At 66.7% G+C, this 56,017-nt stretch carries 52 protein-coding genes (1 of these 52 cut by a window edge); 33 read left to right on the forward strand and 19 right to left on the reverse strand.

Annotation, left to right across the window (positions count from 1 at the left end; translation table 11 throughout):
• The 7 genes from OEJ36_RS18550 to fdhA all read left to right on the forward strand — a co-directional run.
• Positions 1 to 86, forward strand: an 86-nt coding sequence (locus tag OEJ36_RS18550; RefSeq protein ID WP_263402886.1) for a hypothetical protein, incomplete at its 5' end; no start/stop codon positions are given.
• Between the two features lie 15 nt (positions 87 to 101).
• The gene (locus tag OEJ36_RS18555; RefSeq protein ID WP_184488474.1) at positions 102 to 1,352 is read left to right on the forward strand and encodes a sarcosine oxidase subunit beta family protein; all 1,251 of its coding nucleotides are present in this window, start codon (positions 102 to 104) and stop codon (positions 1,350 to 1,352) included.
• An 11-nt stretch (positions 1,353 to 1,363) separates the two neighbouring features.
• Positions 1,364 to 1,690: a sarcosine oxidase subunit delta gene (locus OEJ36_RS18560; protein WP_021217044.1), complete on the forward strand. Its 327-nt coding sequence runs from the start codon at positions 1,364 to 1,366 to the stop codon at positions 1,688 to 1,690.
• Positions 1,687 to 4,707 carry a sarcosine oxidase subunit alpha gene (locus OEJ36_RS18565; RefSeq protein ID WP_263402767.1) on the forward strand — a complete coding sequence of 1,007 codons (3,021 nt, stop codon included), beginning with the start codon at positions 1,687 to 1,689 and terminating at the stop codon, positions 4,705 to 4,707. The genes OEJ36_RS18560 and OEJ36_RS18565 overlap by 4 nt, the downstream gene beginning before the upstream one ends.
• A gap of 57 nt (positions 4,708 to 4,764) precedes the next feature.
• Positions 4,765 to 5,406 (forward strand): sarcosine oxidase subunit gamma, encoded by a 642-nt coding sequence (locus tag OEJ36_RS18570; RefSeq protein ID WP_021217046.1) that lies wholly within the window; start codon positions 4,765 to 4,767, stop codon positions 5,404 to 5,406.
• A gap of 155 nt (positions 5,407 to 5,561) precedes the next feature.
• Positions 5,562 to 6,419: a formyltetrahydrofolate deformylase gene (gene purU / locus OEJ36_RS18575; RefSeq protein WP_263402768.1), complete on the forward strand. Its 858-nt coding sequence runs from the start codon at positions 5,562 to 5,564 to the stop codon at positions 6,417 to 6,419.
• 187 nt (positions 6,420 to 6,606) lie between these two features.
• Positions 6,607 to 7,806 (forward strand): formaldehyde dehydrogenase, glutathione-independent, encoded by a 1,200-nt coding sequence (gene fdhA / locus OEJ36_RS18580; RefSeq protein WP_263402769.1) that lies wholly within the window; start codon positions 6,607 to 6,609, stop codon positions 7,804 to 7,806.
• A 234-nt stretch (positions 7,807 to 8,040) separates the two neighbouring features.
• On the opposite strand, the gene betT is transcribed toward fdhA, so the two are convergent.
• Together betT and OEJ36_RS18590 are read right to left on the reverse strand one after the other, a co-directional pair.
• Positions 8,041 to 9,999: a choline transporter BetT gene (gene betT, locus OEJ36_RS18585; RefSeq protein WP_263402888.1), complete on the reverse strand. Its 1,959-nt coding sequence runs from the start codon at positions 9,997 to 9,999 to the stop codon at positions 8,041 to 8,043.
• A 316-nt stretch (positions 10,000 to 10,315) separates the two neighbouring features.
• Positions 10,316 to 11,209: an acyltransferase gene (locus OEJ36_RS18590; protein ID WP_263402770.1), complete on the reverse strand. Its 894-nt coding sequence runs from the start codon at positions 11,207 to 11,209 to the stop codon at positions 10,316 to 10,318.
• Between the two features lie 164 nt (positions 11,210 to 11,373).
• Here OEJ36_RS18590 and OEJ36_RS18595 point away from each other — a divergent pair, with 164 nt between their 5' ends.
• From OEJ36_RS18595 to creC, 4 genes are all read left to right on the forward strand, one after another.
• Positions 11,374 to 12,630, forward strand: a complete 1,257-nt coding sequence (locus tag OEJ36_RS18595) for an HD-GYP domain-containing protein (protein WP_263402771.1) — start codon at positions 11,374 to 11,376, stop codon at positions 12,628 to 12,630.
• Between the two features lie 61 nt (positions 12,631 to 12,691).
• On the forward strand, positions 12,692 to 13,210 hold the full coding sequence (locus OEJ36_RS18600) for an ATP-dependent zinc protease (RefSeq protein WP_263402772.1): 519 nt from the start codon (positions 12,692 to 12,694) through the stop codon (positions 13,208 to 13,210).
• A gap of 89 nt (positions 13,211 to 13,299) precedes the next feature.
• Positions 13,300 to 13,995, forward strand: a complete 696-nt coding sequence (gene creB, locus OEJ36_RS18605; protein ID WP_263402773.1) for a two-component system response regulator CreB — start codon at positions 13,300 to 13,302, stop codon at positions 13,993 to 13,995.
• A gap of 13 nt (positions 13,996 to 14,008) precedes the next feature.
• Entirely contained in the window at positions 14,009 to 15,433 is a 1,425-nt protein-coding gene (gene creC / locus OEJ36_RS18610; RefSeq protein ID WP_263402774.1) for a two-component system sensor histidine kinase CreC, read from the forward strand.
• A gap of 65 nt (positions 15,434 to 15,498) precedes the next feature.
• Here creC and OEJ36_RS18615 read toward each other — a convergent pair whose 3' ends face one another.
• Positions 15,499 to 16,224 (reverse strand): hypothetical protein, encoded by a 726-nt coding sequence (locus OEJ36_RS18615; protein WP_263402775.1) that lies wholly within the window; start codon positions 16,222 to 16,224, stop codon positions 15,499 to 15,501.
• A 142-nt stretch (positions 16,225 to 16,366) separates the two neighbouring features.
• On the opposite strand from OEJ36_RS18615, the gene OEJ36_RS18620 reads away from it, so the two are divergent.
• The 5 genes from OEJ36_RS18620 (at position 16,367) to OEJ36_RS18640 (ending at position 21,317) form a co-directional block, all read left to right on the forward strand.
• Positions 16,367 to 16,804, forward strand: coding sequence for a CBS domain-containing protein (locus tag OEJ36_RS18620; RefSeq protein ID WP_021217056.1), 438 nt, complete (start codon positions 16,367 to 16,369; stop codon positions 16,802 to 16,804).
• A gap of 358 nt (positions 16,805 to 17,162) precedes the next feature.
• Positions 17,163 to 18,515 carry a cell envelope integrity protein CreD gene (gene creD, locus OEJ36_RS18625; RefSeq protein ID WP_263402776.1) on the forward strand — a complete coding sequence of 451 codons (1,353 nt, stop codon included), beginning with the start codon at positions 17,163 to 17,165 and terminating at the stop codon, positions 18,513 to 18,515.
• A 56-nt stretch (positions 18,516 to 18,571) separates the two neighbouring features.
• Positions 18,572 to 18,898 (forward strand): hypothetical protein, encoded by a 327-nt coding sequence (locus OEJ36_RS18630; RefSeq protein WP_263402777.1) that lies wholly within the window; start codon positions 18,572 to 18,574, stop codon positions 18,896 to 18,898.
• On the forward strand, positions 18,888 to 19,055 hold the full coding sequence (locus OEJ36_RS18635; protein ID WP_263402778.1) for a hypothetical protein: 168 nt from the start codon (positions 18,888 to 18,890) through the stop codon (positions 19,053 to 19,055). Before OEJ36_RS18630 ends, OEJ36_RS18635 begins: the two co-directional genes overlap by 11 nt.
• Positions 19,056 to 19,223: 168 nt before the next feature.
• On the forward strand, positions 19,224 to 21,317 hold the full coding sequence (locus tag OEJ36_RS18640) for a TonB-dependent receptor (protein ID WP_263402779.1): 2,094 nt from the start codon (positions 19,224 to 19,226) through the stop codon (positions 21,315 to 21,317).
• Positions 21,318 to 21,496: 179 nt separating this feature from the next.
• Here OEJ36_RS18640 and OEJ36_RS18645 read toward each other — a convergent pair whose 3' ends face one another.
• The 8 genes from OEJ36_RS18645 to OEJ36_RS18680 all read right to left on the reverse strand — a co-directional run bounded on the left by OEJ36_RS18645 (position 21,497) and on the right by OEJ36_RS18680 (position 30,694).
• Positions 21,497 to 22,447, reverse strand: coding sequence for a lyase (locus OEJ36_RS18645; protein ID WP_263402780.1), 951 nt, complete (start codon positions 22,445 to 22,447; stop codon positions 21,497 to 21,499).
• A gap of 79 nt (positions 22,448 to 22,526) precedes the next feature.
• Positions 22,527 to 22,691, reverse strand: a complete 165-nt coding sequence (locus OEJ36_RS18650; protein ID WP_263402781.1) for a hypothetical protein — start codon at positions 22,689 to 22,691, stop codon at positions 22,527 to 22,529.
• Positions 22,688 to 23,812 carry a PepSY-associated TM helix domain-containing protein gene (locus tag OEJ36_RS18655; RefSeq protein ID WP_263402782.1) on the reverse strand — a complete coding sequence of 375 codons (1,125 nt, stop codon included), beginning with the start codon at positions 23,810 to 23,812 and terminating at the stop codon, positions 22,688 to 22,690. The genes OEJ36_RS18650 and OEJ36_RS18655 overlap by 4 nt, the downstream gene beginning before the upstream one ends.
• A gap of 69 nt (positions 23,813 to 23,881) precedes the next feature.
• Positions 23,882 to 26,323 (reverse strand): TonB-dependent siderophore receptor, encoded by a 2,442-nt coding sequence (locus OEJ36_RS18660; protein ID WP_263402783.1) that lies wholly within the window; start codon positions 26,321 to 26,323, stop codon positions 23,882 to 23,884.
• A gap of 139 nt (positions 26,324 to 26,462) precedes the next feature.
• The gene (locus OEJ36_RS18665) at positions 26,463 to 27,413 is read right to left on the reverse strand and encodes a FecR domain-containing protein (RefSeq protein WP_263402784.1); all 951 of its coding nucleotides are present in this window, start codon (positions 27,411 to 27,413) and stop codon (positions 26,463 to 26,465) included.
• Entirely contained in the window at positions 27,410 to 27,928 is a 519-nt protein-coding gene (locus tag OEJ36_RS18670; RefSeq protein WP_263402785.1) for an RNA polymerase sigma factor, read from the reverse strand. The genes OEJ36_RS18665 and OEJ36_RS18670 overlap by 4 nt, the downstream gene beginning before the upstream one ends.
• A 124-nt stretch (positions 27,929 to 28,052) precedes the next feature.
• The gene (locus OEJ36_RS18675; RefSeq protein WP_263402786.1) at positions 28,053 to 28,763 is read right to left on the reverse strand and encodes a PolC-type DNA polymerase III; all 711 of its coding nucleotides are present in this window, start codon (positions 28,761 to 28,763) and stop codon (positions 28,053 to 28,055) included.
• Positions 28,760 to 30,694: a putative nucleotidyltransferase substrate binding domain-containing protein gene (locus OEJ36_RS18680; protein WP_263402787.1), complete on the reverse strand. Its 1,935-nt coding sequence runs from the start codon at positions 30,692 to 30,694 to the stop codon at positions 28,760 to 28,762. The genes OEJ36_RS18675 and OEJ36_RS18680 overlap by 4 nt, the downstream gene beginning before the upstream one ends.
• Before the next feature lie 295 nt (positions 30,695 to 30,989).
• On the opposite strand from OEJ36_RS18680, the gene OEJ36_RS18685 reads away from it, so the two are divergent.
• The 4 genes from OEJ36_RS18685 to OEJ36_RS18700 all read left to right on the forward strand — a co-directional run bounded on the left by OEJ36_RS18685 (position 30,990) and on the right by OEJ36_RS18700 (position 33,139).
• The gene (locus OEJ36_RS18685; RefSeq protein WP_263402788.1) at positions 30,990 to 31,496 is read left to right on the forward strand and encodes a response regulator; all 507 of its coding nucleotides are present in this window, start codon (positions 30,990 to 30,992) and stop codon (positions 31,494 to 31,496) included.
• A gap of 174 nt (positions 31,497 to 31,670) precedes the next feature.
• Entirely contained in the window at positions 31,671 to 32,102 is a 432-nt protein-coding gene (locus tag OEJ36_RS18690) for a PaaI family thioesterase (RefSeq protein ID WP_263402789.1), read from the forward strand.
• Positions 32,102 to 32,509: a PaaI family thioesterase gene (locus tag OEJ36_RS18695; RefSeq protein WP_374979651.1), complete on the forward strand. Its 408-nt coding sequence runs from the start codon at positions 32,102 to 32,104 to the stop codon at positions 32,507 to 32,509. Before OEJ36_RS18690 ends, OEJ36_RS18695 begins: the two co-directional genes overlap by 1 nt.
• Positions 32,510 to 32,572: 63 nt before the next feature.
• On the forward strand, positions 32,573 to 33,139 hold the full coding sequence (locus OEJ36_RS18700; RefSeq protein WP_263402790.1) for a TetR/AcrR family transcriptional regulator: 567 nt from the start codon (positions 32,573 to 32,575) through the stop codon (positions 33,137 to 33,139).
• Positions 33,140 to 33,202: 63 nt separating this feature from the next.
• On the opposite strand, the gene OEJ36_RS18705 is transcribed toward OEJ36_RS18700, so the two are convergent.
• Positions 33,203 to 35,380 carry a malate synthase G gene (locus tag OEJ36_RS18705; protein ID WP_263402791.1) on the reverse strand — a complete coding sequence of 726 codons (2,178 nt, stop codon included), beginning with the start codon at positions 35,378 to 35,380 and terminating at the stop codon, positions 33,203 to 33,205.
• Between the two features lie 315 nt (positions 35,381 to 35,695).
• On the opposite strand from OEJ36_RS18705, the gene OEJ36_RS18710 reads away from it, so the two are divergent.
• Positions 35,696 to 36,142, forward strand: a complete 447-nt coding sequence (locus OEJ36_RS18710; protein ID WP_263402792.1) for a GNAT family N-acetyltransferase — start codon at positions 35,696 to 35,698, stop codon at positions 36,140 to 36,142.
• 29 nt (positions 36,143 to 36,171) lie between these two features.
• A complete protein-coding gene (locus tag OEJ36_RS18715) occupies positions 36,172 to 36,693 on the forward strand; it encodes a glycine cleavage system protein R (protein ID WP_263402793.1) in 522 nt (173 codons plus the stop codon).
• A 214-nt stretch (positions 36,694 to 36,907) separates the two neighbouring features.
• Here OEJ36_RS18715 and rarD read toward each other — a convergent pair whose 3' ends face one another.
• The 5 genes from rarD to OEJ36_RS18740 all read right to left on the reverse strand — a co-directional run bounded on the left by rarD (position 36,908) and on the right by OEJ36_RS18740 (position 40,881).
• Positions 36,908 to 37,798, reverse strand: coding sequence for an EamA family transporter RarD (rarD, locus tag OEJ36_RS18720; RefSeq protein ID WP_263402794.1), 891 nt, complete (start codon positions 37,796 to 37,798; stop codon positions 36,908 to 36,910).
• 152 nt (positions 37,799 to 37,950) lie between these two features.
• Positions 37,951 to 38,925 carry a serine/threonine protein kinase gene (locus OEJ36_RS18725; RefSeq protein WP_021222754.1) on the reverse strand — a complete coding sequence of 325 codons (975 nt, stop codon included), beginning with the start codon at positions 38,923 to 38,925 and terminating at the stop codon, positions 37,951 to 37,953.
• A 77-nt stretch (positions 38,926 to 39,002) separates the two neighbouring features.
• Positions 39,003 to 39,767: a TOBE domain-containing protein gene (locus tag OEJ36_RS18730; protein ID WP_263402795.1), complete on the reverse strand. Its 765-nt coding sequence runs from the start codon at positions 39,765 to 39,767 to the stop codon at positions 39,003 to 39,005.
• A gap of 64 nt (positions 39,768 to 39,831) precedes the next feature.
• On the reverse strand, positions 39,832 to 40,566 hold the full coding sequence (locus OEJ36_RS18735) for a ComF family protein (protein WP_263402796.1): 735 nt from the start codon (positions 40,564 to 40,566) through the stop codon (positions 39,832 to 39,834).
• Between the two features lie 21 nt (positions 40,567 to 40,587).
• Positions 40,588 to 40,881 carry a hypothetical protein gene (locus OEJ36_RS18740; protein ID WP_021222751.1) on the reverse strand — a complete coding sequence of 98 codons (294 nt, stop codon included), beginning with the start codon at positions 40,879 to 40,881 and terminating at the stop codon, positions 40,588 to 40,590.
• A gap of 218 nt (positions 40,882 to 41,099) precedes the next feature.
• Here OEJ36_RS18740 and bioB point away from each other — a divergent pair, with 218 nt between their 5' ends.
• From bioB to OEJ36_RS18795, 11 genes are all read left to right on the forward strand, one after another.
• Positions 41,100 to 42,155 (forward strand): biotin synthase BioB, encoded by a 1,056-nt coding sequence (bioB, locus tag OEJ36_RS18745; protein ID WP_263402797.1) that lies wholly within the window; start codon positions 41,100 to 41,102, stop codon positions 42,153 to 42,155.
• 92 nt (positions 42,156 to 42,247) lie between these two features.
• Positions 42,248 to 43,429 (forward strand): 8-amino-7-oxononanoate synthase, encoded by a 1,182-nt coding sequence (gene bioF / locus OEJ36_RS18750; RefSeq protein ID WP_263402798.1) that lies wholly within the window; start codon positions 42,248 to 42,250, stop codon positions 43,427 to 43,429.
• The gene (locus OEJ36_RS18755; protein ID WP_263402799.1) at positions 43,422 to 44,147 is read left to right on the forward strand and encodes an alpha/beta fold hydrolase; all 726 of its coding nucleotides are present in this window, start codon (positions 43,422 to 43,424) and stop codon (positions 44,145 to 44,147) included. The genes bioF and OEJ36_RS18755 overlap by 8 nt, the downstream gene beginning before the upstream one ends.
• Complete coding sequence (gene bioC / locus OEJ36_RS18760) at positions 44,140 to 44,970, forward strand: malonyl-ACP O-methyltransferase BioC (RefSeq protein WP_263402800.1); 831 nt, start codon at positions 44,140 to 44,142, stop codon at positions 44,968 to 44,970. The genes OEJ36_RS18755 and bioC overlap by 8 nt, the downstream gene beginning before the upstream one ends.
• The gene (bioD, locus tag OEJ36_RS18765) at positions 44,971 to 45,654 is read left to right on the forward strand and encodes a dethiobiotin synthase (RefSeq protein ID WP_263402801.1); all 684 of its coding nucleotides are present in this window, start codon (positions 44,971 to 44,973) and stop codon (positions 45,652 to 45,654) included.
• 90 nt (positions 45,655 to 45,744) lie between these two features.
• A complete protein-coding gene (locus tag OEJ36_RS18770) occupies positions 45,745 to 46,014 on the forward strand; it encodes a hypothetical protein (protein ID WP_043245751.1) in 270 nt (89 codons plus the stop codon).
• 214 nt (positions 46,015 to 46,228) lie between these two features.
• Positions 46,229 to 46,777, forward strand: coding sequence for a putative metalloprotease CJM1_0395 family protein (locus tag OEJ36_RS18775; protein ID WP_263402802.1), 549 nt, complete (start codon positions 46,229 to 46,231; stop codon positions 46,775 to 46,777).
• A 166-nt stretch (positions 46,778 to 46,943) separates the two neighbouring features.
• Positions 46,944 to 48,749, forward strand: coding sequence for a phenylacyl-CoA dehydrogenase (locus OEJ36_RS18780; protein ID WP_043245753.1), 1,806 nt, complete (start codon positions 46,944 to 46,946; stop codon positions 48,747 to 48,749).
• Positions 48,750 to 48,940: 191 nt separating this feature from the next.
• Positions 48,941 to 50,233, forward strand: coding sequence for a sensor domain-containing diguanylate cyclase (locus OEJ36_RS18785; protein ID WP_263402803.1), 1,293 nt, complete (start codon positions 48,941 to 48,943; stop codon positions 50,231 to 50,233).
• A gap of 116 nt (positions 50,234 to 50,349) precedes the next feature.
• Entirely contained in the window at positions 50,350 to 52,146 is a 1,797-nt protein-coding gene (locus OEJ36_RS18790; protein ID WP_263402804.1) for an acyl-CoA dehydrogenase C-terminal domain-containing protein, read from the forward strand.
• A 194-nt stretch (positions 52,147 to 52,340) separates the two neighbouring features.
• The gene (locus OEJ36_RS18795; RefSeq protein ID WP_263402805.1) at positions 52,341 to 54,119 is read left to right on the forward strand and encodes an acyl-CoA dehydrogenase C-terminal domain-containing protein; all 1,779 of its coding nucleotides are present in this window, start codon (positions 52,341 to 52,343) and stop codon (positions 54,117 to 54,119) included.
• A gap of 107 nt (positions 54,120 to 54,226) precedes the next feature.
• Here the strand turns inward: OEJ36_RS18795 and OEJ36_RS18800 are convergent, their stop codons facing one another.
• Both OEJ36_RS18800 and OEJ36_RS18805 read right to left on the reverse strand, forming a co-directional pair.
• The gene (locus tag OEJ36_RS18800) at positions 54,227 to 54,880 is read right to left on the reverse strand and encodes an endonuclease I family protein (RefSeq protein ID WP_411861032.1); all 654 of its coding nucleotides are present in this window, start codon (positions 54,878 to 54,880) and stop codon (positions 54,227 to 54,229) included.
• Positions 54,881 to 55,289: 409 nt separating this feature from the next.
• Positions 55,290 to 56,017 carry the 3' portion of a LysR family transcriptional regulator gene (locus tag OEJ36_RS18805; protein WP_263402807.1) on the reverse strand. It continues 163 nt past the right edge of the window, so only the last 728 of its 891 coding nucleotides appear in the window; the start codon falls outside the window, past its right edge — the gene reads right to left on this strand; it ends in the stop codon at positions 55,290 to 55,292.

Below are 56,017 nucleotides of genomic sequence, written 5' to 3' on the forward strand. Positions count from 1 at the left end.
TCGACCACCTCGGTGATGCCGACGTCGAGGCCCAGGTGGCCAAACAGGTCGCGGCTCTCTGCGCCGACTTCCCCGTGTACCGCTGATCCAGGAGCACGCGCATGCAACGTTATTCCGGCTTCGGCCTGTTCAAGCACTCCCTCAGCCACCACGAGAACTGGCAGCGCATGTGGCGCAACCCCACGCCCAAGCCGGTCTACGACGTGATCGTGGTCGGCGGCGGTGGCCACGGGCTGGCCACGGCCTACTACCTGGCCAAGGAATTCGGCGTGAAGAACGTCGCCGTGGTGGAGAAGGGCTGGCTGGGCGGCGGCAACACCGCGCGCAACACCACCATCGTCCGCTCCAACTACCTGTGGGACGAGTCGGCGCACCTCTACGAGCATGCGATGAAGCTCTGGGAAAACCTCTCCCAGGATCTCAACTACAACGTCATGTACTCCGCCCGTGGCGTCTATAACCTGTGCCACACCCTGCAGGACCTGCGTGATTCCGAGCGCCGCGTGAGCGCCAACCGCCTCAACGGCATCGACGGCGAACTGCTCGACGCCAAGCAGGTGGCCGAGGAGATTCCCTACCTCGACTGCAGCAAGAACACCCGCTACCCGATCATGGGCTCCACCGTGCAGCGTCGCGGCGGCGTGGCCCGCCATGACGCCGTGGCCTGGGGCTATGCCCGCGCCGCCGACGCCCTGGGCGTCGACCTGCTGCAGAACACCGAGGTGATCGGCTTCCGCAAACAGGACGGCGTGGTGATCGGCGTCGAGACCAACCGCGGCTTCATCGGCGCCAAGCGCGTCGGCGTGGTCACCGCCGGCAACTCCGGGCACATGGCCAAGCTCGCCGGCTTCCGCCTGCCGCTGGAATCCCACCCGCTGCAGGCGCTGGTGTCCGAACCGATCAAGCCGGTTATCCACAGTGTGATCATGTCCAACGCCGTGCACGGCTACATCAGCCAGTCCGACAAGGGCGACCTGGTGATCGGTGCCGGCATCGACGGCTACAACGGCTACGGCCAGCGCGGTTCCTACCCGACCATCGAACACACCCTGCAGGCCATCGTCGAGATGTTCCCGGTGCTCTCCCGCGTGCGCATGAACCGCCAGTGGGGCGGCATCGTCGACACCACCCCCGACGCCTGCCCGATCATCGCCAAGACGCCGGTGCAGAACCTGTTCTTCAACTGCGGCTGGGGCACCGGCGGCTTCAAGGCCACCCCCGGTTCCGGCCACGTATTCGCGGCGAGCCTGGCCAAGGGTGAAATGCACCCGCTGGCCAAGCCCTTCTCCATCGAACGTTTCCACAACGGCGCACTGATCGACGAGCACGGCGCCGCTGCCGTGGCTCACTAAGGAGACCCGCCATGCTGCACATCTTCTGCCCCCACTGTGGCGAGCTGCGCTCCGAAGAGGAATTCCACGCCAAGGGCCAGGCGCACATCCCGCGCCCGCTGGACCCCAACGCCTGCACCGACGAGGAGTGGGGCGACTACATCTTCTTCCGCGACAACCCGCGCGGCATCCACCACGAGTTGTGGGTGCACGCGGCCGGCTGCCGCAAGTACTTCAACGTCACCCGCCACACCGTGACCTACGAAATCCTCGAGACCTACAAGGTCGGTGAACGCCCCGCCGTCACCGAAGCCGGGCCCCAGGAGAAGAAAGCCGTGGACCAAGGAGTAACGGCATGAGCCAGCCCAACCGTCTTTCCAAGGGTGGCCGCATCGACCGCGCCCAGCCCCTGACCTTCACCTTCAACGGGCAGAGCTACCAGGGCTACGCCGGCGACAGCCTGGCCGCCGCGCTGCTGGCCAACGGCGTCGACATCGTCGGCCGCAGCTTCAAGTATTCCCGCCCCCGCGGCATCGTCGCCGCCGGTGCCGAAGAGCCCAACGCCATCCTGCAGATCGGCTCCAGCCCCGCCACCCAGGTGCCCAACGTGCGCGCCACCCAGCAGGCGCTCTACGCCGGGCTGGTGGCCGGCAGCACCAACGGCTGGCCGAGCGTCAACACCGACCTGATGGGCATCCTCGGCAAGGTCGGCGGGCAGATGATGCCGCCCGGGTTCTACTACAAGACCTTCATGTACCCGCAGAACCTCTGGCTGACCTACGAGAAGTACATCCGCAAGGCCGCCGGCCTCGGCCGTGCGCCGACCGAGAACGACCCGGACATCTACGACCACATGAACCAGCACTGCGACGTGCTGGTGGTGGGCGCCGGCCCCGCCGGCCTTGCCGCGGCACTAGCCGCCGGCCGCAGTGGCGCGCGGGTGATCCTCGCCGATGAACAGGAAGAGTTCGGCGGCAGCCTGCTGGACACCCGCGAAACCCTGGACGGCAAGCCCGCCGCCGAGTGGGTGGCCCAGGTCATCGCCGAGCTGGAAAAGCTGCCGGAAGTGACCCTGCTGCCCCGCGCCACGGTCAACGGCTACCACGACCACAACTTCCTCACCATCCACCAGCGCCTCACCGACCACCTCGGCGAGACTGCGCCCATGGGCCAGGCCCGCCACCGCGTGCACCGCGTCCGTGCCAAGCGCGTGGTGCTGGCCGCCGGCGCCCACGAGCGGCCGCTGGTGTACGCCAACAACGACGTGCCGGGCAACATGCTCGCCGGCGCCGTCTCCACCTACGTGCGCCGCTACGGCGTGGCACCCGGCAAGGAGCTGGTGCTGTCCACCAACAACGATTACGCCTACCGCCTGGTACTGGACTGGCTCGACGCCGGGCAGAAAGTGGTGGCCGTGGCCGACGCCCGCAGCAACCCGCGCGGCGCCTGGGTCGAGGAGGCCCGTGCCCGTGGCGTGCGCATCCTCACCGGCAGCGCCGTGGTCGAGGCCCGTGGCGGCAAGCGCGTCAGCGGTGCGCGCATCTGCGCCATCGACACCCGTGCACACAAGGTCACCAGCCCCGGTGAAGTGGTGGACTGCGACCTGATCGCCACCTCCGGCGGCTACAGCCCGGTGGTACACCTGGCCTCGCACCTGGGCGGCAAGCCCACCTGGCGTGAAGACATCCTGGCCTTCGTACCGGGCGAGGGCGGCTTCCAGAAACGCATCTGCGCCGGCGCCGTCAATGGCGTGTTCGCCCTTGGCGACACCCTGGCCGACGGCTTCGAGGCCGGTGCCAAGGCCGCTGCCGAAGCGGGCTTCAAGGAAGTCAGCGGCAGCCTGCCGAAGGCCGAGAAGCGCCACGAGGAAGCCACCCTGGCGCTGTTCCAGGTGCCCCACGACAAATCCACCGCCCGTGCGCCCAAGCAGTTCGTCGACCTGCAGAACGACGTCACCTCCGCCGGCATCGAGCTGGCCACCCGCGAGGGCTTCGAGTCGGTCGAGCACGTCAAGCGTTACACCGCGCTGGGCTTCGGCACCGACCAGGGCAAGCTGGGCAACATCAACGGCCTGGCCATCGCCGCCCGTTCGCTGGGCATCAGCATCCCGGAAATGGGCACCACCATGTTCCGCCCGAACTACACCCCCGTGGCCTTCGGCGCCGTCGCCGGCCGCCACTGCGGGCACCTGTTCGAGCCCAAGCGCTACACCGCCATGCAGCGCTGGCACCTGGCCAATGGCGCCGAGTTCGAGGACGTCGGCCAGTGGAAGCGCCCCTGGTACTTCCCGAAGAACGGCGAGGACCTGCACGCCGCCGTGGCCCGCGAGTGCAAGGCCGTGCGTGACAGCGTGGGCATCCTCGATGCTTCCACCCTGGGCAAGATCGACATCCAGGGCCCGGACGCCCGCGAGTTCCTCAACCGCGTCTACACCAACGCCTGGACCAAGCTGGACGTGGGCAAGGCCCGCTACGGCCTGATGTGCAAGGAAGACGGCATGGTGATGGACGACGGCGTGACCGCCTGCCTCGCCGACAACCACTTCCTGATGACCACCACCACCGGCGGTGCCGCGCGCATCTTCGAGTGGCTGGAGATCTACCACCAGACCGAATGGCCGGAGCTCAAGGTGTACTTCACCTCGGTCACCGACCACTGGGCCACCATGACCCTGTCCGGCCCCAACAGCCGCAAGCTGCTGGCCGAGGTCACCGACATCGACCTGGACAAGGACGCCTTCCCCTTCATGAGCTGGAAGGAAGGCCTGGTCGGCGGCGTGCCGGCGCGGGTGTTCCGCATCTCCTTCACCGGCGAGCTGTCCTACGAGATCAACGTCCAGGCCGACTACGCCGCCGGCGTCTGGGAAAAGCTCATCGCCGCCGGTAAGCAATACAACCTGACCCCCTACGGCACCGAGACCATGCACGTGCTGCGGGCCGAGAAGGGTTTCATCATCGTCGGCCAGGACACCGACGGCTCGGTCACCCCGGACGACCTCGACATGGGCTGGGCCGTGGGCCGAAACAAGCCCTTCTCCTGGATCGGCTGGCGCGGCATGAACCGCGAGGACTGCGTGCGCGAAGACCGCAAGCAGCTGGTGGGCCTCAAGCCCCTGGACCCGAACAAGGTGCTGCCGGAAGGCTCGCAGCTGGTGTTCGACCCGAAGCAGTCGATCCCCATGACCATGGTCGGCCACGTCACCTCCAGCTACATGAGCGCGGCCATGGGCTATTCCTTCGCCCTCGCCGTGGTGCGGGGCGGTCTCAAGCGCATGGGCGAGAAGGTCTTCGCCCCGCTGGCGGACGGCAGCGTGATCGAGGCGGAGATCGTCAGCTCGGTGTTCTACGACCCGAAAGGGGAACGCCAGAATGTGTGAGCAACGGGCCAAGAGCATGGAATTCGACGGTGCCGGCGTGCACCAGGCAGGTGAGAAATGAGCGCAGTGAACGTGTACAAGCAGCGTCCGGATGAACTGGCCGGCGAGTCGCCGCTGTTCCACGCCGGGCTCGACGAGCTGGCCGGCAAGGGCGCCCTGGGCAAGTCCGGCGCCGCCGGCGTGACCCTGCGCGAGAAGCAGTTGCTGGGCCACCTGGTGCTGCGTGGCGATGCCCGCGACCCGGCCTTCGCCGGCGGCGTGCACAAGGCCCTGGGCCTGGAGCTGCCGGTGGCGCTGACCCTAGTGGCCAGCGGCGAGACCTCGCTGCAGTGGCTGTCGCCGGACGAGTGGCTGCTGATCCTGCCCCGTGGCGAGGAGTTCGCCGCCGAGCAGCGCCTGCGCGCCGCCCTGGAAGGGCTGCACCACGCGGTGATCAACGTCAGCGGCGGGCAGACCCTGCTGGAGCTGAGCGGGCCGAAGGTGCGCGAGATGCTGATGAAGTCCACGCCCTATGACCTGCACCCGAGCAACTTCCCGGTGGGCAAGGCGGTGGGCACCACCTTCGCAAAGTCGCAACTGGTGATCCGCCACACCGGCGAGGACACCTGGGAACTGCTGATCCGCCGCAGCTTCTCCGACTACTTCTGGCTCTGGCTGCAGGACGCCAGCGCCGAGTACGGGCTGGCGATCAAGGCTTGAGAGGTAGGGTGGACGACGCTCTTTTCGTCCACCGCAGGACAGCCAGGGTGGGTGAAGCGTCATCCACCTTGCGCCTGCATCCGTAGGTTGGTGCCGAGCGCAGCGAGGCCCAACGTGGCCCGTACCAACCTGCCGCCGTACCCGAGGAGATCGACATGAGCCGCACCCCCGATACCTGGATCCTCACCGCCCATTGCCCCAGCGTGCTGGGGACCGTGGACGCGGTGACGCGCTTTCTCTACGAACAGCGCTGCTACGTCACCGAGCACCACTCCTTCGACGACCGGCTCTCCGCGCGCTTCTTCATCCGCATCGAGTTCCGCCAGCCCGACGGCTTCGAGGAGCAGGCCTTCCGCGCCGCCCTGGCCGAGCGTGTGGCGCCCTTCGACATGCAGATCGAGCTGACCCCACCCAGCTACCGCGCCAAGGTGGTGCTGATGGTCAGCAAGGCCGACCACTGCCTCAACGACCTGCTCTACCGCCAGCGCATCGGCCAGCTGGCCATGGACGTGGTCGCGGTGGTGTCCAACCATCCGGACCTGGAGCCCCTGGCCCGCTGGCACGGGATTCCTTATCACCACTTCCCCCTCGACCCCAACGACAAGCCCGCCCAGGAGCGGCGCGTGTTGCAGGTGATCGAGGACACCGGCGCCGAACTGGTGGTGCTCGCCCGCTACATGCAGGTGCTGTCCCCCGAGCTGTGCCGGCGCCTGGACGGCTGGGCGATCAACATCCACCACTCGCTGCTGCCCGGCTTCAAGGGTGCCAAGCCGTACCACCAGGCATACCAGAAGGGCGTCAAGCTGGTGGGGGCGACCGCCCACTACATCAACAACGACCTCGACGAGGGGCCGATCATCGCCCAGGGCGTGGAGCCGGTGGACCACGCCCACTACCCCGAGGACCTGATCGCCAAGGGCCGCGACATCGAATGCCTGACCCTGGCCAAGGCCGTGGGCCTGCACATCGAGCGCCGGGTGTTCCTCAACGCCAACCGCACCGTGGTGCTCTGAGCAACAGACGTAGCCCGGGCTTCAGCCCGGGAGCGGGCCAGACCCCGGACTGAGGTCCGGCTACAGATTTCGGCAGCCGCCCTGCCAGTTCCACCCGGCGGCTCCGGCAACAGACACACGCTCCAGTACAAGGCCGCGTGGCCCCAGGCCGCGCCTTTGTATCAACAACAACAAAGGAGATTCATGCATGTCTGGTAATCGTGGTGTTGTTTATCTCGGCGCGGGCAAGGTCGAGGTGCAGAAGATCGACTATCCCAAGATGCAGGACCCGCGCGGTCGCAAGATCGAGCACGGGGTCATCCTGCGCGTGGTATCCACCAACATCTGCGGCTCGGACCAGCACATGGTGCGCGGCCGTACCACCGCCCAGGTCGGCCTGGTGCTCGGCCACGAGATCACCGGCGAGGTGATCGAGAAGGGCAGCGACGTCGAGAACCTGAAGATCGGCGACCTGGTTTCCGTGCCCTTCAACGTCGCCTGCGGTCGCTGCCGTTCCTGCAAGGAACAGCACACCGGCGTCTGCCTCACCGTCAACCCGGCCCGTGCCGGCGGCGCCTACGGCTATGTCGACATGGGCGACTGGACCGGTGGCCAGGCCGAGTACGTGCTGGTGCCCTACGCCGACTTCAACCTGCTGAAGCTGCCGGACCGCGACAAGGCCATGGAGAAGATCCGCGACCTGACCTGCCTCTCCGACATCCTGCCCACCGGCTACCACGGTGCGGTCACCGCCGGCGTCGGCCCGGGCTCCACCGTCTACATCGCCGGTGCCGGCCCCGTCGGCCTCGCCGCTGCCGCCTCTGCGCGCCTGCTGGGCGCCGCGGTGGTGATAGTCGGCGACGTCAACCCGGTGCGCCTGGCCCATGCCAAGGCCCAGGGCTTCGAGATCGCGGACCTGTCCAAGGACACCCCGCTGCACGAACAGATCGCTGCCCTGCTGGGCGAGCCGGAAGTGGACTGCGCCGTCGACGCCGTGGGCTTCGAAGCCCGTGGCCACGGTCATGCCGGTGCCCAGCACGAGGCGCCGGCTACGGTGCTCAACTCGCTGATGGGTGTGGTGCGGGTCGCCGGCAAGATCGGCATCCCCGGCCTCTACGTCACCGAAGACCCGGGCGCGGTGGACGCGGCCGCCAAGATCGGCAGCCTGAGCATCCGCTTCGGCCTCGGCTGGGCCAAGTCCCACAGCTTCCACACCGGCCAGACCCCGGTGATGAAGTACAACCGCCAGCTCATGCAGGCCATCATGTGGGACCGCATCAACATTGCCGAAGTGGTCGGCGTGCAGGTGATCGGCCTGGACGACGCGCCCCGTGGCTACGGCGAGTTCGACGCCGGCGTGCCGAAGAAATTCGTCATCGACCCGCACAAGCTGTTCAGCGCCGCCTGACCCACCCGCAAACCCCCGGTGCCGCGTCTGCTACGTTGCGGTACCTGTTTCGAGGAGCCCTTGGGCTCCTCTTTTTTATGGGGGCGGGTGATCTCGAACTCCGGGCTTTCCCCGGCGCGTTGCGCTTTCCGTAGGAGCGAGCTCTGCTCGCGAAGCTCTTGCCCTGCTCAAGAGAAATGTCGGGTTCCACCCGACCTACGGCTCTGGTAACCCGGGCTTCAGCCCGGGGCCTGGTCAACGCACCAGGTGCAGGAACTGCAGGTGCCGTTCGTACTGGTCGAGCATGTCGTTGATGATCTGCTCGCGGCTGTAGCCCACCAGGTCGTAGTCCTGGCTGCCTTCGGCCAGGTGTACCTCTGCGCGGTAGTAGCGGCGGTTGCGCAGGTTGCGCGCGTCCAGGCCGGCGACGGCGAAGGAGGGCGTGAAGTAGCCGCGCATCACCACCCGGTAGAGGAAGGGCGATTCTTCGCCGTGGCCCACTTCCAGGCTGAGGCTGGCATTGGCCGGGTCCAGCTCGGTTTCCACCCGCAGCGACTTCTCGCGGAACTGCTCGGCCACCGCCTCCATGGCCGGGCGCACCTCCTGCTCCATGAAACGGTACACCTCGTCCCGCGAGGGGAAGTGCACCGCCTGGCTGAGGCGCTGGCGCCAGCCGCCCTTGCGTGGCCGCTGGTCCAGTGGCGCCAGGGAATGCAGGCGCGCGCGCTGGCGCTGGGACTCCAGGTAGAAGGCCTTGTGCAGGCCCCACATCATCAGCAGCAGGATCAGCGAGAAGGGCAGGGAGGTGAGCACCACCGCCGACTTCAGCGCATCGATGCTGCCGGCGAACAGCAGCCCGCTGGTGATCAGCGCGGTCATCGCGCCCCAGAACACCCGCAGCCACTTGGGCCCGTCCTCGCCTTCCTCGCCGCCGCGTGCGGAGAGGGTCGACAACACCACGGTGCCGGAGTCGGCGGAGGTGACGAAGAACACGAAGCTGACGAACACCGTCACCGCGATCACGGTACGGCTCCAGGGGTAGGTTTCCAGCAGGCGGTAGATGACCATCGACGGGTCTTCGATGGCGCCGACGGCGAGCTCGGTCATGCCGTGGTTGAGCACCAGTTCCAGGGCGCTGTTGCCGAAGATCGACATCCACGCCAGGGTGAAGCCGAGGGGGATGAACAGCACGCCGAAAACGAATTCGCGGATGGTGCGCCCACGGGAGATGCGCGCGATGAACAGGCCGACGAAGGGCGCCCAGGCGATCCACCAGGCCCAGTAGAACACCGTCCAGTCGCCCAGCCAGCCGGAAGGGCTGTTCCAGGCGTAGAGGTCGAAGCTCTTGGCCGGCACCGTGCTCAGGTAGTCGCCGACGTTCTGCACCAGCATGTTCAGCAGGTGCTGGGTGGGCCCGGCGAAGAGCACGAACAGCAGCAGCGAGCAGGCCAGCAGCATGTTGATGTCGGACATCACCCGCACGCCCTTCTCCACGCCGCTCACCGCCACCAGCACCGCGGCGCCCATCATCAGGGCGATCAGCAGCACCTGCACCCACTGGTTGTGGGGGATACCGAACAGGTAGTCGAGGCCGGCGTTCAGGTGCAGCACGCCGAAGCCCATGTCCGCGCCCAGGCCGAACACCGTGGCGATGATGCCGAAGGCATCCACCGTATAGCCGATGGGGCCGTTGATGCGCTTGCCGATCAGCGGGTAGAGCGCCGAGCGCAGGGCCAGCGGCAGGTTGTGGCGGTAGGCGAAGTAGGCCAGGGCCATGGCCACCAGGGCGAACACGCCCCAGCCGTGCAGGCCCCAGTGGAGGAACAGCAGCTGCATCGCCTGGCGCGCCGCCTCGGGCCCGCCAGCCTCGCCCTGGGGCGGCTGCAGCAGGTGGGTCAGCGGCTCGGAGACGCAGAAGAAGAACAGGGTGATGCTGATGCCGGCGGCGAACAGCATGCCGGCCCAGGACAGGTAGCTGAACTCGGGTTCGTCATGGTCGGCGCCGAGCTTGATCTTGCCGTAGCCGGACAGCGCGGTGACCACCACGAACACCAGGTACAGGGTCATGGCCAGCAGGTAGTACCAGCCCACGCTGTTGGCGGCCCAGGCCTGGGCCAACAGCAGCCAGGCGCCGGCCTGCTCGGTGAAGGCCACCACCAGCAGGCCGAAGACCAGGACGAAGGCGGCCGAGCCGATCAGCACGGGCGGGTTCATGCGCAGCGGCAGGCTGCCAGGAGGATTGGGCACGCTCACGGTCGGGCGGCCCCTTGGTCGAGGGGGGAGGGGGTTGGCAAGAAATACTCCTTTGACGCAGGTTCAGGCACGCGCCTGATGAGAGACGAGAGGGGGCCTTTGGGTTCCTTTTAAATTGATCGAGCGTTCAATATAAACACGGCAAGCGTCTTTTCGGCCAATTCCCACAGCCTGTCGCGCACGGCTTCGCCGCCCCCTGAGCCAGTGCTCAAGGGGGCTGTGCCGTTTCGTCGGAAAATCCTGCGAAGGGAGGTGGGCGACGCCAGGTGTGGCCGATTCAGCCCTGCAATTCGCTGCGCAGCTGTTCGATGCGCGCGTCCTTCTCGGCCCAGAGGCGGGTCACCCAGTCCTGGATGTGCTGGCGGAATTGCGGGTCGTTCTCGTAGTCGCCCTGCCACAGCGAGGGGTCGATGTCGCGGGTCTGGATGTCGACGATCACCTTGGGCACCTGGCCGGACACCAGCGCCCAGAAGCCGGGCACCTGCTTGTCGGGGTAGATCAGGGTGACGTCGAGCATGGCATCGAGCTGTTCGCCCAGGGCGGCGAGCACGAAGGCCACGCCGCCGGCCTTGGGCTTGAGCAGGTGGCGGTAGGGCGAGCCCTGTTGCGCCTGCTTGGCCGGGGTGAAGCGCGTGCCTTCGAGGTAGTTGACCACCGTCACCGGCAGGCGCTTGAACTTCTCGCAGGCGGCCTTGGTGATCTCCAGGTCCTTGCCCTTCATCTCCGGGTGCTTGTCGAGGAAGGCCTTGGAGTAGCGCTTCATGAAGGGGTAATCCAGCGCCCAGAAGGCCAGTCCGATGAAGGGCACCCAGATCAGCTCTTTCTTGAGGAAGAACTTGAAGTAGGGCGTCTTGCGGTTGAAGGCCTGCACCAGGGCGGGAATGTCCACCCAGGACTGGTGGTTGGACACCACCAGGTAGGAGGTATCGCTGCGCAGGCCGTCGCCGCCACGGATGTCCCAGACGGTGGGGGTGAGCAGGGCGAAGATGCGCTTGTCGTTCTCGGCCCAGGCTTCGGCGATCCACATCACCGCGCGGGAGCAGGCGTCCTTGAGGGCCTGCCCGGGCAGGATCAGCTTCAGCAGGGCGATCAGCAGCATGGGGCCGATCAGCACCAGGGTGTTGATCAGGATGAGCAGGATGGTGGTGATACCGGTCAGCAGCGCCCGCATAGGTCCTTGGCTCCTTGGCCTGTGGGTGGCGTTGCCATGATACGCAGTAGGCTTCGCTTGCCAAGACGTGACGGGGTGCGAAAGTCCATCGCGGGTGGCTGTCCTGGCAGCTGGCCATCAGGCATGATGGAGCCGCATTCGTGTAATTCCATCGAGTGGCCATCGTGCTGAAGAAGATCGCTGTGTCCGACCTGCGCCTGGGCATGTACGTCCAGGAGTTATGCGGTTCATGGATGGACCACCCCTTCTGGAAGAGCAGCTTCCTGCTGAAATCCGAAAAGGACCTCGCCCGCATCCTCGACAGTGCCGTCACCGAGGTGTGGATAGACGCGTCCAAAGGCCTGGATATCGACTCGGATTCCGCCACGGGCGGCAGCACCGCCGAGCAGGTGCAGCAGGAGGCCGAGGCACGCCTGCTGGAGGCCGCCAAGGCGCCGCCGGTGGTGGTCAGCCCGGCGAGCATGGAAGAGGAACTGTCCCGCGCGGTGCAGCTCTGCGCCCGTTCCCGCGAGGCGGTGATGGAGATGTTCAGCGACGCCCGCCTCGGCCACGCCATCGAGCTGGGCCAGGCTGCGGAGCTGGTGGAATCCATCACCAATTCGGTGCTGCGCCACCCCAATGCCCTGATCAGCCTGGCGCGGCTCAAGCGCTCCGACGAATACACCTACATGCATTCGGTGGCCGTCTGCGCGCTGATGATCGCCCTGGCGCGCCAGCTGCAGCTCAGCGAGGCCCAGGTGCGCGAAGCCGGCCTGGCCGGCCTGCTCCACGATATCGGCAAGATGGCCGTGCCCCTGGACCTGCTGAACAAGCCCGGCGCCCTCACCGACGCCGAGTTCGCCACGGTACGCCACCACCCCCAGGCCGGCGCGCGCATGCTCATCGACAGCCGCCAGGTCAGCGCACTGGTGCTGGACGTCTGCCTGCACCACCACGAGAAGTTCGACGGCAGCGGCTACCCGCACCGCCTTGGCGGCGAGCAGATCAGCCTGCTGGCGCGCATGGGTGCGGTCTGCGACGTGTATGACGCCATCACCTCCGACCGCCCCTACAAGAAGGGCTGGGCGCCGGCCGAGGCGCTGCACAAGATGGCCGAATGGACCAAGGGGCACTTCGACCCCCAGGTGTTCCAGGCCTTCGTCAAGGCCGTGGGCATCTACCCCACCGGCTCCCTGGTGCGCCTGGAAAGCGGTCGCCTCGGCGTGGTGATCGACCAGAACGCCCGCTCGCTGCTGCTGCCGCGGGTCAAGGTGTTCTTTTCGGCCCGTTCGAAGGTGCCGATTCCCCAAGAGGTGATCGACCTCGCCGCCCTCGCCGGCCGCGACCGCATCATCGGCCGCGAAGCCCCGGAAGACTGGGGCTTCCGCAACCTCGACGCCCTCTGGGGTGGCGAGCGCCTGCCCCCTGCCAGGGCGAAGTGACGCGAACGAATGGGCGGCCATCCAGTCCTACTCCCTGCACCCTGAATCCGAGGAACACGAGTTGAAGCGCCTTCTCGCCCTGCTGACCCTGGTCGCCCTGCCGGCCTTCGCCGCCGATGAGCCCGATCTCTACGGCCGCTACGAATACATCCGCCTGCCGGAGATCGGCCAGACCCTCAAGGCCAAGATGGACACCGGCGCCCTGACCGCCTCGTTGTCGGCCAAGGACATCGAGCGCTTCAAGCGTGACGGTGACGACTGGGTGCGTTTCCGCCTGGCCACCAAGGATGCCGACGACACCGTCTACGAGCACCGCCTGGCGCGCATCAGCAAGATCAAGACGCGCTCCGAGGAAGCCGGCGACGACGAGGACGACGAGCGCGAAAAGGCCGACCCGACCAAGCGCCCGGTGATCGAGATGGAAATGTGCCTGGGCGACACCAAGCGCACCGTCGAGGTGAACCTCACCGACCGCAGCAGCTTCAACTACCCGCTGCTGATCGGCGCCAAGGCCCTGCGCGAGTTCCGCGCCGCCATCTACGCCGGGCGCAAGTTCACCGCCGGCAAGCCCCAGTGCTGAGCCACGGCTGAGCCAAGGGCCTCGGCGGGATTGACGCCGCCCGAGGCCTGCGGCACCGTGCCGGCTATTTCCCCGCCTGCACGGACGCCATGCCCAATATCCTGATTGTCGAAGACGAAGCGGCCATCGCCGACACCCTGGTCTATGCCCTGCAGGCTGACGGTTTCGACGTCACCTGGCTGAGCCTGGCCGGCGAGGCGCTGGAACTGCTGGCCCGTGACCCGTTCGACCTGGTCATCCTCGACGTCGGCCTGCCCGACATCAGCGGCTTCGAGGCCTGCAAGCGGCTGCGGCGCTTCTCCGAGGTGCCGGTGATCTTCCTCACCGCCCGGGATGCCGAGATCGACCGCGTGGTGGGCCTGGAGATCGGCGCCGACGACTACGTGGTCAAGCCCTTCAGCCCCCGCGAGGTGGCCGCCCGGGTGCGCGCCATCCTCAAGCGCACCGCGCCCCGGGAAGCCGCGCCGGCCAGCGTGCCCGCACCGGCGGCCGAGGGCGCCTTCGTGGTGGATGCGGAGCGTGTGCGCATCCATTACCTGGGCCAGTTGCTCAGCCTCACCCGCCACGAATTCCGCCTGCTGCAGACGCTGCTGGCCCAGCCCGAGCGGGTGTTCAGCCGCGAGCAGCTGCTGGATTCGGTGGGCGTCGCCAGCGATGCCGGCTACGAACGCAGCATCGACAGCCACATCAAGAGCCTGCGCGCCAAGCTGCGCCTGGTGAATGCCGATGCCGAGCCGATCCAGACCCACCGCGGCGTAGGCTACAGCTACGATCCCAACGCCTGACCGGAGCCCCGCCATGCCGCTCGGCGTCCGCATCTTCCTGGTGTACTTCCTCTTCGTCGGCCTGGCCGGCTACTTCGTGCTGAGCACGGTGATGGACGAGATCCGTCCCGGCGTGCGCCAGTCCACCGAAGAGACCCTGGTGGACACCGCCAACCTGCTGGCCGAGATCCTCCGCGACCCGGTGCGCGACGGCACCCTGGGCCAGAGCAACCTGCCCGAGCTGCTCAAGGCCTACGGCAAGCGCCAGCCGGGCGCCGAGATCTGGGGCGTGCGCAAGACCGAGGTGAACCACCGCATCTATGTCACCGACGGCACCGGCAAGGTGCTGCTGGACTCCAGCGGCCTGGCCGTGGGCCAGGACTATTCCGGCTGGAACGACGTGCTGCTGACCCTGCGTGGCGAGTATGGCGCCCGCTCCACCCGTGAAGACCCCAGCGACCCGGATTCCTCGGTGATGTACGTAGCGGCGCCGATCCGCGACAACGGCCAGATCATCGGTGTCGTCTCGGTGGCCAAGCCCAACCGCTCGCTGCAGCCCTACATCTACCGCTCGCAGATGCGCCTGGCCTGGCTCGGTGCCGGGCTCATCGGCCTCGGCCTGCTGATCGGCGGGCTGCTGTCCTGGTGGCTCAGCGGCTCCCTGCGGCGCCTCACCCGCTACGCCCAGGCCGTGAGCGAAGGCCAGCGCGCCGAGCTGCCCACCCTGCGCGGTGGCGAACTGGCGCAGCTGGCCCGGGCCGTGGAGCGCATGCGCACCGAGCTGGAAGGCAAGGCCTACGTCGAGCGCTACGTGCACACCCTGACCCATGAACTGAAGAGCCCGCTGGCGGCCATCCGTGGTGCGGCCGAGCTGCTGGAAGGCGAGATGCCCGTGGCGCAGCGCCAGCGCTTCGTGGCCAATATCAGCGGCGAGAGCGCGCGCCTGCAGCACCTGATCGAACGGCTGCTGTACCTCGCCCAGGTGGAGCAGCGCCAAGGGCTGGAAGAGCGCGTGCCGGTGCCGCTGGCGCCCCTGGTGGAAGACCTGTTGCAGGCCCAGGCGGCACGGATCGAATCCGCCGGGTTGCGCATCGAGAACGCGGTGAATATCGGCCTGGAAGCCCTGGGCGAACGCTTCCTGTTGCGCCAGGCACTGGCCAACCTGCTGGACAACGCCCTGGACTTCACCCCCGCCGGCGGCCTGATCCGTATCGTCGCCACCCTGGACGGCCACGAGCTGGACCTGCGCCTGTTCAACCAGGGTGAAGCCATTCCCGATTACGCCCTGCCGCGCCTCACCGAGCGCTTCTACTCCCTGCCGCGCCCGGGCAGCGGTCGCAAGAGCACCGGCCTGGGGCTCAACTTCGTCCAGGAAGTGGCGCAGCTGCACGGCGGTTCCGTGCAGGTCTGCAACCTCGAAGGGGGCGTGGAAGTCCGCCTGCGCCTGCCGGCGGCCTGAGCCACGGATGCACCATCGCGGTGCGTCTTTTCATCCAGGGGTTCGGCACCTGTCGCCGGGGAGCATCACTCCGCCGTGGCCACCGGCGTGCTCTTCGCGTATTTCGCCACCACGCCTTTCCAGAACGCCGGGAAGCCCTCGCTGAAGCGGCTGAAGGCAGCTTTCTCGGCACGGTTCTTCGACTCGGCCACGGCGTCCTCGGTGGACCAGGTGCTGGAGCGCTGCTCCTCCTGGGCGGTGGCTTCGGTGGAGCCGTAGATGTAGCCGCTGCGCACGTCGACCAGGATGCCGGCGACGGTGGCGGTGACATGCGCCTGGTGGTTGGGCAGGAAGCCCAGCGACACCGCCGTCAGCGGGCCCAGCGGGGTGCTGTCGACGTAGAACTTGGTGTCCACGGTGTAGACCAGCAGCAGGTCCGAGCGCATGTGCGCGGCGGGCAGGCGCAGGTCCTTCAGGCTCTTCATGCCGTTGGGGGTGAGCAGGCGGCTCAGGGGCGCGGCCTGGCTGATCAGCGGTTGCTCGGCGATGCGTGCCAGGTCGGCATCGGACTCGATGTCGCGGGTCTGCACCACCTCGAAGCCGTCGTTGTAGCCACTGGCGACGCGGACGATGCTCAGTTGCGCGGGGAAGGGGCTGGCAGGTTTCTTGCTGAACAGCTGCTCGATATCGGCGTCATCGATGCCGGTCAGGGATACGCCCTGGTCGGGGGTGACATAGCTCTTGCTGGAGCAACCGCCGAGCATGAGCAGCGACAGGGCGGCGAGGGTGCAGAGGGTCTTGCGGGTACGCATGGAATCTCCTTTTCCGAAGGGCCGGAGGGCCCGACTGGCGGCGATTCTGCCGCTTCTTGCGGGCGCCCACAATTGACTATTCTCAGATCGTCGCCGTGCATGGAACGCGGTGCGTATAACAACGAGAAACCGGGAGCAGCCAATGAAGAGCGTCGCCGAAATACTGCGGGGCAAACCCCACACGACCATCTACCGCGTGGACCCCACCACCACCGTGCTGGAGGCGGCCGAACTCATGGCCGAGAAAGGTATCGGCGCGGTGCTGGTGATGGAGCGTGACGAACTGGTGGGCATCGTCACCGAGCGCGACTACGTGCGCCGCGTGGCCGCCAAGGACCGTTCCTCCTACGGCACCGAAGTGCAGGAGATCATGACCTCCAACCTCTTCGTGGTCGGCCCGAAGGACAGCAACCAGTTCTGCATGCAGCTGATGACCGAGAAGAACCTGCGTCACCTGCCCGTGCTGGACGACGGCAAGGTGATCGGCCTTCTGTCCATCCGCGACCTGGTGCGCGACATCACCGCCGAGCAGGAAAGCCTGATCCATCATCTGGAGGACTATATCCGCGGGTCATGCTGATCGTTGGATGTGGGCGCCTGACCCTTGTGAGAGCGAATTCATTCGCGAATGTGGCCTGTAGGGTGGATGACGCTTCACCCATCCACCGGGCGGTGTTCCGTCTCGCGCATTACGCATTATCGGGCACCTCGTAGGGTGGGCCGGACGGCGTTCCGCGAGTGAAGCGAAACCCATGTGGCAATGTTCAACTCCGCTGATGGGTTTCGCTTCGCTCTACCCATCCTACGGTTTGCTTCCTGGCTTGCCTGCGCGGCCCCACTCTCCACCCAATTCCCACACAAACTCCACACTTCCCCCATAGCCCCACCTTGGGCGGGCTCCAGACTTTCCCATCGAGAACACATGAGGAGAGTCCGAGATGACCCGTACCCTGGGTTTCAAGCTGGGCGCCATCGCCCTGTTGATCCTGCTGTTGCTGATCCCGCTGCTGATGATCGACGGCCTGATCGACGAGCGTCAGCAGGCCCGTGACGGCGTGCTGGCGAACATCGCCCAGAGTTCCAGCTACAGCCAGCAGGTGACGGGGCCGATCCTGGTGGTGCCCTACCGCCGCGTGATCCGCGAGTGGAAGACCAACGAGAAGACCGGCCAGCGCTACCTCGACGAGAGCGAGGAGCACAGCCGCCTGTTCTTCCTGCCGGAGCGCCTGCGCATGGTCGGCGACGTGGATACCGAGCTGCGGGCCCGGGGCATCTACCAGGCGCGGTTGTACAAGAGCGATAGCCGCGTCAGCGGGCAGTTCGTGCTGCCGGCCAACTACGGCATCGATGACGGCCTGGCCGACTACCGCTTCGAGGCGCCTTTCCTGGCGGTGGGCATCAGCGACATCCGTGGCATCAGCAACGCGCTGAAGCTGGAGCTCAACGGCCGCAGCTTCGACTTCCAGCCCGGCAGCGGCGACCCGGTACTGGCCGGTGGCGTGCATGTGCCGCTGCCGAGCCTGCTGACGGCGGAGGTGCAGAACCTCGACTTCGCCTTCGACCTCAAGCTGCAGGGCACCGAGTCGCTGAGCATCACCCCGGTGGGGCGTGACAGCCAGGTGGAGCTGAAGTCCGGCTGGCCACACCCGAGCTTCGTCGGCGAGTTCCTGCCCGCCGAGCGCGAGGTGCGTGGCGACGGCTTCAGTGCCCGCTGGCAGACCAGCTTCTTCGCCACCGACATGGAAGCGGCCCTGGCCAACTGTGCCTACGCCGAGCGTTGCGAGGCCTTCAACAGCAAGGTGTTCGGCGTCAGCTTCGTCGACCCGGTGGACCAGTACCTGAAGACCGATCGCGCCATCAAGTACGCCCTGCTGTTCATCTGCCTGACCTTCGCCGGCTTCTTCCTCATGGAAGTGCTCAAGCGCCTGGCGGTGCACCCGGTGCAGTACGCCCTGGTGGGCCTGGCCCTGGCGTTCTTCTACCTGCTGCTGCTGTCGCTGTCCGAGCACCTGGAGTTCGCCCTGGCCTACGGCCTCTCCGCGGCGGCCTGCGTGCTACTGGTGGGTTTCTACGTCAGCCACGTGTTGCACAGCTGGGCCCGTGGCGCGGGCTTCACCGCCGGGCTGGCGGCGCTCTACGGGATGCTCTACGGCCTGCTCAGCGCCGAGGACTACGCGCTGCTGATGGGCTCGCTGCTGGTGTTCGGCCTGCTGGCCTGCGTGATGGTGCTGACCCGCAAGCTCGACTGGTACGGCGTTGGTGCCGTCAAACCCGCCCAGGTCCAGGGCTGATAACCCCGGGCGCGGCCACCGCCGCGCCCCTTCAGGAGGAAGAAAAGATGCGCGCAATGGTGCAATTCACAGCCTGCTTCGCCCTTGGCCTGGTGATTTCGGTACTGATCCTCGGCGGCCTGATGTTCGCCGGCAATTTCGGTTTCATCGACCTCTGGCTGATCACCGGCAAGCCGTTGGCCAACCTGGCGCTGATGGTGCTGCCCGAGTCCTTCTGGCACGCGCTGACCGGCGTCATCGACCCCCGCAACAACCCTTCGGTGAACTCCTTCCTGCAGCTGTGCGTGGCGCTCTCCCAGGGCGCCTTGCTGCTGGCGGCCGGGTTCTTCCGCCTGTGGTACTGGCACCGTGATGAAGAGGAGGAAACCCGCGATGCGCGGTGAACTGCATGAAGAACGCGTGATCAGCCGCCGCCTGGCCTCACGCATCGCCGAGTTGTTCCCCGGTTACCGGGCGGAAAGGCAGGGGGTGGTGATCGGTTTCGAGCCCTGGCCGGGGCGGGCAGAGCCTCCCCGGCAACCGCAGCGGCTGGCTCGCTGAAGACCGCAGGCCATGGATGGCGCGGTCTGTAGGCGTTTTAGGAGGTAGGAACGGAGCAATGTAAGCATTTTGTAAATAAAAAGATGCAAATGACTACAAAGATCAAATGGAAATGAATATCATCCGCACCCGATTCTTTTGCCCCCTATTCGGATGCGGACCTGCCCCATGTCGACCCCTGCCAAATTACCTGCCCTTACGCCCTTGGCCCTGAGCCTGGCTTCCCTGCTGTTGTCGCCGCTGGCCATGGCCGCCACCGAGCTGCCCGCCATCGAAGTGGATGGCAAGCGCACCCAGGATTCGCGGGTCAGGGACGTCTCCACCGCCACGCGCACCGCCACCCCCGTGCGCTACGTGCCCCAGGCGATCGACACGGTGCGCACCGAAGATGCCTTGAACTACGGCACCCGCACTCTCGCCCAGGCCCTGGCCGGCCTGCCCAACGTCAGCGACGCCAGCGATACCCGCTTCGACGGCCTGCGCATCCGTGGCTTCGATGCCAGCAACGACTTCTACCTGGACGGCATCCGCGACGACAGCCAGTACACCCGCGACCTGCACAACATCGAACGCATCGAGGTGCTCAAGGGCCCGGCGGCGGTGCTCTACGGCCGGGGCAGCCAGGGTGGCCTGGTCAACCGCATCAGCAAGCAGCCCCAGGCCGGGCTGGCCTCGACCCTGGAGGCGCAACTGGGCAGCCAGGACTTCCGCAGCCTCTACGCTGACCTCAGCGCCGACGCCAGCGAGAACATTGCCCTGCGCCTGAACATGGGCGAGCAGGACGCCAACAGCTTCCGCAAGGGCGTCGACTCCAGCCGCCAGCTGTTCGCACCCTCCATGAGCTGGCAGCTCAGCCCCGACCTCAACTGGCTGGTGCAGTACGAATACAGCCGCCACCGCCGCACCCCGGATCGCGGCATCCCCGGCCTCAACGGCCACCCGGCGGACGTCAGCCGCGACACCGTCTACAGCGACCTGCAGCGCGACTACATCGACGACAAGGCGCAGTCCCTGCGCTCGCGCCTGACCTACGACATCAACGCCGACTGGCAACTGCGCCAGACCCTCGGCGTGTTCAAGCTCGACAGCGATTTCGACAACACCTACGTCACCAGCGTCAACGCCGCCGCTCGCACCGTGGGCCGCGCCCGCTGGCAGCAGGACCTGACCACCCGCAACATCTTCAACAACGTCGAGCTGGAAGGCGTGTTCCACACCGCCGGCCTGGAGCACCGCCTGCTCACCGGCCTGGAGCTGGGCAACCAGCACCGCGACCCGAAGCTCTACACCAACGCCACCGGTGCCGCCAACGCCGCGCCCTCGCTGGACATCTTCAACCCCGACACCACCCGCCAGCAGACCGGGCGCATGGTCGCCAACAGCGATGCCCAGCACCGCATCGACAGCCGCGCCCTGTACATCCAGGACCAGGTGACCCTGAACGAGCAGTGGCAGGTGCTGTTCGGCCTGCGCTATGACCACTTCGACGTGGACAGCCAGAACCGCCTCACCCGTCGCAGCGAGCAGCAGGTGGACGACAGCTTCAGCCCCCGCGTCGGCGTGGTCTGGACACCGCTGCGCGACCATTCCTTCTACGCCTCCTACAGCAAGACCTACTCGCCGGTGGGCGGCGGCCTGATCGGCGTCACCGCTGGCGCCACCACCAACACCAACGACACCGGCCCGGAGCACACCCGTCAGTACGAGGTGGGCGTGAAGAGCGACTGGCTGGAGGACAACCTCAGCACCACCCTGGCCGTCTACGAGATCGAGCTGTACAACCGTCGCACTTCCGACCCGCTGAACCCGGGCAACTTCCTGCTCTCCGGCCTGCAGCGTTCCCGTGGCATCGAGCTGACCGCCAGCGGCCGTCTCCACGGCAACTGGTACCTGCGCGGCGGCATCGGCCTGCAGGACGCGGAGATCGTCAAGGACAACAACGGCCTGGAAGGCAAGCGCATCGGCGACGTGGCCGAGCGCAACGGCAGCCTGTTCCTCAGCTGGAAGCCGGAACAGGGCCTGTACGGCGAAACCGGCCTGACCCTGGTGGGCGACCGCTACGCCGACAACGCCAACACCGTGGCGCTGCCGGGCTACGGCCGCTGGGACGCCATGCTCGGCTATCGCCTGGAGCAGTGGGACCTGAAGGCCGCGCTGACCAACATCGCCGACAAGACCTACTACGCCACCGCCACCAGCGCCGTGCAGATCATGCCCGGCGACCCCCGCACCCTGATGACCAGCGCGAGCTATCGGTTCTGATCGCAGGATCGAGGTCGTACCCGGCCCGTCGGGTGGGTAGCCCGTAGGATGGGTAGAGCGAAGCGAAACCCATCAATTCCCGGCACGGAGACGCCTTGGGTGCCGGGCCTTCAGCATGGGTTTCGCGGTGCTCTACCCATCCTACGGATGACCCTGCCTGGGTTGAGCCTTGTACCCGCTCAATCCCTGATCATCACCAGCCGGTCGAGGCTGGATTCCGCGCCCCAGACTTCGCCGATGCGGCCGGAGAGCTGCAGCACGCGGGCGTTGGCCTGGTCGCTGGGGAAGGCGGTGAAGCGCTGGCTGAAGGGGTTGAAGCGGAGGATGGCGTTGCTGCTGAAGTCGCTGATCCAGATGCGGTCCTGCTCGTCGACGAACATCGCATGGGCGTCGGCCTTGCCGCCGGGCAGGTCCCAGCTGTTCCAGGCATTGGCCAGCGGGTCGTAGCGGCTGAGCTTGCCGCTGCCGCTTTCACTGACCCAGAGGGTGCCCTTGGAATCGCTCCAGATGCGTTGCGGCCCCTGCTGCGCCTCGGGTGAGGCGATCACCTCGGCATGGCCGGAGCCGGCGTCGATGCGGGCGATGTGCTTGCCGTCGAGGCTGGCGTACCAGATCTCGCCATTGGGCGTGGTGGTGATGCCGTAGGGCCCGGCGCCGCCCGGGGCGGGCCAGACCTTGATCTCGCCGCTCTTCGGGTCGAGCCGGCCGTAATAGCCGTTCTGCCCGGTGAACCAGAGCAGCCCGGCCCTATCGAAGGTGGCGCTGTTGAGGCCGGCGTCGGCGGCGCTGCCCGGCAAGGGGTAGTGCTTGGCGCTGAGGCGGTCCGGGTCCACCTTCACCAGGGCATTGAGGCCGGCATCGGTGACCCAGGCTGCGCCATCCTGGCCGACCACCACGCCACGGGGGCTGGAGCCGGCGCCGAGGGCGATCTGCTGGCTCTGTCCGGTCATGGGGTCGAGCAGCCCAAGCAGGCCGAGCTTCTGCGCGGTGTACCAGACGCGGCCGTCGGTGGCGGGGGCCACGTCGCGCGGGCCGCTGCCCGGCGGCAGGGGGAAGTACTTCACCTCGGCGGCGAGCACGGTCGTGCTGAGCAGGGCGGCGAACAGGACCGCAGCGGCGTTGCGGAGCATGGCGACCTCCAGGTCTGGGAGACAGAGTTATGGACGCCGTCACGCTCCAAGGGTTCGCCGGGAATTTGCCGGCGCCCGTTCAGCGCCGCAGCAGGAAGGGGCGGATGCCGAGGAAGGCGGGGATGCCCAGGCCGACCCAGGCCAGGGCGTCCCAGATGCCGTCGCCGAGCAGCGCGCCCACCAGGCCGATGGCGGTGAGCGCCGCCAGCAGTGCGGGCACGGCGAAGATGCGTTTCAGGTTCATGCCGTCGCCTCCCCACGCTGCCGCGCCGGCGCCCGTCGACGCACCCACCAGAGGTAGAGCCCGCTGCCGAGGACGATGATGGTCAGCACGTCCAGGGTCGCCCACAGCAGCTGCATGGGCAGGCCGCCGTAGTCGCCGAAGTGCAGCGGCTGGGACATGGCCAGGGCGTCCATGTACCAGGGCCGCTCGCCGATGGCGGTGACCTCCAGGGTGCGCGCGTCGATCAGCACCGGCGTCCACAGGTGCGAGGTGAGGTGGCTGCTGCCCTTCATGAACACCGAGTAGTGGTGCTCGCTGGAGAAGCGCGTGCCGGGGAAGGCGATGAAGTCCGGCTCCATGCCCGGCGTCGCCTGGGCGGCGATCTCCAGCAGACGCGTGGCCGGGGCGCGCTCGGTGAGCGGCGGGGCGTCGCGGTAGGGCTCGACCATGGCGGCCAGGCTCTCGTTGCGCCAGGCGGCGATCACCAGGTCGGCGCAGGCGCTGATCACCCCGGTGACGCCGACCACCAGGGCCCAGGTCAGGGTGACGATGCCGATGAGGTTGTGCAGGTCCAGCCAGCGGGTGCGGGTGGAGCGGTCGCGGCGCACGGTGCCGAACTCCAGGCGACGCATGAAGGGCGCATAGAGCACCGCTCCGGAGACGATCGCGACCACGAACAGCAGGCCCATGAAGGCCAGCAGCAGCTTGCCCGGCAGCCCGGCGAACATGTCCACGTGCAGGCGCAGCATGGTCATCATGAAGCCGCCGTTGGCCGAGGGCATGGCCACCGGCTCACCGCTGCGGGCGTCGAGCATGAAGGTGTGCGAGGAATTGGGTTCGGTGCCGGCGGTGGCGGCGGTGATGGCCACCACGCCGTTGGGCTCGTCGTCTTCCCAGCCCAGGTACTGCACCACCTCGCCCTGGCGATGGGCCTCGGCGGCCTGCACCAGTTGCTGCAGGTCGAGGCGCGGCGAGTCCGCCGGCATCTCGCGCAGCACCGGGGCGTCGCCCAGCAGGTGGTCGATCTCGTGGTGGAAGATCAGCGGCAGGCCGGTCAGTGCCAGGAGCAGCAGGAAGGCCGTGCAGATGAGACTGGTCCAGGTGTGGACGAAGGACCAGCGGCGGATGGTGGTTGATTTCATGAGCCTGTCCAAAAGCCGAAGGCCGCCCAGCGGGCGGCCTCGGTGGCGCGTGGTGTACGACTTAGTGGCTTACCACTTGTAGGTGGCGCTGGCGACGACGCTGCGCTCGTCACCGTAGTAGCAGTAGTAGGCGTCGCAGGTGGAGATGTAGTCCTTGTCCAGCAGGTTGGTGGCGTTGAGCGCTACCGACGCACCGTTCAGGCTGCTGTCCAGGCGGCCGAGGTCGTAGTGCACGGCGGCATCGAACACGGTGTAGGACTTGGCGAAGCCGAGCTCGGAGTTGGCCTGGTCACCGAAGGTGTTGCCGGTGTAGCGGGCGCCGGCGGCGATGCCGAAGCCGTCGAGCACGCCGTTGTGCCAGGTGTAGTCGGCCCACAGCGAGGCTTGGCGGTTGGGCATCAGTTGCAGGCGCTTGCCCTTGAACTCGCCGTCCTGCACTTCGGACTTCGCCTGGGTGTAGGAAGCGATCAGCTTCAGGCTATCGGTGACGTTGCCCACGGCTTCCAGCTCCAGGCCCTTGACCTTCACTTCGCCACTCTGGTTGGTGACCGGCGTGCCGTTGATGCGGTTGGTGACGGACACATTCTGTTGGGTCAGGTCGTAGACAGCGGCGGTCAGCAGGATGTCGCTGCCCGGCGGCTGGTACTTCACGCCCAGTTCCCACTGCTTGCCTTCGGTCGGCTTGAAGGAGTCGGTCGGCGATGCCGTGGCGTTGCTGGTGGGCTGGAAGGACTCGGCGTACGACAGGTACGGCGTGAAGCCGGAGTCGAACACGTAGCTGAGGGCGGCGTTGCCGCTGAAGGCCTTGTCGCGCTCGGTGTTGGTGGCATCGCTCTGGTTAAGGAAGGTGGTGCCGGTGTGCACCCAGTCCTCACGGCCGCCGAGGGTCAGGCGCCATTGGTCGAGGGCCATCTGGTCCTGAACGTAGAGGCCGGTCTGGTTGGTCTTCTGGTTGTAGTCGTAGTACGCCAGCGAGCGCGGCGGACGGACGATCGGCTGGCCGTATACCGGGTTGTTGACGTTGATGTCCGGCGGGGCGTAGCCGTTGAAGGCGGTACCGAAGACCGACATGTAGTCGGTTTCGATGCGCTGGTGATCGAGGCCGAGCAGCAGGGTGTGGTTGATCTCGCCGGTGGCGAAGTCGGCCTGGAAGTTGTTGTCCACGGCGAACTGGCTGATGTCTTCATCGGTGTTGGTGCTGTTGCGACCGACATTACCGTTGGCGTCGACCACGTAGCCGAAACCGGCGAGGGACGGGATGTAGCTGTTGACGGTGACGGTCTGGAACGACAGCTCGGACTTGGTGTAGCGCAGGTTCTGGCGGAACTGCCAGACATCGTTGAAGCGATGCTCGAAGGCGTAGCCCAGCGCGTAGTAGGTGCGGTCGTAGAAGTCGTAGTCCGGATCGCCCAGGTTCTTGTGGTGGGAGATCTTGCCGAACGGCATGTCGATCTTGGTGCCCTGGATCGGTCGGAACTGGCTGGTGGTGCCGGTATCGTCGCGGGTGAACTGCGACAGCAGGGTCAGCGTGGTGTCGGGGTCGATGTTCCAGGTCAGGCTGGGGGCGAGGTTGTAGCGCTTGTTGTCGACGTGGTCGATCTGCGTGCCGCTGTCGCGTACCACGCCGCTCAGGCCGTAGAGGAACTGGCCCTGCTCGTCGATCTTGCCGGTGCTGGCGAAGTTGATCTGGCGATGGTTGTCGCTGCCGTACTGCACTTCGATCTCGTGGCTGGTCTCGGCGCTCGGGCGACGGCTGACCATGTCCAGCAGGCCGCCGGGCGGGGTCTGGCCGTACACGGAAGAGGCCGGGCCACGCAGCAGGGCCAGGCGGTCCAGGTTCCAGGTTTCCGGTTTCGGGTTGGCGTATACGCCGCGTGGCAGCGGCAGGCCATCGAGGAAGTGGGTCGGCTCGAAGCCGCGCACGCGCATCCAGTCGTAGCGGGTGTCGCTGCCGAAGCTGGCGGAGACGATGCCGGGCATGTATTTCACGGCGTCATCGAGGCTGTGGACGCTGCGCTCCTGCATCTGCTCGCGGGTGGCGACGGAGATCGAACGCGGAGCCTCGGCCAGCGCGGTATCCGTTTTGGTGCCGGCGGCGGTGCGTTTGGCCAGGTAGCCGGTGGTGGGGCCCCAGGCGCTTTCGCCAACACCGGCGGCGTCGATATTGGTGGCCGGCAGAGCCAGGCCGGTATCGGCCACGGGCTCCAGGCTGAAGGTGCCCGAGGGGCTCTTCACCAGTTGCAGGCCGCTGCCGTTGAGGGCGGCGTTGAGGGCGGCGACCGGCGAGTATTCGCCTTGCACCGGCTGGGCGGTTTTACCGGCGGTCAGCGATGGGTCGATGCTCAGGACGATGCCGGCTTCGCTGGCGATGCGGCTCAGGGTGCTGGCCATGGGCGCGGCGGGCAGTTTGTACTGCTGGGTTTCGGCGACGGCATGGGCGGACAGGCTGCCCAGGACGATGGCGGCGGCGAGCAGGCTGGGGCGGAAAGCGGGGCGGAAGGCAAACGTCATTGCGAACGACTCCTGATAGGAAATAAGTCTCAATGACCTGTTGCCGGATCAGGATAGAAAAGTGATAGGGGCCCTGCGAAATATTTTTTGAAAGTCCGCCGGATGGCGGTTTTCCCGGGCCGGAGCCCGGGTTGAAGCGCTATTTCTCGGCGGGCACCACGCGGGTCCACCAGCCGGTGTGGCGTTCGATGCGCACGGGCAGGCTGGGGGGCAGGGCGTCCAGGGCGAGGTCGCTGTTGCGCAGGGGGAAGCTGCCGCTGATGCGCAGGTCGGCGATTTCCGGGGCGACGCCCAGGTAGCCGCTGCGGTATTCGCCCAACTGCTCCAGCAGGTCGGCGAGGCGGGCATTTTCCACCACCAGCATGCCGTGCACCCAGGCGTCGGCGCCCACGGCGGCGGGCTGGCTGGCCTCCAGTTGGGTGCGGCGCATCAGCACCTGCTGGCCTTCCTTGATGATGCGTTCGTCGTCGGCCTGGGCCGGGTGGGCGGCGACCGCCGATTGCAGGACGACCAGGCGCGTGCCGTCTTTCTCGGCGCGCACCAGGAAGCGGGTGCCGAGGGCGCGCAGGTCACCGTTCTCGGTGCCGACCACGAAGGGGCGCGGGTCGCCGTGGGCGGTTTCGACGAGGATCTCGCCGCTGCGCAGGTGGATGCGGCGCTGGGCCGGGTCGAACTCGATGTCCAGGGCACTGCGGCTGTTGAGGCGCACGTGGGTGTTGTCGGGCAGCAGCAGGTCGCGTTGTTCGCCGCTGGCGGTGACTTCGTCGGCCAGCCAGTCGCTCAGTGGGCGCTGCTGGTTGGCCAGGCCCAGGGCCAGGGCGCCGACCAGCACCAGGCCGAGCAGGCCGCCGCTGCGGCGCATGCTGCGCGGCGAGCGCAGCAGGGCACGGCGGGCCGGGGCGCTGCCGGCGGCGATGAATTGCTGGTCGAGCCCGGCCAGTTGCGCCCAGGCACGGGCGTGCTCGGCATTGGCGGCGTGCCAGTGGAGAAATTCCGCCTGCTCGCCGGCACTGGCGTCGCCCGACCCCAGGCACAGCTGCCAGTGGATGGCTTCGTCGAGAACCTGTGAGGAAACCGGGGCGCGATTCACGTCGGCTCACCGTAGAGCGCGATGTAGCACTGGCGCAGGCCCTGGGCGAGGTACTGGCGCACGCGCGGCACGGAGACGCCCAGGCGCTCGGCGATTTCGGCGTGGCCCAGGCCGTCGACACGGTTGTAGAGGAAAGCGGCGCGCGCCTTGCTGGAGAGCTTGCCCAGCAGGCGGTCGATCTCGCGCAGGGCTTCGAGGATCAGCGCCTGTTCTTCCAGGTCCGGGTGCACGGCTTCGGGCACCAGGGCCAACTCGTCGAGGTAGGCGCGTTCCAGGGCGCTGCGGCGGAAGTGGTCCACCAGCAGGCCACGGGCAATGGTGGTGAGCAGGGCGCGGGGTTCGCGCACCTGGTGCAGGTCGGGCTTGCCGAGGATGCGCACGAAGGCGTCCTGGCTGAGGTCTTCCGCCCGATGGGGGCAGCTGAGGCTGCGCCGCAGCCAGCCGAGCAGCCAGTCACGATGGTCGCGATAGAGCGCGCCCGCCAGAGCATGGTTCGTGGTTTCCCCAAGCGACACTGCAACCTCCGCCGCTCGAAGCTGGCTGGTAGGAAATAGAGCGAGAATGATTCGCAATTATGCCCATGCTGGCCACGGGCCGCAATCGCAGGCCGTCGGTTGGCGACGACCGTTCGCGGTGGGCTCAGAGGCCGGGTTGCTGCTGGCGGCGTTGCCAGCGGGTGAGGGCGGCGGCGAGGGCGGCGGGGCTGCCAAGGCCTTGCTGGCGGGCGCGGCTGAATAGGATCAGGGCCATTTCGGCGGTGGCCAGGGCGTCGGCGCTGGCGTGGTGGCGTTGCTGCACCTGCAGGCCGAAATACTCGGCCCATTGGTCCAGCCCGCCGTTGCGGATGCCGGCGTCGGGGCACAGCAGCGGGGCCAGTTCGGCGACGTCGAGGAAGGGGTGTTGCAGGCGGTGGCCGAGATCACGGCGGAGGGCGCGGGCGAGCATGCGCTGGTCGAAGGGCGCGTGGAAGGCCAGCAGCGGGCTGTCGCCGAGGTACTCCATGAAGGCCAGCAGGGCTTCGGCGGGCTCCACGCCTTCGGCCGACTCGCTGGGGGCGATGCCGTGGATCAGCACGCTGGGGCTGATACGGCCGGTTTCGCGGTGCAGGGTGGCTTCGAACTGGTGGCCGAGGTCGATGGCGCCGTTCTCGATGCTCACCGCACCGATGGACAGCACCAGGTCGCGGCTCATGTTCAGGCCGCTGGTTTCCAGGTCGAGCACCACGAAGCGCTGTTCGCCCAGGGGGCCGTCTCCCAGCCCGAGCGGGGCGGGCAGCTGTTCCCGCCGGCGCTGCTGGGCATCGCTCAACGGCGGGCGGTGGCGTCGGGTGAGCCAGGCGAGGGCGTTCATAGCTGGTAGCGCAGCGCGAGGCTGGCCTGCAGGCGCTGGGCCTGGCGGAAGGATTCGCGGAGGATGCGCCGGTCCAGGTGGTTGAGGCTGTCCGGGTCGAGGCGATTGGAGAAGGGCAGCCCCTGGCGGGCCTGTTGCTGGTGCTGCTGCATGCGGGTCTGCTGGATGAAGTGGTAGGCCTCCTCGAAGGCGGCGCCGTCCTGGGCGTCGATCACTTCGTTGGCGACCAGCTGGCGCAGGCGTTCGAGGGTGTTGCAGCTGTCGATGCCGTGGGCCAGGGCGAGCAGGCGCGCGCCGTCGACGAAGGGGGTGAGGCCCTGGACCTTGAGGTCGAGGGTGTCTTTCTCGGCGCCTTTGCGGGCCACCACGAAATCACGGAAGCGGCCCACGGGCGGGCGCTGGCGCAGGGCGTTGTCGGCCATCAGGCGCTGGAACAGACGGTTGTCGGCGACCTGGGCGAGCACCTCGCGGCGCAGTTGCTCGCAGCTCTCGCGGTCGCCCCAGACGGTGCGCAGGTCGAAGTAGATGCTCGAGCCCAGCAGGCTTTCCGGCGTGGCTTCGCGGATGAAACCGGCGAAGCGCCGGCTCCATTCCTGGCGCGACAGGCACAGCTCGGGGTTGCTGGCCATGATGCGCCCCCGGCACAGCTCGAAGCCGCATTTGGCCAGGTCCTGGTTGATGCGTTCGGCCAGGGGCAGCAGGCGCCCCCGGATGGCGGCGGCTTCGGCGGCGTCGCGGGCCTCGAAGAGGATGCCGTTGTCCTGGTCGGTGTGCAGGGTCTGCTCGCGACGGCCTTCGCTGCCGAAGCACAGCCAGGTGAAGGGCAGGCCGGGGTCGCCCAGGGCTTCGATGGCCAGTTCGATGACCCGGCACACGGTGTGGTCGTTGAGCAGGGTGATGATGTGGGTGATCTGGGTGGAGCTGGCGCCATGGGCGAGCATGCTGTCCACCAGGCGCTGGATGTCGCTGCGCAGGGCGGCGAGGGTGTCCACCCGGCCGGCGTGGCGGATGGTGCGCGCGAGGTGCACCAGGTCGACGCGCTGCAGGGAGAACAGGTCGCGCTCGGAGACCACGCCGCGCAGGCGGCCGTCGTCCACCACGCAGACGTGGGCGATGTGGCGCTCGGTCATGGCGATGGCGGCGTCGAAGGCGCTGGCATCCGGGGGCAGGTGGAAAGGCTGCTGGGTCATCAGCTCGGCGATGCTCTGGCCGAGGTCGGCGCAGGCGTCGGCGATCACCCGGCGCAGGTCGCGCAGGGTGAAGATGCCCTGGGGCCGCTGCTGCTCGTCGACGATGACGATGCTGCCCACCTGGTTCTCGTGCATCAGCCGCACCGCGTCGCGCAGGGGCATCTGTGGCGGGCAGGCGATGGGCTGGCGCACGGCGAGGTCGATCAGGCGGGTGTCGAGGGAGTACTGGGCGCCGAGGGTTTCCACCGCGCGCAGCTGCACCTGCTGGTTGACCTGGTCGAGCAGGCTGCTGACGCCGCGCAGGGCGAAGTCGCGGAAGGGGCCGGAGATGGCGAACAGGCGCACGAAGGCGGGCTTGGCCAGGAGCAGGCAGAAGGTGTCTTCACCGGCCAGGTGCTCGGTGCGGGTGGCGCGTTCGCCGAGCAGGGCGGCGAGGGGGAAGCATTCGCCGCCGGCGATCTCGAAGGTGGTTTCGGTGCCGCGCTTGGCGGAGTGCGGGCGCTCGCCGACGACCCGGCCCTGCTTGACGATGTAGAAGTGCTCCACCGGCCCGTCGCTGGGCTTGATGATGGATTCCCCACGCCCGTAGAAACGCAGCAGGCAGTTTTCCACCAGGTAGGCCAGGTGGGCGCTTTCCATCTGGTTGAAGGGGGGAAACTTCTGCAGGAATTCCATGGTGCCATGGACGTTCTGCATCACCGCCAGCTTGCCCGCCTGGGCGAAGGCGTCCGTCGTGCTCATGCTGTGTGTTCCACGGCTCTCTTGTTGTGGGGTGCATGGTCGGTGGCTGCAGCGGCGCTGCACATTGGACGTAAGTATAGAGAGGCCGCCGGCGCCTCCCGGCCGCTCGGCCGCCAGGGGCGGGGCTGTCTGGACCGGGGTTTTGCGTGCGTGCCGTTGCGTTGGTCGCTTTTCGTACCGTTCGGCGGCGGTGCAGGAACTCTTATGTTCATCCGCTATCACACAGGCGTAATCCCGCGCATTCCGGTTTTGTGTGGAGCAGCGCGCCTGCAACGGCCGCTATGAGGTGAAGTCCATGAACTACGGTGACCTGCTGAGCCAGGAGGAGATGAAGGCCCTCGACGAGCTCGTGCGTGTGCCCAACGCCCAGCCCAGCGTCCTGCTGGTGGACGACGACGAGGCGGCGCGCGATGCCCTGGCCGAGCGGCTGCTGGCCCAGGGCATCGTCTGCACCACCGCCGGCAGTGCCGAGCAGGCACTGGCGCTGCTGCTGGCGCGCCCCTCCATCGACCTGCTGGTGACCGAGCTGCACATGCCCTGCGGCGGCGGCCTGGAGCTGGTCCGCGAGGTTCGCCAATCGGCCCGCGCCGACCTGCCGGTGATCATCACCAGCGGTGACGCCGATGTGCAGGACGCCATCGAGGCCATGCGCCTGAAGGTGCTCGATTTCCTGCTCAAGCCCGTGGATATCAGCCGCCTGGTCACGCTGGTGCGCAACGAGCTGGGTGCTCCGCCGGCGAAGAGCCCACCGGTGAGGGCGAGGCAAGGCAAGGCCGAAATCCTCGCGCTGAAAAGCGCCTGAAGCCGCCGCGAGGCGGCTTTTCATTTCCTCCCTCCGTTCATCAAGGTGCTGGTTGGCCTGGCATTCGCCGGCCTGATGCAGGCATGCGCCTGCTTGTGGGTGATCGCTTTCTGAGCAAAATATTTAGACCGGTCTATATAAATAAGCCGGCCATTTTCTTCAGGAGGACGTGTCATGAGTGAGAATCCGCGTTTGCTGGAAAGACTCGAGGCGGTGATCCGCGCCACCCCCTTCGCTGCGTTGATGGGCGCGCGCGTCAATGCCATAGGGGAAGGCACCGTCGAATTGGAAGTCGACGTGAAGCCGGAGGTGATGCATCAGCACCATGGCTTCGTGCATGGCGCAGTGGTTGGCTTCATGGCCGACAGCGCCTGCGCCTGGGCGGCGGCCTCGGTGGCGGGGGACGTGGTGACCTCGGAATACAAACTCAACCTGCTGGCGCCGGCGGTGGGTGAGCGGTTGCTGGCCCGGGGGCGGGTGCTGAAGGCGTCGAGTCGGTCCCTGGCCACCTTCGCCGAGGTCTTCGCGGTCAGGGGTGGCGAGGAGAAGCTGGTGGCGGTGGCCCTGGCCAGCGTGGCCAAGGTCGGTGGCGAGGGTGGGCGCTGATGGACGACGCGATCCCTCCCGGTTTCGAGCCGCTGTTCCGCAGCAGCCCCTTCCTCGATCTGCTGGGCCCGCTGTATTCCCGGCGCGACGAGGAGGGCGGCCTGGTCATCGCTGCGCGCATCCAGCAGAAGCACTGCAACCTGCGGGGCACCGCCCATGGCGGCTTGCTCTGCACCCTGGCGGATGTCGCGCTGGGCTACTCCACGGCATTTTCCCAGGAACCGCCCCTGGCGATGGCCACGGTGAACCTGAGCCTGGATTTTTGTGGAGCGGCACGCCTGGGTGACCTGGTGGAGGTGCGCACGGCGATCCACAAGATCGGCCAGCGCTTGGCCTTCGCCAGTGCCGACCTGAGCAGCAGCGGGCACCCCGTGGCCCGCGCCAGCGCTGTGTTTCATATTCCCTGAAGCTCGGGCATGCTTTGCGCGCGCCGGGTGACCGGCGCGCGTCACTGCCCTGGAGAAGTTCCCTTGCCGAAGAAATCCAACGCTGCCGATCGCGTCGTGCGCGCCACCGCCTCACTGCTGGCGAGCAAGGGCTATTTCGGCACCGCCCTGGGCGACATCATCGCGCGCTCGGAAACGCCCAAGGGGTCGCTCTATCACTATTTCCCCGATGGCAAGCCGGAGATCGTCGGCGCGGCCATCGACTTCGTCGCCAGCGAAGTGCGTGCGCATCTCGAACAGGCCGCGAGCCGGGCGCCCCATGCGCGCAACGCCTTGCTGGGCTTCACCGCCACACTGCGCGGTTGGCTGGAGGCGTCGGGCTACGCCGAGTCCTGCCCGATCTTCGCCACCACCTTGAGCATCGACGATGAGCTGAACGGCGTTCACCAGCGTTGCGGCGCTGCGCTGGCTGGCTGGCACGGCGTGTTCGAGCAGGCGCTGAGCGCGGACGGTGTGCCGGCGGCTGTCGCCGAGAGCCGTGCCTGGTTGCTGATCGCCGCCCTGGAAGGCGCGCTGGGCGTGGCCCGGGTGCAGCGCTCGCTGCGGCCGCTGCAATTGATCGAGGCGGAGCTGCTGCCGCTGCTGCCCTGAAAAATGACGTTTTCACAGACATGAAAAAACCGCCCCGAGGGGCGGTTTTTTGTGGAGCTCGGCTTACAGGCTGTTCTTCGCCTTGAACTCGCGGCGACGACGGTGCAGGACCGGCTCGGTGTAGCCGTTGGGCTGCTTGGTGCCTTCGACCACCAGTTCGACGGCAGCCTGGAAGGCTACGTTGTCGTCGAAGTTGGGGGCCAGCGGGCGGTACAGCGGGTCGTTGGCGTTCTGACGGTCAACCACCGGGGCCATGCGCTTGAGGCTGGCGAGGATCTGCTCCTCGGTGACCACGTTGTGGCGCAGCCAGTTGGCCAGCAGCTGGCTGGAGATGCGCAGGGTGGCGCGGTCTTCCATCAGGCCGACATCGTTGATGTCCGGCACCTTGGAGCAGCCGACGCCCTGGTCGATCCAGCGCACTACATAGCCGAGGATGCCCTGGGCGTTGTTGTCCAGTTCGTTCTGGATCTCGTCAGCGGTCCAGTTGGTGTTGGGCGCCAGCGGGATGGTCAGGATGTCGTCCACCGAGGCGGGCGTGCGCTTGGCCAGCTCGGCCTGACGGGCGAACACGTCGACCTTGTGGTAGTGCAGCGCGTGCAGGGTGGCGGCGGTCGGCGACGGCACCCAGGCGGTGTTGGCGCCGGCCAGCGGGTGGCCGATCTTCTGCTCGAGCATGCCGGCCATCAGGTCGGGCATGGCCCACATGCCCTTGCCGATCTGGGCGCGGCCTTGCAGGCCGGTGGCCAGGCCGATGTCGACGTTGTTGTTCTCGTAGGCGCCGATCCACTTCTCGCTCTTCATGGCGGCCTTGCGCACAACGGCGCCAGCTTCCATGGAGGTGTGGATTTCGTCACCGGTGCGGTCGAGGAAGCCGGTGTTGATGAAGACCACGCGCTCGCTGGCGGCCTTGATGCACGCCTTGAGGTTGATGGTGGTGCGGCGCTCTTCGTCCATGATGCCGACCTTGAGGGTGTTGCGCGGCATGCCGAGCACATCCTCGACGCGGCTGAAGATTTCAGCGGCGAAGGCGACTTCTTCCGGACCGTGCATCTTCGGCTTGACGATGTAGACCGAGCCGGTGCGGGTGTTCTTGCGGCTGGTGTTGCCGTTGAGGTTGTGCAGGGCGATCAGGCTGGTGAACAGCGCGTCCTGGATGCCTTCCGGGATCTCGTTGCCAGCGGCGTCGAGGATGGCCGGGTTGGTCATCAGGTGACCGACGTTGCGCACGAACAGCAGGCTGCGGCCGTGCAGGGTCAGCTCGGAACCGTCGGCCTTGGTGTAGACGCGGTCGGGGTTCATGGTGCGGGTGAAGGTCTCGCCGCCCTTGGACACGCTCTCGGCCAGGTCGCCTTTCATCAGGCCCAGCCAGTTGCGGTAGACCACGGTCTTGTCGTCGGCGTCGACGGCGGCAACGGAGTCTTCGCAATCCATGATGGTGGTCAGGGCGGCTTCCATCAGCACGTCCTTGACGCCAGCGGCATCGGTCTTGCCGATGGGGCTGTTGGCGTCGATCTGGATTTCGAAGTGCAGGCCGTTGTGCTTCAGCAGCAGGGCTTGCGGGGCTGCGGCATCACCCTGGAAGGCGATGAACTGGGCAGCGTCCTTGAGGCCGGTCGTGGTGCCGTCCTTCAGGGTCACGGCGAAGGCGCCGTCCTTGATGGCGTAGGCGGTGGCGTCGACGTGGGAGCCGTCGTGCAGCGGGGCGGCTTCGTCGAGGAAGGCGCGGGCGAAGGCGATGACCTTGTCACCACGGACCTTGTTGTAGCCCTTGCCTTTCTCGGCGCCGTTTTCTTCGCTGATCACGTCGGTGCCGTAGAGCGCGTCGTACAGCGAACCCCAACGGGCGTTGGCGGCGTTCAGCGCGAAGCGGGCATTCATCACCGGTACGACCAGCTGCGGGCCGGCCATGCGAGCGATTTCTTCGTCGACGTTGGTGGTGGTGGCGTGGAAGTCGGCCGGCTCGGGGAGCAGGTAGCCGATTTCCTGAAGGAAGGTCTTGTAGGCCACGGCATCGTGGGCCTGGCCGGCGCGGGCCTGATGCCAGGCATCGATCTGCGCCTGGAGTTCGTCGCGCTTGGCGAGCAGGGCTTTGTTCTTGGGCGCCAGGTCATTGATGACCGCTTCGGCTCCGGCCCAGAACGTCTCGGCGCTGAGGCCGGTTCCGGGGATGGCTTCGTTATTCACGAAGTCGAACAGGACTCTGGCGACCTGCAGGCCACCGACTTGAACGCGCTCAGTCATTGCTTGCCTCACTCTGCTCAATATCCGCTTCGGACCATGCTCCAGTGCTTGTAGTCCGAGCCGCGGCATACTACATGAACCCGTCGTAAAAATCATGGGCGTGCGTCGCTATGCGACCGGAAAACGCCTTACAGTCACAGCGGGGGCAGAATGTTCTCAAAAAACTGGGTGATTGTTCCAGATAAATCTTAAAAACGTACACGATTTCTGAAAAACCGTGCCTGCGACCCAGCGCCGCAGGCTGTGAAGGTAGATTTCGGGACTACATCCAGCTCTTTTCTATACTCCTCCCACTACAAAAAACGGAGTTCCACCATGGCTGTGCATGCCGCAACCGCTGCCGATATCGATGAGCTCGCCGCACTCTTTTCCGGCTACCTGGATTTCTACGAAGTGCCGCGCCCCCTGGGCGAGGTGCGCGACTTTCTCGGCGACCGCCTGGCGCGCGGCGACTCGGTACTGTTCATCGCGCGTAGCCTGGAGGGCAGGGCGCAAGGGTTCGTGCAGCTCTACCCCTTCATGTCGTCCCTGGCCCTGGCGCCGGCCTGGTTGCTCAGCGACCTGTACGTCGCCCCCGATGCCCGCCGGCAAGGCGTGGGCGAAGAGCTGATGAACGCGGCGCGTGCCCATGGCGAGGCCACCGGTGCCTGCGGCCTGCAGCTGGAGACGGCGAAGACCAACCTGGCCGGCCAGGCGCTGTACGAGCGCCTGGGCTACGTGCGTGACCAGGTGTACCTGACCTATTGGCTGAGCCTCGCCTGAGGCGGCCCCACTGAGATAAGGAGTAGAACGTGGACCATCTGGTACTGACGGTAATCGCCCCGGATCAGCCCGGGTTGGTGGAACGGGTCGCCCAGTGCATCGCCGCCCATGGCGGCAACTGGCTGGAAAGCCGCATGTCACGCATGGCCGGGCAGTTCGCCGGCATCCTGCGGGTGGCGGTGCCGGCCGAGGGTTATGACGAACTGGTGGAAGGGCTGCAGGGCCTGGCCGCCCACGGCATCCGGGTGATGCTGGCGGAAAGCGGCATCGAGCCCTCCTGCACCTGGAAGCCGATCCTGTTGGACCTGGTGGGGAATGATCGCCCCGGCATCGTCCGCGACATCACCCGGCTGCTGTCCGAGGAGGGGGTGAACCTGGAGCGCCTGGTGACCGAGGTGAAGCCGGCGCCCATGAGCAGCGAACCGCTGTTCCATGCCGAAGCGCTACTGGCGGTGCCGCTGACGCTTTCGCTGGATGTGCTGCAGAGGCGCCTGGAGACCCTGGCCGACGACCTGATGGTGGAACTCAACCTGCAGCCTCAGGCCTCCTGAGCCGCTATCCCCGGAAAACCTGGGCAAGCCTGTGGATAACCTGGGGAGCGTAACGGCTGCGCCACGCGGGGCGGGCCTTTCCGCTACCTGGGTGAAAAACGAGCTAAATCAGCGGCTTGTGCACAAAGGGCGGGGATGGAGCTGTGGATAACCTTGGGAGAAGCGGCTACAGGCCTTGCGTTGCGTGGCCTGTAGCCGATCGTTCGTTTTCTGCTCAGCCGACGTTGCGGCGCAGGGTGAACCAGGCGTCGACGCTGTAGACGAACAGGCCGGCCCAGATGAAGCAGAAGGCGATGAGCTTGCTCGGGTCGAAGTGCTCGCCATAGAGGAAGATGGCCTGCAGCATCACCAGGGTCGGCGCCAGGTACTGGAGGAAGCCCAGGGTGGTGTAGGGCAGGTGGCGGGCGGCGGCGTTGAAGCACACCAGTGGCACCAGGGTGATGGGGCCGGCGGCCATCAGCCAGAAGGCTTCGGGCGTGCTCCAGAATGCCATCTGGCTGGTCTGTGCCGCCGGGTGCAGGGCCAGCCAGCCCAGCGCGATGGGCAGCAGCAGCCACGTTTCCACCACCAGGCCGGGCAGCGCCGCTACCGGCGCCTGCTTGCGGATCAGCCCGTAGAAGCCGAAGGTCAGCGCCAGGGTCAGGGACACCCAGGGCAGGCTGCCCACTTGCCAGATCTGCTGCGCCACGCCCGCGGTCGCCAGGCCCACGGCAAGCCATTGCAGGCGACGCAGGCGCTCGCCGAGCAGCAGCATTCCCAGCAGCACGTTCACCAGCGGGTTGATGTAGTAGCCCAGGCTGGCTTCGAGCATGCGCCCGTTGTTCACCGCCCAGACGTAGACCAGCCAGTTGGAGGCGATCAGCACGCCGCTGGCGGCGAGGATGCCGAAGCGTTTCGGGTTGGCCCGCAGTTCACGCAGCCAGCCGGGATGCTTCCACACCAGCAGCAGGAGGGCGCCGAACACGGCGGACCAGACCGCGCGATGGACGATGATCTCCAGGGCAGGGACGGCCTGGATGGCTTTGAAGTAGATGGGGAACAGGCCCCAGATGATGTAGGCGGTCAGGCCGAGGATGTACCCGCGACGCGGGTTGGCGGTGGCCATGCAAGGTCCTTGCTTAGGTCGCTAACGAAAGGTCCGACATTCTAGAGGCCGCTTGGCCGACTTGTCTGTGTGTTCAGGATCTTCCTGCAGGCCCCCGTCGAAACGGGCGTAAGAAATACGTTACGCCGCGTTCCGCTCTCGTCCGCGAGCGACTAGAACAGCCGCAACGGCTCTTCGTCCATCGCCGCCAGCTGCTCGCGCAGGATCAGCACCTGGTCGCCCCAGTAACGCTCGCTGCCGAACCAGGGGAAGCTCATGGGGAAGGCCGGGTCGTCCCAACGCCGCGCCAGCCAGGCGCTGTAGTGCATCAGGCGCAGGGCGCGCAGGGCTTCGATGAGGGGCAGCTCGCGGGGGTCGAAATCGTGGAATTCCTGATAACCGTCCACCAGCTCGGAGAGCTGCGTCAGGCGCTCGTGGCGCTCGCCGGCCAGCATCATCCACAGGTCCTGCACCGCTGGGCCCATGCGGCAGTCGTCGAGGTCGACCATGTGGAAGGTTTCGTCGCGGCACAGCAGGTTGCCGGGGTGGCAGTCGCCATGCAGGCGGATGGCGTTGTAGCGCACCTCGCCGAAGCGCTGGTCGAGGCGCTTGAGCAGGTCGCGGGCAACGGACTCGTAGGCGGGGAGCAGGCTCTTGGGCACGAAGCCGCCCTCCAGCAGGGTGTGCAGCGAGTCGTGGCCGAAGGCCTGGACGGTCTGGGTCTCGCGGTGCTCGAAGGGGCGCACGGCGCCTACCGCATGCAGGCGGCCGAGCAGCTGGCCGAGGCGGTAGAGCTGGTCCATGTTGCCGGGCTCGGGGGCGCGGCCGCCGCGACGGGGGAACAGGGCGAAGCGGAAGCCGGCGTGCTCGAACAGGGTTTCGCCATCCCGGGAGAGCGGGGCTACCACCGGGACTTCATGTTCGGCGAGCTCGGCGCTGAAGGCGTGCTCTTCGCGGATCGCGGCGTCGGTCCAGCGTTGCGGGCGATAGAACTTGGCGATCAGCGGCTGCTCGTCCTCGATGCCGACCTGGTAGACGCGGTTCTCGTAGCTGTTCAGGGCCAGCACGCGGGCGTCACTGAGGTAGCCCAGGCTCTCCACTGCATCGAGCACCAGGTCGGGGGTCAGTTCGGCGAAGGGATGGGACATGGGTGGCTCCGATGGATTGGGCGGCAAGTCTAGCGCCAATGGCACCGACGGGGCGGCCTATCTATAAGGAGCGCATCTCAGAGCGGGGTGCCGAGCAGAACCTGGCTGGGGGAGAACTGGGCGCGGGCCATGCTGCCGGGCTGAAGGCCATCGGCCTTGAGTTGCTGGGCTTCGGCCAGGGCACACAGGGTCTGGCCGCTGGCCAGGGTCAGGCGTACTTCGCTGGGGCCTTCGTCATCGGGCAGGATCGCCTCGATGCGACCTTCCAGGGCGTTCATCTGTGGGTCGGGCGTAGCGCCCAGGGGCTGCACGCTGAGCCAGCCGGCCTTCATCAGGGCGATCACGCCGCCACCGGGGGCAAGCTCCAACTTTTCACTGCTGTCATGGGTGATCTGCGCGCGCATGCTGGCCCCACCGGGAAGTTCGATTTCCACCACGTCGTTGCGGCCCTGGGCATGCAGCGCCACGACCTTGCCGCTGAGCTGGTTGCGGGCGCTGGTGCGTAGCATCAGGCGGCCGAGGCGCTCGAGGTCCTGCTCGCTTTCGGCGCTTTCCAGCAGGCGTGCCTGCAGGCTTTCCATGCGCTTGAAAAGGGCCAGCAGGCGCTCGCCCTCGGCTGACAGGCGCGCGCCACCACCGCCCTTGCCGCCGACGCTGCGTTCGACCAGGGGCTTCTCGGAAAGGTTGTTGAGTTCGTCGATGGCGTCCCACGCGGCCTTGTAGCTCAGCCCCGCAGCCTTGGCGGCGCGAGTGATCGAGCCCTGCACGGCGATCTGCTCCAGCAGGGCCATGCGCTGCGGGCGGCGGGTCAATTGCTGGGTCAGGGGCGTGAGCTGGCTCATGGCGGATAACTGCTGGTGAATATGGCGCAGCAGGCTGAGTGAGTCTGACGCTTCAGTCAAGCACTCAGGGCGTGCTGCCGGGTTTGGGCGTGCGGGCCAGGCAATAGATGTCGACCCGCGCGGCGCCGGCGCGTTTCAGCAACTGGGCGAGGTATTGCGCGGTGGTGCCGGTGGTCAGCACGTCATCCACCAGGGCCAGGTGCAGCCCGCTGGGGGCAGCGTGCCTGGCGAGCTGGAAGGCACCGCGCAGGTTGCGCTTGCGGGTGGCGGCGTCCAGGCCTTGCTGGGCGGGGGTTTCGAGGGCGCGGAGCAGCCAGTCGTCGTGCACGGGCAGGCGCAGTTGACGGCCAAGCCAGTCGGCGAGCATCTGCGCCTGGTTGAAGCCGCGCTGGCGTTGGCGCCGGGCGGCCAGCGGCACGGCGAGCAGGGCGTCGGGGCGCGGTTCACCTGCGGCCTGGGTCCGTTGCAGGTGGTTGGCTAGCAGCTCCGCCAGCAGGCGCCCAAAGGGCCATTGGGCCTGGTGCTTGAAGCGGGTGATGAGGCTGTCTACCGGGAAGTCATAGCGCCAGGCGATATGGGCGGCATCGAAGGCGGGTGGGCGCTTCAGGCATTCGCCACACACCAGGCCGTGGGCGGGGAGGGGCAGGGCGCAGACGCTGCAGCAGCCGTCCAGCCAGGGCAGGTCGCCTGTGCAGCCGGGGCAGATGGGCAAGGTGCCGCTGCTCGCCCGCGCGCCGCATAGCGCGCAGGTTGGGGATGGGGTGGCGAGGTGGCGCAGCAGGTGGACGATCCTGTCCATGGCGCCCCTCCAAGGGCGAGGTCAGTGAATCAGCCAGCTCATGACGACCAGGCCGAGGAAGATGAGGATCAGGCCGCTGATGATGCCCTTTCGCAGCAGTGCGCGTACGCCGCTGAACAGCAGGAGCAGGCCGAGAATGAGTACGACGAAGCTGAAGATCGACACATCCATGCCGATGGCCCGCGCGAGGCCGTGGAGAAAGTCGTCCATGGCCGCCCAGACGCCGCCGAGGACGGTGGAAAGGAGGTCGACGATGAAGCGGATCACCTTGCCGATCGCCTCGCCCAGCCAACTGAAGAAACCGTCGTTACCCATGCTCATTCCTTATGCGTTCAGGACCGTCAGGGTCTTTGATCCAAACGGCAGCCAAGGGTTCTTTGTGGTTAATAAATAACCAGATGTAAACCTGTGTCGAGTTTTTGGTTGACAGCGTCATACCCCAAAATCAAGATGCCCATCAGCCTGAATTCCCGCGCTCGCCGTCGGGATTTCCCCTTACAAGAGGCGCGATCCACGCGTCGAAGGAAGCTCCCATGAGTGCAACCGCAGCCATCTCCACCCGCCACGACTGGTCCCTCGCCGAAGTGCGGGCGCTGTTCGAGCAACCCTTCAATGACCTGCTGTTCCAGGCGCAGACCGTGCACCGCAGCCAATTCGACCCGAATCGCGTGCAGGTATCCACCCTGCTGTCTATCAAGACCGGCGCCTGCCCCGAAGACTGCAAGTACTGCCCCCAGTCCGGCCACTACAACACCGGCCTGGACAAGGAAAAGCTGATGGAGGTGCAGAAGGTCCTGCAGGCCGCTGCCGAGGCCAAGGCCATCGGCTCCACTCGCTTCTGCATGGGCGCCGCCTGGAAGCACCCCTCCGCCAAGGACATGCCCTACGTGCTGGAGATGGTGAAGGGCGTGAAGAAGCTCGGCCTCGAGACCTGCATGACCCTCGGCCGCCTCGACCAGGAGCAGACCCAGGCGCTGGCCGATGCCGGGCTGGACTACTACAACCACAACCTCGATACCTCGCCGGAGTTCTACGGCAACATCATCACCACCCGCACCTACAGCGAGCGCCTGCAGACCCTGGCCTACGTGCGCGAGGCGGGGATGAAGATCTGTTCCGGCGGCATCCTCGGCATGGGCGAGTCGGTGGACGACCGCGCCGGCCTGCTGATCCAGCTGGCCAACCTGCCGGAGCACCCGGAGTCGGTGCCGATCAACATGCTGGTCAAGGTCAAGGGCACGCCGCTGGCGGAGGAGAAGGACGTCGACCCGTTCGACTTCATCCGCACCCTGGCCGTGGCGCGCATCATGATGCCGAAGTCCCATGTACGCCTCTCCGCCGGCCGTGAGCAGATGAACGAGCAGATGCAGGCCCTGGCCTTCATGGCCGGCGCCAACTCCATCTTCTACGGCGAAAAACTGCTGACCACCGCCAACCCGCAAGCGGACAAGGACATGCAGCTCTTCGCCCGTCTCGGCATCAAGCCGGAAGAGCGCGAAGAACACGCCGACGAAGTGCACCAGGCCGCCATCGAACAGGCGCTGGTGGAGCAGAGAGACTCCAAGCTCTTCTATAACGCTGCTGTTTAAGGCAGCTCCAAGCCACAAGCTGCAAGCCCCAAGCCGGAGTGCGCTTCCGGTTTCTGCTTGCAGCTTGAGGCTTGCCGCTTGGAACTGACGTTATGCCCTTCGATCTCGCTTCCCGACTCGCCGAGCGCCGCGCCGCCGACCTTTACCGCCAGCGCCCCCTGCTGGAAAGCCCCCAGGGGCCCGAGGCGGTGGTGGATGGCCGGGCGATGCTCGCCTTCTGTTCCAACGACTACCTGGGCCTGGCCAACCACCCCGAGGTGATTGCCGCGTTGCGTGCCGGTGCCGAGCGCTGGGGCGCCGGTGGGGGTGCCTCGCACCTGGTGATCGGCCACAGCGGGCCGCACCACGAACTGGAGCTGGCCCTGGCCGAGTTCACCGGTCGGCCGCGCGCACTGCTGTTCTCCACCGGCTACATGGCCAACCTGGGCGCCGTCACTGCCCTGGTGGGCAAGGGCGATAGCGTGCTGGAGGACCGCCTCAACCACGCTTCCCTGCTGGACGCGGGCCTGCTCTCCGGTGCGCGTTTTTCCCGTTACCTGCACAACGATGCGGCCAGCCTGGCTTCGCGCCTGGACAAGGCCGAAGGCGACACCCTGGTGGTCACCGACGGTGTGTTCAGCATGGACGGCGACCTCGCCGACCTGCCCGCGCTCTGCGCCAAGGCCCGGGAGAAGGGCGCCTGGGTGATGGTCGACGACGCTCACGGCTTCGGTCCCCTGGGCGCCACTGGCGGCGGCATCGTCGAGCACTTCGGCCTGGGCCTGGACGACGTGCCCGTGCTGGTGGGCACCCTGGGCAAGGCCTTCGGCACCGCCGGTGCCTTCGTTGCCGGCAGCGAGGAGCTGATCGAGACGCTGGTGCAGTTCGCCCGTCCCTACATCTACACCACCAGCCAGCCGCCCGCCGTGGCCTGCGCCACGCTCAAGAGCCTCGAGCTGCTGCAGAAGGAGAGCTCGCGCCGCGAGCACCTGAACCGGTTGATCCAGCGCTTCCGCGAGGGCGCCGCCGAGATCGGCCTGACGCTGATGGACAGCCCGACGCCGATCCAGCCGATCCTCGTCGGCGACAGCGCCCGGGCCATGAGGCTCGCGGCACTGCTGCGCGAGCGCGGCATTCTCGTCGGCGCCATCCGCCCGCCTACGGTTCCGGCCGGCAGTGCGCGCCTGCGGGTGACCTTCAGTGCCTCCCACAGCGAGGCCCAGCTGGAACTGTTGCTCCTGGCGTTGTCCGAAAGCTGGAACATTCTGGCTAAGGAAGGAAACCCCGATGCGTGATCGACTGATCCTGCTGCCCGGCTGGGCGCTGGGCCCGGCGGCCCTGGAGCCGCTGCGCGATGCCCTGTCCGAGCGTGCGCCGCACCTGAACATCGAGATCGAAGCACTGCCCGACCTGGCGCAGCCGGAAGCCTGGCTCGACGAACTCGATGCGCGCCTGCCGAGCGACTGCTGGCTGGCGGGCTGGTCCCTGGGCGGCATGCTGGCCGCGCAGTTGGCGGCGCGACGGGACGCGTCCTGCCGCGGGCTCATCGGGCTGGCCAGCAACCTGTGTTTCCGTGCCCGCGAAGATTGGCCGAGCGCCATGCCTGGCGAGGTCTTCGCCGCCTTCCATGAAGCCTTCGGCCTTGACCCTGCGCTGACCCTCAAGCGCTTCCGCATGCTGGTGAGCCAGGGCGCCAAGGACCCGCGCACCCTGGCGCGGCAACTGCAGGTCACCCAGCCGTCGACGCAGCCCGAGGTGCTGGAAGCCGGCCTGCAACTGCTGGCTGGGCTGGATACCCGTGGCGCCCTGCGTGCCTACAGCGGCCCCCAGCTGCACCTGTTCGCCGGCCGCGATGCGTTGGTGCCCGCAACCGCCTGCCAGGCACTGCTGGATTGGTTGCCGGACGTGGAAGCGTCGATCATCCGCGAGGCCAGCCACGGCCTGCCGGTGGAGTGCCCGGATGCGGTCGCCGAGGCGATGCTGGCGTTCATGTTCGAAGGTGAAGATGTCTGAATCCGTTGCCCTGCCTCTGCCCTGCGCCTCCCAAGATGCTTCGCCCCTGCCGGACAAGCGCCAGGTAGCGGCTTCCTTCTCCCGCGCAGCGGCCAGCTATGACAGCGTTGCCGAGCTGCAGCGCGCCGTCGGCGGTGCCCTGCTCGACAGCCTGCCCGAGCCCTTCGCTCCTGAGCGCTGGCTCGACCTGGGCTGCGGCACCGGGTACTTCTCACGGCTGCTGGCGGAGCGTTTCCCGGCTTCGTCCGGCCTGGCGATGGATATCGCCGAAGGCATGCTGCAGCACGCGCAACCTCTGGGGGGCGCGCGGTATTTCGCGGCGGGCGACGCCGAGCGCCTGCCGCTGGCCGATGGCTGCCTGGACCTGGTGTTCAGCAGCCTGGCGGTGCAGTGGTGCGGCGATTTCGCGGCGGTGCTGGCCGAGGCGCGGCGGGTGTTGCGCCCGGGTGGACTGCTGGTGTTCAGCAGCCTCTGTGTCGGCACCCTGCAGGAGCTGCGCGACAGCTGGCAGGAGGTGGACGGCTTCGTCCACGTCAACCGCTTCCGCGAGTTCCAGCGCTACCAGGCGCTTTGCGGCGCAAGCGGACTGACTCCGTTGCAGCTCGAACGTCGCCCGCGAACCCTGCATTTCCCCGACCTGCGCAGCCTGACCCATGAACTCAAGGCGCTGGGTGCGCACAATCTCAACCCCGGTCGCCCGGGTGGCCTGACCGGCCGGGCGCGCATGCTCGCCTTGATCGACGCCTACGAGCGTCGCCGCGATGACGCCGGCCTGCCCGTCACCTATCAGGTCGTCCACGGCCTCTTGCGCAAGGATTCCTGAATGGCTGCTGCCTTCTTCATCGCCGGTACCGACACCGAGATCGGCAAGACCACGGTGGCTGCCGGCCTGCTGCATGCGGCACGTCGGGCCGGGCTGTCCACGGCGGCGAGCAAGCCGGTGGCGTCCGGTTGCCTGGTCACCGCCGAGGGCCTGCGCAACGAAGACGCCCTGGCGCTGCTGGGGGAGTGCTCGCTGCCGCTGGCCTATGGGGAGGTCAACCCGCTGGCCTTCGAGCCCGCCATCGCCCCGCACCTGGCTGCCCGCGAAGCCGGTGTCGAGCTGAACCTGGCCGCGCTCTCGGCTCCCGTGCGGCGGATTCTCGACAAAGGCGCCGATTTCACCCTGGTGGAAGGGGCGGGGGGCTGGCGGGTGCCGCTGGCGGACCGGGCCAACCTGTCCGACCTGCCGATTGCCCTGGGCCTACCGGTGATCCTCGTGGTCGGCGTACGCCTGGGCTGCATCAACCACGCACTGCTCAGCGCCGAGGCGATCCTGCGGGATGGACTGCCGCTCGCCGGCTGGGTGGCCAACCTGGTGGACCCGAACACCTCGCGCCTGGAAGAGAACCTCGCCACCCTGGCAGAGCGTCTTCCGGCCCCTTGCCTGGGCCGTATCCCGCGTCTCGACGCCCCGACACCCGCTGCGGTGGCCGCCTGGCTGGACCTCGCCCCGCTTGAGCTATAAGCAAACAGAGGCTGATAGCCTTTTGTTTGTACGTTTTTTAGGCGTTTTCTGCTTCAATTACAGCGTTAATTTCTTGTTTCGGGGTTGGCGATGGAAATCTCCGGTAGTGCCTTCAGCGCAGGATTGAGTGCTCTGCAGTCTGGCCAGCGTCGTATCGACCAGGCCGGTGCGGATATCGCCGGCTCGTCCGTGCAGCGCAACCAGCAGGCCCCCAGCGCTCGCGTGCAGGAATTCAACGGTACCGACCAGGCGAGCAACCTGGTGGACCTCAACGTCGGCAAGTTCCAGGCGGAAGCCGGGGCCCAGGTGATCAAGACCGCTGACGATGTACTCGGAACCCTGATCGACACCCACGCCTGACTGAGGGCATCCCGACTGCGTTAGCGGCCGGTGGTCTGGCGCGGGCAGGGAGGGCCCCATGCGGATCGGCAGTGCTGCATATCTCCCCTCGCCCACACTGGCGTCGCCGTCTTCGCGCGGTTCGCTGAGTGCCGCTGCAGCCGATTCCTCCTCTTCTCTGCGTTCTCCATCGGCTGCCGCTGATCAGGCGCTTTCCTCGGACCCCCGCTCAACCGTGCGTGACGGCGAGAGCGCCGCCTCTGCACGTGCGACCCGGCAGCAGGAACAGCAGGACCTGCAGGAAATCGCCGAACTGGCCGCCCGGGACCGCGAAGTGCGTGCCCACGAGCAGGCCCATGCCGCGGTAGGCGCCGCCTATGCCGGTTCCCCCAGCTACAGTTTCAAGCGTGGCCCCGATGGCCAGTCCTATGCCACGGGTGGCGAAGTCGGCATCGACGTGAGTGCCGTGGCGGGTGACCCCGCCGCCACCCTGCGCAAGATGGCGGTGGTGCAGCGTGCAGCGCTGGCGCCGGCCGATCCATCGGCCCAGGACCGCCGCGTCGCCGCCGAAGCCGCTGCCCAGGCCGGGCAGGCGCTGGTCGAACTGGCCCAGTTGCGTCGCGAAGAGGCTTCCGAGGAGGCCGCGAGCAAGGCCGCCGCCCGTGCCAAATCGGAGGACGAGTCGTCTTCTTCGGCCTCTCCTGCGGCCAATCAGGATCTGGGTATCTACCTTCAGGTCGCCAGCCCCAGCGCCCTCGGCCCCCTGCTCGACATCCGCGCCTGAGCGCCGATGGGCGGATGCTTGACAAGGGATTGGCGTAAACGTATGTTTCAAACACCTGTTTGATTGTCGGGCGGCTTCCGCGCAGCCCACAGCGACTACCGTGATGTTGTAAGCGACCGATGTGCCGGTCACCTTAACTAGGAACCCACCGTAGAGGTTTACTGCTATGCCTGATTACAAGGCCCCCTTGCGTGATATCCGTTTCGTACGTGACGAGCTGCTCGGCTACGAAGCGCACTATCAGAGCCTGCCTGGCTGCCAGGACGCCACCCCGGACATGGTTGACGCCATTCTCGAGGAAGGTGCGAAGTTCTGTGAGCAGGTGATCGCTCCGCTGAACCGCGTGGGTGACATCGAGGGTTGCACCTGGAGCGAGTCCGGCGTGAAGACCCCGACCGGCTTCAAGGAAGCCTACAAGCAGTTCGTCGAAGGCGGCTGGCCGAGCCTGGCCCATGACGTCGACCACGGCGGCCAAGGCCTGCCCGAGTCGCTCGGCCTGGCCATCAGCGAAATGGTCGGCGAAGCCAACTGGTCCTGGGGCATGTACCCCGGCCTGTCCCACGGCGCGATGAACACCCTGTCCGCCCACGGCACCGACGACCAGAAACACACCTACCTGACCAAGCTGGTATCCGGCGAGTGGACCGGCACCATGTGCCTGACCGAACCGCACTGCGGTACCGACCTGGGCATGCTGCGCACCAAGGCCGAGCCCCAGGCTGATGGTTCCTACAAAGTCACCGGCACCAAGATCTTCATCTCCGCCGGTGAGCACGACATGGCCGACAACATCGTCCATATCGTCCTGGCCCGCCTGCCCGATGCACCGGCCGGCACCAAAGGCATTTCCCTGTTCATCGTGCCGAAGTTCATGCCGACTGCCGAAGGCGGCGTGGGCGAGCGCAACGCCGTTGCGTGCGGTTCCCTCGAACACAAGATGGGCATCCACGGCAACGCCACCTGCGTGATGAACTTCGACGGCGCTACCGGTTTCCTGATCGGCCCGGCGAACAAAGGCCTGAACTGCATGTTCACCTTCATGAACACCGCTCGCCTGGGTACCGCGCTGCAAGGCCTGGCCCACGCCGAAATCGGTTTCCAGGGTGGCCTGAAATACGCTCGCGAGCGTCTGCAGATGCGTGCTCTGACCGGCCCGAAAGCGCCCGAGAAGCCCGCTGACCCGATCATCGTCCACCCGGACGTGCGCCGCATGCTGCTGACCATGAAAGCCTTCGCCGAAGGCAACCGCGCGATGGTGTACTTCACCGCCAAGCAGGTCGACATCGTCAAATACAGCCAGAACGAGGAAGAGAAGAAAGCCGCCGACGCGCTGCTGGCCTTCCTGACCCCGATCGCCAAGGCGTTCATGACCGAAGTCGGCTTCGAGTCGGCCAACCACGGCGTACAGATCTATGGCGGCCACGGCTTCATCGCCGAGTGGGGCATGGAGCAGAACGTTCGCGACAGCCGCATCTCCATGCTGTACGAAGGCACCACCGGCATCCAGGCTCTGGACCTGCTGGGTCGCAAGATCCTCATGACCCAGGGCGAAGCGCTGAAGGGCTTCACCAAGATCGTGCACAAGTTCTGCCAGGCCAACGAAGGCAACGAAGCCGTCAAGGAATTCGTCGAGCCGCTGGCCAAGCTGAACAAGGAGTGGGGCGACATCACCATGAAGGTCGGCATGGCTGCGATGAAAGATCGCGAAGAAGTCGGCGCCGCTTCCGTGGACTACCTGATGTACTCCGGTTACGCCTGCCTGGCTTACTTCTGGGCCGACATCGCTCGCCTGGCTGCCGAGAAGATCGCTGCCGGCGAAGGCGACGCCGCCTTCTACAAGGCCAAGCTGCAGACCGCGCGTTTCTACTTCAAGCGCATCCTGCCGCGTACCCGTACCCATGTTGAAACCATGCTGTCCGGCGCCAACAACCTGATGGACCTGGCCGAAGAAGACTTCGCCCTCGGTTACTAAGGCTTAGCGCTGTACGAAGAAGCCCGCCGCAAGGCGGGCTTTTTCATGGGCGTGTGAATGTGCCCGCAACCTCGGCCAAGAGGGCGCGAATAGGGGCGTTTCGTCGCGCAGACGGATGCGTGGCCCCTGCAGAAATGCAATCATATGGCCAGCTCGCCCACCCCCTTCGATACCTGTCTGGATCAGCATCAGTGCGGTCTCTCTCGTCCTTTCGCGTCAGTCATTTCGTCCCGCCCCTGGCCCTGATCCTGGCCGGCGGCGTGATGGGCTCGCTGACGGTCATGACCGAGTTCTTCGTCTCGCTGTTCAACGTGCTGCCCACGCTCCTGCTGCTGCTCGGCGGTTCGTTCTGCGCCGCCTACGGCCGCCTGCGCCAGCTGTTCCTGCTGCTGATCCTCTACCTCGCCTATTACCTGCTCGACACCCAGGTCGACTACTACCAGACCGAGCGCGTAGTGCGTGAAGACGCGGCCCTGGTGTTCCACCTCTGCAGCCTGCTGCTGCCCCTGCTGTTCGGCCTGTTCGGCTGCTGGCAGGAACGCACCCACCTGCTGCAGGACTTCGTCGCCCGCGCTGCGGTGATGCTCGCCGTGGTCGGCGTTGCCGTCGCCCTGGGCCGCAGCTACCCCGAGTCCGTGCTGCCGGCGCTGACCTCGGTGTACTGGCCGTTGCTGCATGGCACCTGGATGAGCCTGATCCAGCTTTCCTACTTCGCCTTCGTCGGCGCCTTGATCGCCCTGGCGGTCATCTATGTGCGCCAGCCTCGGCCGCAACATGCTGCCCAGCTCCTGGCCCTGCTGGGCATCTGGTGGATGCTGCCCAAGGTCTTCGTCCTGCCCCACGCGCTGCACGCCATGAGCAGCCTGGCGATGCTCGCGCTGACCGCCTCGGTGGCCCACGAGGCCTACCAGATGGCCTTCCGTGACGAACTCACCGGGCTGCCCGGCCGCCGCGCCCTCAACGAGCGCCTGCAGCGCCTCGGGCGCAACTATGTGCTGGCGATGACCGACGTCGACCATTTCAAGAAATTCAACGACACCTACGGCCACGATGTCGGCGACCAGGTGCTGCGCATGGTCGCCAGCCGCCTGAAGAAGGTCACCGGCGGCGGCAAGGCGTATCGCTACGGCGGCGAGGAATTCACCATCGTCTTCACCGGCAAGACCATGGAGGAGTGCCAGCCGCACCTGGAGGCGATACGCGAAGCCATCGAGAACTACAGCATGCAGCTGCGCGACAAGGACAGCCGCCCCAAGAGCGACGAGCAGGGCCGCAGCAAGCGCAGCGGCGGTGCCGGGCAGAGCGTCTCGGTGACCATCAGCATCGGCGTGGCCGAGCGTGACGCCGAACAGCGCACGCCGGAGGAAGTCATCAAGGTGGCGGACCAGGCCCTCTACAGTGCCAAGAGCGCCGGCCGCAACCGGGTGTTCCTGCACGGGCAGAACCGTCGCGGTGCCGTGCGGGTGAAGCGGGCGGCCACGTAGACCGCAGGTTATGGCGCTGCATTCAGCGCTTGCAGCGTCGTTGTCCGGCTGCGGCTTGAGCAGTAGGGTCGGATGATTGGCGCCGACCATGGCGCTCACCCGACGGAGAACCTGCCATGCCCGAGTACAAGGCCCCCCTGCGCGACATGCGCTTCCTCATCGACGAAGTCTTCGATTTCCCGGCCACCTACGCCGCCATCGGCGCCAGCGACGCCACCCCGGACATGGTCTCGGCGATTCTCGAAGAGGGTGCCAAGTTCTGCGAGCAGGTGCTCTCGCCCATCAACCGTTCCGGCGACGAAGAAGAGTGTCAGTGGAACGACGGCGTGGTCACCACGCCCAAGGGCTTCAAGGAAGCCTTCGCCCAGTACGTGGAAGGGGGCTGGAACGGCCTCGCCGCCGACCCGGCCTACGGCGGCCAGGGCCTGCCGCATTCCCTCGGCCTGATCATCAGCGAGATGGTCGCCTCCAGTAACCAGTCCTGGGCCATGTACCCCGGCCTCACCCACGGCGCCATGTCGGCCATCCACGCCCACGGCACCGAAGAACAGAAACAGACCTACCTGACCCGCATGACCGAAGGCCGCTGGACCGGCACCATGTGCCTCACCGAGCCCCATTGCGGCACCGACCTCGGCATCATCAAGACCCGCGCCGCGCCCCAGGCCGACGGCAGCTACGCGGTCAGCGGCACCAAGATCTTCATCTCCGCCGGCGAGCACGACATGAGCGAGAACATCGTTCACCTGGTCCTCGCCAAGCTGCCCGACGCCCCCGCCGGCACCAAGGGCATCTCGCTGTTCATCGTGCCCAAGTTCATGCCCGCTGCCGATGGCGCCGTCGGTGCGCGCAACGCCGTCTCCTGCGGCTCCATCGAGCACAAGATGGGCATCAAGGCCTCCGCCACCTGCGTGATGAACTTCGACTCCGCCACCGGCTACCTGATCGGCGAGGCCAACAAGGGCCTCAACTGCATGTTCACCATGATGAACCACGCCCGCCTGGGCACCGGCATGCAGGGTCTCTGCCTCGGCGAGGCCAGCTACCAGGGCGCCGTGCGCTACGCCAACGACCGCCTGCAGATGCGCGCGCTCACCGGGCCGAAAGCCCCGGAAAAGGCCGCCGACCCGATCATCGTGCACCCCGACGTGCGCCGCATGCTGCTGACCATGAAAGCCTTCAACGAAGGCAACCGCGCGCTCTCCTACTTCACCGCGCAACTGCTCGACATCGCCCACGGCAGCCAGGAAGCCGAGCAGCGCCAGGAAGCCGATGACCTGCTGGCCTTCCTCACCCCAATCTGCAAGGCCTTCATGACCGAGACCGGGCTGGAGGCCACCAACCTCGGCATGCAGGTGTTCGGCGGCCACGGCTACATCCGCGAGTGGGGCATGGAGCAACTGGTGCGCGACTGCCGCATCGCCCCCATCTATGAAGGCACCAACGGCATCCAGGCCCTCGACCTGCTCGGCCGCAAGGTGCTCGGCAGCCAGGGCAAGCTGCTGCGCGGCTTCACCAAGCGCGTGCACAAGTTCTGCCTGGCCCAGGCCGAGCACCCGCAGTTCAAGGCTCAGGCCGCCGAACTGGCTCGGCTCAACCAGCAGTGGGGCGAGCTGACCCAGAAGGTCGGCATGGCCGCGATGAAGAACCCCGACGAAGTGGGCGCTGCCTCCGTCGATTACCTGATGTACTCCGGCTACATCGTGCTCGCCTGGTTCTGGCTGCAGATGGCCGTGGTCGCCCAGGCCAAGCTCGACGCCGGCACCAGCGAGGCGGCGTACTACCAGACCAAGCTCGCCACCTTCGACTTCTACTTCAAGCGCCTGCTGCCCCGCACCACCGCCCATCAGGCCGGGGTCGAGGCGGGCAGCGACTGCCTGATGGCGCTGCCAGCGGAACAGTTCGCCCTCTAAGCGTCTAATCTCGGTGTATCCAGGGGCCCGCCATGTGCGGGCCCTTTTCATCCGGGTTGCGAATTGTGACTTATCGATAACATATGGTCACGCAACGACCCTATGTGTCTCAAAAGTTGTTCGGGTACACTGCCGCCCTGTTCCGTGAAACCGGCCCTTCCGGCCGCCTGTAGAGTTCCTGCGAGGTTTTGCACATGGCTGACTACAAAGCGCCCCTGCGCGATATGCGCTTCGTCCTCAACGAGGTTTTCGAGGTTGCCAAGCTCTGGGCCGAGCTGCCCGCCCTGGCCGAGACCGTCGATGCCGAAACCGCATCCGCGATCCTCGAAGAGGCCGGCAAGGTCACCGGCGGCACCATCGCCCCGCTGAACCGCTCCGGCGACGAAGAAGGCTGCCAGTGGAGCGACGGCGCGGTCACCACGCCTGCCGGTTTCCCCGAGGCCTACAAGACCTACGCCGAAGGTGGCTGGGTCGGCGTCGGTGGTGACCCGGTCTACGGCGGCATGGGCATGCCCAAGGCGATCTCCGCCCAGGTCGAGGAAATGGTCAACTCGGCCAACCTCTCCTTCGGTCTCTACCCGATGCTCACCGCGGGTGCCTGCCTGTCGATCAACGCGCACGCCAGCGAAGAGCTCAAGGAAAAATACCTGCCGAACATGTACGCGGGCGTCTGGGCAGGCTCCATGTGCCTGACCGAACCCCACGCCGGCACCGACCTGGGCATCATCCGCACCAAGGCCGAACCCCAGGCCGACGGCAGCTACAAGGTCACCGGCACCAAGATCTTCATCACCGGCGGCGAGCACGACCTCACCGAGAACATCATCCACCTGGTCCTGGCCAAGCTGCCCGACGCGCCTGCCGGCCCGAAAGGCATCTCGCTGTTCCTGGTGCCCAAGTTCATGGTCAACGCCGACGGCTCCCTGGGCGAGAAGAACACCCTGTCCTGCGGCTCCATCGAGCACAAGATGGGCATCAAGGCCTCCGCTACTTGCGTGATGAACTTCGACGGCGCCACCGGCTGGATCGTCGACGCCCCGAACAAGGGCCTGGCCGCCATGTTCACCATGATGAACTACGAGCGTCTGGGTGTTGGTATCCAGGGCCTGGCCTCCGGCGAGCGTTCCTACCAGAGCGCCGTCGAATACGCCCGCGACCGCATCCAGAGCCGCGCGCCGACCGGCCCGGTCGCCAAGGACAAGGCCGCCGACCCGATCATCGTGCACCCCGACGTGCGTCGCATGCTGCTGACCATGAAGGCGTCCAACGAAGGCGGCCGTGCCTTCTCCACCTACGTCGCCATGCAGCTGGACACCGCCAAGTTCAGCGAAGACCCCGTCGTGCGCAAACGCGCCGAAGAAATGGTCGCCCTGCTTACCCCCGTGGCCAAGGCCTTCCTCACCGACCTCGGCCTGGAAACCACCGTCCACGGCCAGCAGGTGTTCGGCGGCCACGGCTTCATCCGCGAATGGGGCCAGGAGCAGCTGGTGCGTGACGTGCGCATCACCCAGATCTACGAAGGCACCAACGGCATCCAGGCGCTGGACCTCGTCGGCCGCAAGATCGTCGGCAGCGGCGGCGCGTTCTACAAGCACTTCTCCGATGAGATCAAGGCCTTCACCGGCAGCGCCTCCGCTGACCTGGCCGAGTTCGTCGAGCCGCTGAACGCTGCGGTCGCCAACCTCGACGACCTCACCGCCTGGCTGCTGGAAAGCGCCAAGTCCAACCCCAACGAGATCGGCGCCGCGTCGGTCGAGTACCTGCATGCCTTCGGCTACACCGCCTATGCCTACATGTGGGCACTGATGGCCAAGGCTTCGCTGGGCAAGGAAGGCCAGGACGAGTTCTACGCCAGCAAGCTGGGTACCGCGCGTTTCTACTTCGCCCGCCTGTTGCCGCGCATCCACTCCCTGACCGCCTCGGTGAAAGCCGGCAGCGAGTCGCTGTACCTGCTGGACGCTGCCCAGTTCTAAGCGGCCCCCGCAAACGAAAAAGCCCCGCCGATGCGGGGCTTTTTCATTTCAGGCAGTGATGCGAGAGAGTGCCAGCAGGGACGAAGCCATCCGCCAGGCAGCCCACTTCAATCCGCAATCAGCTTGTCCACCAGGCCCGGGTCGTCGATGAAGCGATTGCGCGTGCCCTGGAGGCCGGCGATCTGATCGTTGCGTGCGCGCTCCTCGGCGTCCACCGGGTCCAGGCGGTGCCATTCCTTGAACATCTGCACCTGGCCGACGATGGGCAGGCCGTACTCGATGTGCATGTAGAAGATCGCCCGGGCCACGTTGCCCTTGGCGGCATCGCGGGGCTCCACCAGCTGGAAGCTGGCCTTGAGGTCGCAGTCGGCGCCGAACTTGCTCGGCACATCGCCCACCATGCCGAACAGTGCGTTGCGCCGCGCCAGCTCGACCCGCGCCAGCTCCGGGTAGAGGTTGTGCAGGTCGGCGAGCATGAAGGGGTATTGCGGGTTGGCGGTCTTGCACTGGCCATCGGTGACGCAGCGCAGTGCGCTCTTGATCTGCTTGGTGGGGTAGACGGGGCTCGCCGCCAGCAGGCCGCTCTCGCCATTGAAGGCCTTGCCGCAATAGAGCGTGGTACCCGCGCCGGGGTAGAGCTGCTGCCAGAAGGCCTGGGTCACGGCCGCCTTCGGGTCGGGGAGCCGTGTCTGGCCGCCGGCCAGGGCGGAAAGGGGGATGCAGGGAGCGAGGCAGAAAAGCGCAATCGTTACTACGCGCATGGTCATGACCCTGTAAGACCGCCACAAAAGGCTGGCTACTTCGTTCTTGTAGGACAATGCTGAGTCTATCAAGCGGCTATTCTGAAGACAAAACCTACCGATCGCTTGCTCGGTAGCGGTAGCGCCTCTGGAATGGGTGTTTTATCGAACTGATGGCATTTTGTGATCAGATCGCCAATCCACTGATTTGTAAGTTAATGCTTACATTGTCTGAAGGTTTTGGCTGCTTCCGCCTACATGGGTACAGGACTAATCTTTGCTCCATAGGGACGTAGCGCAGGAAGCGCACTGAATAACACGGACTACGCCGGATTTCCGCCAGGATGGTGGGTAGATCAAGGATGTCAGGGATACAAGTCTGCAAAAACCTCGCTTCGGCGGGGTTTTTCTTTTTCTGGCCCACGCCTCTTCACACGGCAGGGGTTACCAGGTTCTCTAGCAACGCCTGCAGCAGCTCCAGCGTCGCCTGCTGGCGCTGGGCATCGCGGAACACCAGCCCCACCTTCAGCGGCACCCGCGGTTCGCTCAATGGCTTCCACAGCAGCGCCTGGTTGGCGTGCAGCTGCCGAGCCCGGCCGGGCAGCACCGTGGCCAGGCGGGTATGCGGCAGGCTGTCGAGGATGCCTGCCATATGGTTCAGCTCCGCCTGCACCTGGGGGCGCCGGCCGATCAGCGCCAATTGCTCCTGCCAGATCTGCCGCACGCGGAACTCCTCGCCCAGCAACAGCATCGGCAGCTCGGCCGCCTGGGCCAGTGACACCTTGCGGAACTCCTTCAGCGGATGCTCCTCGGGGATCACCAGCTGCAACTCGTCCTCGTACAGCAGCTGGCTGTGCAGCCCGGGCTGGCGCGGCGGCAGGAAGCCGATGCCGATATCCAGGTTGCCGGTCAGCAGTCGCCGCTCGATATCCAGCCCCGACAATTCGTAGATCTGCACCACCAGGTGCGGCTGGGCCTCGCGCAGGCGCTCCAGCAGCAGCGGCACCAGGCTCGCGTTGACCGTCTGCAGCACGCCGATGGCCAGGCTGCGGGGCGATTGGCCACGGAAATTGCGCAACGCCTCCCGTGCCCGTTCCATGCCGTCCAGCAGGGGCAGCGCATGGTTGTACAGCGTGTGTGCGGCCAGGGTCGGCAGCA

It is taken from the genome of Pseudomonas sp. PDM13 (genome assembly GCF_025685765.1).
GTDB lineage: Bacteria > Pseudomonadota > Gammaproteobacteria > Pseudomonadales > Pseudomonadaceae > Metapseudomonas > Metapseudomonas solani.

Excerpts from the sequence above, each read along its gene's own strand:
- OEJ36_RS18555 (WP_184488474.1), top strand. The coding sequence starts at position 102 with ATGCAACGTTATTCCGGCTTCGGCCTGTTCAAGCACTCCCTCAGCCAC.
- OEJ36_RS18560 (WP_021217044.1), top strand. The coding sequence starts at position 1,364 with ATGCTGCACATCTTCTGCCCCCACTGTGGCGAGCTGCGCTCCGAAGAG.
- OEJ36_RS18565 (WP_263402767.1), top strand. The coding sequence starts at position 1,687 with ATGAGCCAGCCCAACCGTCTTTCCAAGGGTGGCCGCATCGACCGCGCC.
- OEJ36_RS18570 (WP_021217046.1), top strand. The coding sequence starts at position 4,765 with ATGAGCGCAGTGAACGTGTACAAGCAGCGTCCGGATGAACTGGCCGGC.
- purU (WP_263402768.1), top strand. The coding sequence starts at position 5,562 with ATGAGCCGCACCCCCGATACCTGGATCCTCACCGCCCATTGCCCCAGC.
- fdhA (WP_263402769.1), top strand. The coding sequence starts at position 6,607 with ATGTCTGGTAATCGTGGTGTTGTTTATCTCGGCGCGGGCAAGGTCGAG.
- betT (WP_263402888.1), bottom strand. The coding sequence starts at position 9,999 with ATGAACCCGCCCGTGCTGATCGGCTCGGCCGCCTTCGTCCTGGTCTTC.
- OEJ36_RS18590 (WP_263402770.1), bottom strand. The coding sequence starts at position 11,209 with ATGCGGGCGCTGCTGACCGGTATCACCACCATCCTGCTCATCCTGATC.
- creB (WP_263402773.1), top strand. The coding sequence starts at position 13,300 with ATGCCCAATATCCTGATTGTCGAAGACGAAGCGGCCATCGCCGACACC.
- creC (WP_263402774.1), top strand. The coding sequence starts at position 14,009 with ATGCCGCTCGGCGTCCGCATCTTCCTGGTGTACTTCCTCTTCGTCGGC.
- OEJ36_RS18615 (WP_263402775.1), bottom strand. The coding sequence starts at position 16,224 with ATGCGTACCCGCAAGACCCTCTGCACCCTCGCCGCCCTGTCGCTGCTC.
- OEJ36_RS18620 (WP_021217056.1), top strand. The coding sequence starts at position 16,367 with ATGAAGAGCGTCGCCGAAATACTGCGGGGCAAACCCCACACGACCATC.
- creD (WP_263402776.1), top strand. The coding sequence starts at position 17,163 with ATGACCCGTACCCTGGGTTTCAAGCTGGGCGCCATCGCCCTGTTGATC.
- OEJ36_RS18630 (WP_263402777.1), top strand. The coding sequence starts at position 18,572 with ATGGTGCAATTCACAGCCTGCTTCGCCCTTGGCCTGGTGATTTCGGTA.
- OEJ36_RS18635 (WP_263402778.1), top strand. The coding sequence starts at position 18,888 with ATGCGCGGTGAACTGCATGAAGAACGCGTGATCAGCCGCCGCCTGGCC.
- OEJ36_RS18640 (WP_263402779.1), top strand. The coding sequence starts at position 19,224 with ATGTCGACCCCTGCCAAATTACCTGCCCTTACGCCCTTGGCCCTGAGC.
- OEJ36_RS18645 (WP_263402780.1), bottom strand. The coding sequence starts at position 22,447 with ATGCTCCGCAACGCCGCTGCGGTCCTGTTCGCCGCCCTGCTCAGCACG.
- OEJ36_RS18650 (WP_263402781.1), bottom strand. The coding sequence starts at position 22,691 with ATGAACCTGAAACGCATCTTCGCCGTGCCCGCACTGCTGGCGGCGCTC.
- OEJ36_RS18655 (WP_263402782.1), bottom strand. The coding sequence starts at position 23,812 with ATGAAATCAACCACCATCCGCCGCTGGTCCTTCGTCCACACCTGGACC.
- OEJ36_RS18660 (WP_263402783.1), bottom strand. The coding sequence starts at position 26,323 with ATGACGTTTGCCTTCCGCCCCGCTTTCCGCCCCAGCCTGCTCGCCGCC.
- OEJ36_RS18675 (WP_263402786.1), bottom strand. The coding sequence starts at position 28,763 with ATGAACGCCCTCGCCTGGCTCACCCGACGCCACCGCCCGCCGTTGAGC.
- OEJ36_RS18680 (WP_263402787.1), bottom strand. The coding sequence starts at position 30,694 with ATGAGCACGACGGACGCCTTCGCCCAGGCGGGCAAGCTGGCGGTGATG.
- OEJ36_RS18685 (WP_263402788.1), top strand. The coding sequence starts at position 30,990 with ATGAACTACGGTGACCTGCTGAGCCAGGAGGAGATGAAGGCCCTCGAC.
- OEJ36_RS18690 (WP_263402789.1), top strand. The coding sequence starts at position 31,671 with ATGAGTGAGAATCCGCGTTTGCTGGAAAGACTCGAGGCGGTGATCCGC.
- OEJ36_RS18695 (WP_374979651.1), top strand. The coding sequence starts at position 32,102 with ATGGACGACGCGATCCCTCCCGGTTTCGAGCCGCTGTTCCGCAGCAGC.
- OEJ36_RS18705 (WP_263402791.1), bottom strand. The coding sequence starts at position 35,380 with ATGACTGAGCGCGTTCAAGTCGGTGGCCTGCAGGTCGCCAGAGTCCTG.
- OEJ36_RS18710 (WP_263402792.1), top strand. The coding sequence starts at position 35,696 with ATGGCTGTGCATGCCGCAACCGCTGCCGATATCGATGAGCTCGCCGCA.
- rarD (WP_263402794.1), bottom strand. The coding sequence starts at position 37,798 with ATGGCCACCGCCAACCCGCGTCGCGGGTACATCCTCGGCCTGACCGCC.
- OEJ36_RS18725 (WP_021222754.1), bottom strand. The coding sequence starts at position 38,925 with ATGTCCCATCCCTTCGCCGAACTGACCCCCGACCTGGTGCTCGATGCA.
- OEJ36_RS18730 (WP_263402795.1), bottom strand. The coding sequence starts at position 39,767 with ATGAGCCAGCTCACGCCCCTGACCCAGCAATTGACCCGCCGCCCGCAG.
- OEJ36_RS18735 (WP_263402796.1), bottom strand. The coding sequence starts at position 40,566 with ATGGACAGGATCGTCCACCTGCTGCGCCACCTCGCCACCCCATCCCCA.
- OEJ36_RS18740 (WP_021222751.1), bottom strand. The coding sequence starts at position 40,881 with ATGGGTAACGACGGTTTCTTCAGTTGGCTGGGCGAGGCGATCGGCAAG.
- bioB (WP_263402797.1), top strand. The coding sequence starts at position 41,100 with ATGAGTGCAACCGCAGCCATCTCCACCCGCCACGACTGGTCCCTCGCC.
- bioF (WP_263402798.1), top strand. The coding sequence starts at position 42,248 with ATGCCCTTCGATCTCGCTTCCCGACTCGCCGAGCGCCGCGCCGCCGAC.
- OEJ36_RS18755 (WP_263402799.1), top strand. The coding sequence starts at position 43,422 with ATGCGTGATCGACTGATCCTGCTGCCCGGCTGGGCGCTGGGCCCGGCG.
- bioC (WP_263402800.1), top strand. The coding sequence starts at position 44,140 with ATGTCTGAATCCGTTGCCCTGCCTCTGCCCTGCGCCTCCCAAGATGCT.
- bioD (WP_263402801.1), top strand. The coding sequence starts at position 44,971 with ATGGCTGCTGCCTTCTTCATCGCCGGTACCGACACCGAGATCGGCAAG.
- OEJ36_RS18770 (WP_043245751.1), top strand. The coding sequence starts at position 45,745 with ATGGAAATCTCCGGTAGTGCCTTCAGCGCAGGATTGAGTGCTCTGCAG.
- OEJ36_RS18780 (WP_043245753.1), top strand. The coding sequence starts at position 46,944 with ATGCCTGATTACAAGGCCCCCTTGCGTGATATCCGTTTCGTACGTGAC.
- OEJ36_RS18790 (WP_263402804.1), top strand. The coding sequence starts at position 50,350 with ATGCCCGAGTACAAGGCCCCCCTGCGCGACATGCGCTTCCTCATCGAC.
- OEJ36_RS18795 (WP_263402805.1), top strand. The coding sequence starts at position 52,341 with ATGGCTGACTACAAAGCGCCCCTGCGCGATATGCGCTTCGTCCTCAAC.
- OEJ36_RS18800 (WP_411861032.1), bottom strand. The coding sequence starts at position 54,880 with ATGCGCGTAGTAACGATTGCGCTTTTCTGCCTCGCTCCCTGCATCCCC.